General features: G+C 72.4%; 48 protein-coding genes. 17 read left to right on the top strand and 31 right to left on the bottom strand.

Annotated elements, in window-relative coordinates:
• Positions 1–36 precede the first annotated feature (36 nt).
• Positions 37–753 carry an RluA family pseudouridine synthase gene (locus tag LQ222_RS20010; protein WP_230168610.1) on the bottom strand — a complete coding sequence of 239 codons (717 nt, stop codon included), beginning with the start codon at positions 751–753 and terminating at the stop codon, positions 37–39.
• Between the two features lies 1 nt (position 754).
• Here LQ222_RS20010 and LQ222_RS20005 point away from each other — a divergent pair, with 1 nt between their 5' ends.
• Positions 755–1,657: a PfkB family carbohydrate kinase gene (locus tag LQ222_RS20005; RefSeq protein ID WP_230168609.1), complete on the top strand. Its 903-nt coding sequence runs from the start codon at positions 755–757 to the stop codon at positions 1,655–1,657.
• A 115-nt stretch (positions 1,658–1,772) separates the two neighbouring features.
• Here the strand turns inward: LQ222_RS20005 and LQ222_RS20000 are convergent, their stop codons facing one another.
• Entirely contained in the window at positions 1,773–2,429 is a 657-nt protein-coding gene (locus tag LQ222_RS20000; RefSeq protein ID WP_230168614.1) for a dienelactone hydrolase family protein, read from the bottom strand.
• Positions 2,430–2,468: 39 nt separating this feature from the next.
• Here LQ222_RS20000 and LQ222_RS19995 point away from each other — a divergent pair, with 39 nt between their 5' ends.
• Together LQ222_RS19995 and LQ222_RS19990 are read left to right on the top strand one after the other, a co-directional pair.
• Entirely contained in the window at positions 2,469–2,645 is a 177-nt protein-coding gene (locus tag LQ222_RS19995; RefSeq protein WP_230168608.1) for a DUF4169 family protein, read from the top strand.
• Positions 2,642–3,028, top strand: a complete 387-nt coding sequence (locus tag LQ222_RS19990) for a RidA family protein (RefSeq protein ID WP_230168607.1) — start codon at positions 2,642–2,644, stop codon at positions 3,026–3,028. The genes LQ222_RS19995 and LQ222_RS19990 overlap by 4 nt, the downstream gene beginning before the upstream one ends.
• A 42-nt stretch (positions 3,029–3,070) precedes the next feature.
• Here LQ222_RS19990 and LQ222_RS19985 read toward each other — a convergent pair whose 3' ends face one another.
• Positions 3,071–4,405, bottom strand: coding sequence for an acetyl-CoA hydrolase/transferase family protein (locus tag LQ222_RS19985; protein WP_230168606.1), 1,335 nt, complete (start codon positions 4,403–4,405; stop codon positions 3,071–3,073).
• Between the two features lie 208 nt (positions 4,406–4,613).
• Here LQ222_RS19985 and rfaE1 point away from each other — a divergent pair, with 208 nt between their 5' ends.
• The gene (gene rfaE1, locus LQ222_RS19980; RefSeq protein WP_230168605.1) at positions 4,614–6,107 is read left to right on the top strand and encodes a D-glycero-beta-D-manno-heptose-7-phosphate kinase; all 1,494 of its coding nucleotides are present in this window, start codon (positions 4,614–4,616) and stop codon (positions 6,105–6,107) included.
• Positions 6,108–6,532: 425 nt separating this feature from the next.
• On the opposite strand, the gene LQ222_RS19975 is transcribed toward rfaE1, so the two are convergent.
• Entirely contained in the window at positions 6,533–7,576 is a 1,044-nt protein-coding gene (locus LQ222_RS19975) for a helix-turn-helix domain-containing protein (protein WP_230168604.1), read from the bottom strand.
• 257 nt (positions 7,577–7,833) lie between these two features.
• Here LQ222_RS19975 and glsA point away from each other — a divergent pair, with 257 nt between their 5' ends.
• From glsA to LQ222_RS19955, 4 genes are read left to right on the top strand one after another with little or no spacing between them, the layout of a single operon-like run.
• Positions 7,834–8,838 carry a glutaminase A gene (gene glsA / locus LQ222_RS19970; protein ID WP_230168603.1) on the top strand — a complete coding sequence of 335 codons (1,005 nt, stop codon included), beginning with the start codon at positions 7,834–7,836 and terminating at the stop codon, positions 8,836–8,838.
• A gap of 13 nt (positions 8,839–8,851) precedes the next feature.
• Complete coding sequence (locus tag LQ222_RS19965; protein ID WP_230168602.1) at positions 8,852–10,501, top strand: MFS transporter; 1,650 nt, start codon at positions 8,852–8,854, stop codon at positions 10,499–10,501.
• On the top strand, positions 10,498–11,475 hold the full coding sequence (locus LQ222_RS19960; protein WP_230168601.1) for an asparaginase: 978 nt from the start codon (positions 10,498–10,500) through the stop codon (positions 11,473–11,475). The genes LQ222_RS19965 and LQ222_RS19960 overlap by 4 nt, the downstream gene beginning before the upstream one ends.
• The gene (locus tag LQ222_RS19955; RefSeq protein ID WP_230168600.1) at positions 11,472–12,467 is read left to right on the top strand and encodes a lipid A deacylase LpxR family protein; all 996 of its coding nucleotides are present in this window, start codon (positions 11,472–11,474) and stop codon (positions 12,465–12,467) included. The genes LQ222_RS19960 and LQ222_RS19955 overlap by 4 nt, the downstream gene beginning before the upstream one ends.
• A 103-nt stretch (positions 12,468–12,570) precedes the next feature.
• Here the strand turns inward: LQ222_RS19955 and LQ222_RS19950 are convergent, their stop codons facing one another.
• The 10 genes from LQ222_RS19950 to LQ222_RS19905 form a co-directional block, all read right to left on the bottom strand.
• Positions 12,571–14,166 carry a complex I subunit 5 family protein gene (locus tag LQ222_RS19950; protein ID WP_230168599.1) on the bottom strand — a complete coding sequence of 532 codons (1,596 nt, stop codon included), beginning with the start codon at positions 14,164–14,166 and terminating at the stop codon, positions 12,571–12,573.
• The gene (locus LQ222_RS19945; protein ID WP_230168598.1) at positions 14,163–15,647 is read right to left on the bottom strand and encodes a complex I subunit 5 family protein; all 1,485 of its coding nucleotides are present in this window, start codon (positions 15,645–15,647) and stop codon (positions 14,163–14,165) included. The genes LQ222_RS19950 and LQ222_RS19945 overlap by 4 nt, the downstream gene beginning before the upstream one ends.
• Positions 15,644–15,973 (bottom strand): NADH-quinone oxidoreductase subunit K, encoded by a 330-nt coding sequence (locus LQ222_RS19940; RefSeq protein WP_230168597.1) that lies wholly within the window; start codon positions 15,971–15,973, stop codon positions 15,644–15,646. The genes LQ222_RS19945 and LQ222_RS19940 overlap by 4 nt, the downstream gene beginning before the upstream one ends.
• Positions 15,970–16,896, bottom strand: coding sequence for a hydrogenase subunit MbhD domain-containing protein (locus LQ222_RS19935; protein ID WP_230168596.1), 927 nt, complete (start codon positions 16,894–16,896; stop codon positions 15,970–15,972). Before LQ222_RS19935 ends, LQ222_RS19940 begins: the two co-directional genes overlap by 4 nt.
• Positions 16,893–17,174: a monovalent cation/H(+) antiporter subunit G gene (locus tag LQ222_RS19930; protein WP_230168595.1), complete on the bottom strand. Its 282-nt coding sequence runs from the start codon at positions 17,172–17,174 to the stop codon at positions 16,893–16,895. The genes LQ222_RS19935 and LQ222_RS19930 overlap by 4 nt, the downstream gene beginning before the upstream one ends.
• Positions 17,171–17,437 carry a monovalent cation/H+ antiporter complex subunit F gene (locus LQ222_RS19925; protein ID WP_230168594.1) on the bottom strand — a complete coding sequence of 89 codons (267 nt, stop codon included), beginning with the start codon at positions 17,435–17,437 and terminating at the stop codon, positions 17,171–17,173. The genes LQ222_RS19930 and LQ222_RS19925 overlap by 4 nt, the downstream gene beginning before the upstream one ends.
• Positions 17,430–17,894: a Na+/H+ antiporter subunit E gene (locus LQ222_RS19920; RefSeq protein WP_230168593.1), complete on the bottom strand. Its 465-nt coding sequence runs from the start codon at positions 17,892–17,894 to the stop codon at positions 17,430–17,432. Before LQ222_RS19920 ends, LQ222_RS19925 begins: the two co-directional genes overlap by 8 nt.
• Before the next feature lies 1 nt (position 17,895).
• Positions 17,896–20,952, bottom strand: a complete 3,057-nt coding sequence (locus tag LQ222_RS19915; RefSeq protein ID WP_230168592.1) for an efflux RND transporter permease subunit — start codon at positions 20,950–20,952, stop codon at positions 17,896–17,898.
• Positions 20,949–22,040, bottom strand: a complete 1,092-nt coding sequence (locus LQ222_RS19910) for an efflux RND transporter periplasmic adaptor subunit (protein WP_230168591.1) — start codon at positions 22,038–22,040, stop codon at positions 20,949–20,951. Before LQ222_RS19910 ends, LQ222_RS19915 begins: the two co-directional genes overlap by 4 nt.
• Positions 22,041–22,178: 138 nt before the next feature.
• Positions 22,179–23,630: a carboxylesterase gene (locus tag LQ222_RS19905; RefSeq protein ID WP_230168590.1), complete on the bottom strand. Its 1,452-nt coding sequence runs from the start codon at positions 23,628–23,630 to the stop codon at positions 22,179–22,181.
• Between the two features lie 137 nt (positions 23,631–23,767).
• On the opposite strand from LQ222_RS19905, the gene LQ222_RS19900 reads away from it, so the two are divergent.
• Positions 23,768–24,799, top strand: a complete 1,032-nt coding sequence (locus LQ222_RS19900) for an AI-2E family transporter (protein ID WP_230168589.1) — start codon at positions 23,768–23,770, stop codon at positions 24,797–24,799.
• A 36-nt stretch (positions 24,800–24,835) separates the two neighbouring features.
• On the opposite strand, the gene hemF is transcribed toward LQ222_RS19900, so the two are convergent.
• The gene (gene hemF, locus LQ222_RS19895) at positions 24,836–25,693 is read right to left on the bottom strand and encodes an oxygen-dependent coproporphyrinogen oxidase (RefSeq protein WP_230168613.1); all 858 of its coding nucleotides are present in this window, start codon (positions 25,691–25,693) and stop codon (positions 24,836–24,838) included.
• Between the two features lie 258 nt (positions 25,694–25,951).
• Between hemF and petA the strand changes: the two genes are divergently transcribed.
• Genes petA through LQ222_RS19880 form a run of 3 tightly spaced genes read left to right on the top strand, consistent with a single transcriptional unit; the run spans position 25,952 to position 28,562 of the window.
• Entirely contained in the window at positions 25,952–26,497 is a 546-nt protein-coding gene (gene petA / locus LQ222_RS19890) for a ubiquinol-cytochrome c reductase iron-sulfur subunit (RefSeq protein WP_230168588.1), read from the top strand.
• An 11-nt stretch (positions 26,498–26,508) separates the two neighbouring features.
• Positions 26,509–27,780, top strand: coding sequence for a cytochrome b/b6 (locus tag LQ222_RS19885; RefSeq protein WP_305800026.1), 1,272 nt, complete (start codon positions 26,509–26,511; stop codon positions 27,778–27,780).
• Positions 27,781–27,797: 17 nt separating this feature from the next.
• Positions 27,798–28,562, top strand: a complete 765-nt coding sequence (locus LQ222_RS19880; RefSeq protein ID WP_230168587.1) for a cytochrome c1 — start codon at positions 27,798–27,800, stop codon at positions 28,560–28,562.
• A 311-nt stretch (positions 28,563–28,873) separates the two neighbouring features.
• On the opposite strand, the gene LQ222_RS19875 is transcribed toward LQ222_RS19880, so the two are convergent.
• From LQ222_RS19875 to thrC, 4 genes are all read right to left on the bottom strand, one after another.
• Complete coding sequence (locus LQ222_RS19875; RefSeq protein WP_230168586.1) at positions 28,874–30,199, bottom strand: TldD/PmbA family protein; 1,326 nt, start codon at positions 30,197–30,199, stop codon at positions 28,874–28,876.
• 58 nt (positions 30,200–30,257) lie between these two features.
• On the bottom strand, positions 30,258–30,995 hold the full coding sequence (locus tag LQ222_RS19870) for a class I SAM-dependent methyltransferase (protein WP_230168585.1): 738 nt from the start codon (positions 30,993–30,995) through the stop codon (positions 30,258–30,260).
• The gene (locus LQ222_RS19865; RefSeq protein ID WP_256444051.1) at positions 30,992–32,263 is read right to left on the bottom strand and encodes a pitrilysin family protein; all 1,272 of its coding nucleotides are present in this window, start codon (positions 32,261–32,263) and stop codon (positions 30,992–30,994) included. Before LQ222_RS19865 ends, LQ222_RS19870 begins: the two co-directional genes overlap by 4 nt.
• Before the next feature lie 93 nt (positions 32,264–32,356).
• Positions 32,357–33,754 (bottom strand): threonine synthase, encoded by a 1,398-nt coding sequence (thrC, locus tag LQ222_RS19860; protein ID WP_230168584.1) that lies wholly within the window; start codon positions 33,752–33,754, stop codon positions 32,357–32,359.
• Between the two features lie 76 nt (positions 33,755–33,830).
• On the opposite strand from thrC, the gene LQ222_RS19855 reads away from it, so the two are divergent.
• Positions 33,831–34,640 (top strand): alpha/beta fold hydrolase, encoded by an 810-nt coding sequence (locus LQ222_RS19855; RefSeq protein WP_230168583.1) that lies wholly within the window; start codon positions 33,831–33,833, stop codon positions 34,638–34,640.
• On the opposite strand, the gene LQ222_RS19850 is transcribed toward LQ222_RS19855, so the two are convergent.
• Genes LQ222_RS19850 through LQ222_RS19820 form a run of 7 tightly spaced genes read right to left on the bottom strand, consistent with a single transcriptional unit; the run spans position 34,627 to position 40,398 of the window.
• The gene (locus LQ222_RS19850; protein ID WP_230168582.1) at positions 34,627–35,373 is read right to left on the bottom strand and encodes a GntR family transcriptional regulator; all 747 of its coding nucleotides are present in this window, start codon (positions 35,371–35,373) and stop codon (positions 34,627–34,629) included. The genes LQ222_RS19855 and LQ222_RS19850 overlap by 14 nt on opposite strands.
• On the bottom strand, positions 35,360–36,274 hold the full coding sequence (locus LQ222_RS19845) for a 2-hydroxyacid dehydrogenase (protein WP_230168581.1): 915 nt from the start codon (positions 36,272–36,274) through the stop codon (positions 35,360–35,362). Before LQ222_RS19845 ends, LQ222_RS19850 begins: the two co-directional genes overlap by 14 nt.
• Entirely contained in the window at positions 36,271–37,233 is a 963-nt protein-coding gene (locus LQ222_RS19840) for a tripartite tricarboxylate transporter substrate binding protein (RefSeq protein WP_230168580.1), read from the bottom strand. The genes LQ222_RS19845 and LQ222_RS19840 overlap by 4 nt, the downstream gene beginning before the upstream one ends.
• Positions 37,230–38,186, bottom strand: a complete 957-nt coding sequence (locus LQ222_RS19835; RefSeq protein ID WP_230168579.1) for a tripartite tricarboxylate transporter substrate binding protein — start codon at positions 38,184–38,186, stop codon at positions 37,230–37,232. The genes LQ222_RS19840 and LQ222_RS19835 overlap by 4 nt, the downstream gene beginning before the upstream one ends.
• A gap of 6 nt (positions 38,187–38,192) precedes the next feature.
• A complete protein-coding gene (locus LQ222_RS19830; RefSeq protein ID WP_230168578.1) occupies positions 38,193–39,161 on the bottom strand; it encodes a tripartite tricarboxylate transporter substrate binding protein in 969 nt (322 codons plus the stop codon).
• Between the two features lie 30 nt (positions 39,162–39,191).
• Positions 39,192–39,785 carry a carboxymuconolactone decarboxylase family protein gene (locus LQ222_RS19825; RefSeq protein ID WP_230168577.1) on the bottom strand — a complete coding sequence of 198 codons (594 nt, stop codon included), beginning with the start codon at positions 39,783–39,785 and terminating at the stop codon, positions 39,192–39,194.
• A 1-nt stretch (position 39,786) separates the two neighbouring features.
• Positions 39,787–40,398, bottom strand: a complete 612-nt coding sequence (locus LQ222_RS19820) for a glutathione S-transferase family protein (RefSeq protein ID WP_230168576.1) — start codon at positions 40,396–40,398, stop codon at positions 39,787–39,789.
• A 90-nt stretch (positions 40,399–40,488) separates the two neighbouring features.
• On the opposite strand from LQ222_RS19820, the gene LQ222_RS19815 reads away from it, so the two are divergent.
• Genes LQ222_RS19815 through pcaG form a run of 4 tightly spaced genes read left to right on the top strand, consistent with a single transcriptional unit; the run spans position 40,489 to position 43,232 of the window.
• Positions 40,489–41,358: a fumarate hydratase gene (locus LQ222_RS19815; protein ID WP_230168575.1), complete on the top strand. Its 870-nt coding sequence runs from the start codon at positions 40,489–40,491 to the stop codon at positions 41,356–41,358.
• On the top strand, positions 41,355–41,969 hold the full coding sequence (locus LQ222_RS19810; RefSeq protein WP_230168574.1) for a fumarate hydratase C-terminal domain-containing protein: 615 nt from the start codon (positions 41,355–41,357) through the stop codon (positions 41,967–41,969). Before LQ222_RS19815 ends, LQ222_RS19810 begins: the two co-directional genes overlap by 4 nt.
• An 11-nt stretch (positions 41,970–41,980) precedes the next feature.
• The gene (locus LQ222_RS19805; protein ID WP_230168573.1) at positions 41,981–42,673 is read left to right on the top strand and encodes a protocatechuate 3,4-dioxygenase subunit beta; all 693 of its coding nucleotides are present in this window, start codon (positions 41,981–41,983) and stop codon (positions 42,671–42,673) included.
• A gap of 4 nt (positions 42,674–42,677) precedes the next feature.
• Positions 42,678–43,232, top strand: a complete 555-nt coding sequence (pcaG, locus tag LQ222_RS19800) for a protocatechuate 3,4-dioxygenase subunit alpha (protein WP_230168572.1) — start codon at positions 42,678–42,680, stop codon at positions 43,230–43,232.
• Positions 43,233–43,322: 90 nt separating this feature from the next.
• Here pcaG and LQ222_RS19795 read toward each other — a convergent pair whose 3' ends face one another.
• From LQ222_RS19795 to LQ222_RS19775, 5 genes are all read right to left on the bottom strand, one after another.
• Positions 43,323–44,087 carry an SDR family NAD(P)-dependent oxidoreductase gene (locus LQ222_RS19795; RefSeq protein WP_230168571.1) on the bottom strand — a complete coding sequence of 255 codons (765 nt, stop codon included), beginning with the start codon at positions 44,085–44,087 and terminating at the stop codon, positions 43,323–43,325.
• On the bottom strand, positions 44,087–45,394 hold the full coding sequence (hisD, locus tag LQ222_RS19790; protein ID WP_230168570.1) for a histidinol dehydrogenase: 1,308 nt from the start codon (positions 45,392–45,394) through the stop codon (positions 44,087–44,089). The genes LQ222_RS19795 and hisD overlap by 1 nt, the downstream gene beginning before the upstream one ends.
• Positions 45,395–45,455: 61 nt before the next feature.
• Entirely contained in the window at positions 45,456–46,706 is a 1,251-nt protein-coding gene (locus LQ222_RS19785; RefSeq protein WP_230168569.1) for a heme biosynthesis HemY N-terminal domain-containing protein, read from the bottom strand.
• 9 nt (positions 46,707–46,715) lie between these two features.
• Positions 46,716–47,906, bottom strand: a complete 1,191-nt coding sequence (locus LQ222_RS19780) for a hypothetical protein (RefSeq protein ID WP_230168568.1) — start codon at positions 47,904–47,906, stop codon at positions 46,716–46,718.
• Between the two features lie 69 nt (positions 47,907–47,975).
• The coding region (locus LQ222_RS19775) for a uroporphyrinogen-III synthase (protein WP_230168567.1) at positions 47,976–48,492 on the bottom strand (517 nt) is incomplete at its 5' end.

Below are 48,492 nucleotides of genomic sequence, written 5' to 3'. Positions count from 1 at the left end.
CCGGCTGAAGGCGCGCCCGCCGCGCCGCCGCCGCGGTCAGTCCTGGTGCCCGCAGGCGCGCAGGGCCGCGCGCATATGCTCGGGCACCGGCGCCGTCGCGGCGACCGGCGGGTCCAGCGGCAGCGCGATGGCTTGCGCCAGCAGCTGCAGCCCGCCGGCCTCGTTGGCGCCATAGACGGGGTCGCCCAGGATCGGGAAACCCGCCGCCGCGCAATGGACGCGCAGCTGGTGGGTGCGCCCCGTGAGCGGGGTCAGTTCCAGCCAGGCGGTGCCCGCCGCGCGCCCCATCACGCGCCAGCGCGTGGTGGCCGGCTGGCCGGTGGCGTGCGCTTCCATCCGCCAGCCGCGCGCCGCGCTGCTGGTCTTGCGCAGCGGCAGGTCGATCACGCCGTCATCCTGCGCCGGACCGCCGCGCACCACCGCCCAGTAGGTCTTGCGTGCCAGGCCCTGCGCGAAGATGCGCCCGAGCGCGGCCAGCGCCGGCTTGGTGCGCCCCAGCACCAGGCAGCCCGCGGTGTCGGTGTCGAGCCGATGCGCCGGCTGCGGCACGTGCCGCCGGCCCATGCGCAGCGGTTCGAGCCAGTCCTCGAGCGAGGCGCCGCCGCGCGGGCCGCGATGCACCGGCAGGCCGGCCGGCTTGTCCAGCACCAGCACGTCGTCGCGCTGCAGGATGATGCGCGCGGCGATCGGCGCAGGGGGCGCATGCGTCGGCGCTTGGCGTGGCGCCGGTCGGCGTGGGACGCTGCGTTGCATCATGGCATCCCCTCCCCTGGTCATCTGCCTCGGCAATGTGGTGGCCGACCACACCTTCCGTGTCGAGGATGTTCCCGCCCCGCCGGCGAAGATCGCGGCGCGCGGCTACAGCATCGGGCCCGGCGGCATGGCCGCCAATGCCGCGATCGCCGCCGTGCGCCTGGGCGGGCGCGCCGCCTTCTGGGGCCGTGTGGGCGAGGACATGAACGGCGAACCGCTGGCCGAGGCGCTGGCGGCCGAGGGCGTCGACGTGACCGGCCTGCGCCGCGTGCCAGGCGGGCGCACGCCGGTCGGCGCCGTGCTGGTGGACCCGCGGGGCGAGCGCACCATCATCTCCTTCCGCGGATCGGGGCTTGGCACCGATCCCGGCTGGCTGCCGCTGGACCGGCTGAAGGGCGCCGGCGCGCTGTGCTGCGACCCGCGCTGGCCGGAAGGCGTGGCCGCCGCCGCCGCCGCCGCGCGTGCCGCGGGGGTGCCCGTCGTGCTGGATGGCGAACGCAGCGAGACGCGCATCCTGGTGGACCTGGTGCCGCGGGTGGACCACGCGATCTTCTCGGTGCCGGGCATCGCCAACTACGCCCCGGGCCGCGGTCCGGAGGAAGGGCTGCGCCAGGCGCTGGCCTCGGGCCCGGTGAAGGTCGCTGCCGTCACGCAGGGCGAGAAGGGCGTGCTGTGGATGGCCGCGGGCGACGACAAGCCGACCCGCACGCCCGCCTTCGCGGTGGAGGCCACCAACACCACCGGTGCGGGGGACGTGTTCCACGGCGCCTATGCGCTGGCGGTCGCCGAGGGGATGGACACGCCGCGCGCGATGCGATTCGCGGCGGCGGCGGGGGCGCTGCGCGCGCGCGACGCGGCGACGCCAACGCGCGCGATGCTGGACGGGATGCTGGCCGGGGCGTGACCCGCGCGTGCGGCCGCCGGCCTGCACGAAGGGCGGCGCCGATGCGCGGGCCCGCCGCCGGATCGCCCGGGCGGCATGCCGCGCCGCGTGGCGATGCGGCGGCCCGCGCGGAGGCTCAGAGATGCTTCGCGAAGAAGTCCAGCGTGCGGGCCTGCGCCAGCGCCGCGTCCTTCGCGGAATAGGACCCGCGCTCGTCGCAGGCGAAGCCGTGGCCCGCACCCGGATAGACATGGATCTCGACGCCCGGCTGGGCGGCGCGCACGGCCTGCACGTCGGTCATCGGGATCGACGCATCGGTCTCGCCGAAATGGAGCTGCACGGGGCAGCGCGCGACCTCGTCCTTCGCCGCGGCCACGCCGCCGCCGTACCAGCCGGAGGCGGCGCTGAAGGCGGAGGTGCGCGTGGCACCATGCCAGGCGACGGTGCCGCCCCAGCAATAGCCGACGATGCCGCGCTTCACCCCGCGCGGCAGGGCGGCGGCGGCGGCCAGGATGTCGAGCACGGTGTGGCCGGCGTCGATCCTGCCGCGCAGCTCACGCCCCTGCGCCACGTCGGCAGGATCGTAGCCGAGCTCGATCCCCGGGCCGACGCGGTCGAACAGCGCCGGCGCGATGACGGCGTAGCCCTGGTCCGCGAAGGCATCGGCGATGTGGCGCATGTGGCGGTTCACGCCGAAGATCTCCTGCACCACGACCAGGGCGCGGTCGGCCTTCTGCGGGCCGGTGCGATAGGCCGCCAGGCGGTGGCCGTCGGCGGCGGTCAGCGAGATCATGGGCATGGCGTTTCTCCTCGGGGGGCGTATCGTCGCTGGATGGCCGAGATCGTCAACCTGAACAAGGCCCGCAAGGCGCGCGCGCAGGCTCAGAAGGCCGAACAGGCCACCGCCAACCGCGCCAAGCACGGGCGGACCAAGGCGGAAAAGCAGAACGACGCGCGCGCGCAGGACCGCCGGCGCGCGTTGCTGGACGGGGCGAAGCGCGAGGAATGATCCATCACATCCTGCCTGGCTTCCCGCCCTCGGTCTCGCCCTCCTCCCACGCGGTCGAGGCCGATGGCTTCGTCTTCCTGACCGGACAGTTCCCGCGCGACATCGATGCGCCCGACGCGCCGCTGCCCGAGGGGATCGCGCCGCAGACCACGCGGACCATGGGCAACCTGGCGCGCGCGCTGGGCGCGCTGGGGCTGGGGTTGCAGCACCTGGTCTCGGTGCGGGTGTACCTGGCGCAGTTCGAGCGCGACTACGCGGCGATGAACGACGCCTATGCCGCGGCGCTGCCGGAGGGCGGGCGGCCGGTGCGCACCTGCCTGGGCGTGACCGCGCTGGTGCGCGGCGCGCTGATCGAGATCGAGGCGGTGGCGAAGCGGCCGTAGGGCGGACCCCGGTCGGATGGGATCATCTGATCGGGATCTGCTCTAGAAAAGACTGCGCGGGATGATGCCGCGATCGCGCGCCTCGCGCGACAGCTCCTCGCGGAAATCCGGATGCGCCAGGCCGATCAGCGCCTTCGCGCGTTCGGGCACCGACAGGCCCTTGAGGTTCGCGATGCCGTATTCGGTGACCACGTACATCATGTCCGACCGCGGCGTGGTGACGATGTTCCCCGGCGTCAGCGCCGGCACGATGCGGGATTTCCGCACACCCTTGCGTTCATAGGTCGAGGCCAGGCAGATGAACGACTTGCCACCCTTCGACGCATAGGCACCGCGGACGAACTGCAGCTGCCCGCCGGTGCCCGAGATGTGGCGATGGCCGTCGCTCTCGCTCGCCGCCTGGCCCTGCAGGTCCACCTGCGTCGTGTTGTTGATCGCGACCACGCGGTCGTTGCGCGCGATGATGTCGGGCAGGTTGGTGGCATCGACCACGCGGCACATGAAGTCAGCGTTGTTGTGCAGCGTCTCGTAGGTCGCCTGGCTGCCGAGCGCGAAGCTGTAGGTCACCAGCCCGCGGTCGGACGCCTTGCGCGCGCCGCTGACCCGCCCGGCGCGGTACAGCTCCACCAGCCCGTCGTTCAGCATCTCGGTATGGATGCCCAGGTCCTTCACGCCGCTGTGCAGCAGCAGCGTGGTCACCGCATTGGGCATGCCGCCGATGCCGACCTGCAGGCAGGCGCCGTCCTCGACCTCCTGGGCGATCAGCCGCGCCACCGCGCGATCCACATCGGAGGCCTGGGCATTGGGCAGTTCGGGCATCGGCCCGTCCGCGCCGTCGATCACGAAATCCACATGGCTGCGATGCACGCGCACCTCGGGGCCGACCACGCAGGGCATCTGCGGCGCGGTCTCGATCACCAGGGTCCTGGCGCGCTCGATCACCGCGGGGTGCCACAGGCACAGCGGGCCGATGTTGAAGAAGCCGTCGGCATCCATGGGCGCCGCCTTCATCACCGCGATGTCCACGCGGTCGACGAAGCGGCGGTAGTAGTCCGGGATCTCGCCGAGGTTGCACGGGATGTAGCTGACCCGCCCGGCATCGTGCTGCCTGCGGTCATAGCCGGAGAAATGCCAGTTGAAGACATGGAAGGCGCGCCCGTCGGGGTCGGATTCGAGGACCGCGCGCGGGCGCATCGACAGGCAGTTGCGGATGTTCACGTCGTGCAGCCCGGCCGCGCGCGCGGCCAGGGCATGGTCGAAGGCGTCAGGCTGGTTGAAGCCGGTGGTGTAGTCCAGCCAATCGCCCGGGCGGACCAGCGCAGCGGCCTGGTCCGGCGTGACGTGGCGCGGCGATTTTCCGCCCGTGGTGGTCTGCATGCGGCGCTCCCTGCCCCCCGCGCCGGCCCATGGCGGAGGTGGCGCAGCCCTGTGTCCCAGAATTCGCGCGGCCGGGCCAGCGGGGGCGCGCGCCGGCGGGGCAGCGGGGCCTCCACTGCCGCCCGGGAGTGAAACGATCCGCCCTCCCGCCCCCGGCGCGGGCGCCGTTACCTTGCGCTGCAATACTCCGCCGGGGTAGGGCTTGCGGATGGAAGTCCCCGCCTCCGAGGACGACCGGCCCCTGCCGGACATTCCCCTGGCCGATCTCGTCGCCGCGGTGCGCGCCTTGCGGCGTGCCTCCGTGCTGGTGGTCGGCGACGCCATGCTCGACCGCTACGTCTATGGCGTGGTGCGGCGCATCAGCCCGGAAGCGCCGGTGCCCGTGCTGGCGGTGGAGCGCGAGGTCGCGATGCCCGGCGGCGCTGGCAACGTGGTGCGCAACCTGACCGCGGTGGGCGCGGCGGTGGCCTTCGTCTCGGTGGTCGGCGACGACCAGGCGGGCAGCGACCTGACCGGGCTGATCGGCGGCCAGCCGGGCGTCGAGCCCTGGCTGCTGGTGCAGGGCGGCCGCCACACCACCACGAAGACGCGCTTCATCGCGAACGGCCAGCACATGCTGCGCGCCGACCAGGAGGTGGTGCAGGGCATCCACCCGCGCCTGGCCGACCGCATGGTCAAGATCGCCGGCGATGCAGTGGCGGCCACCGCCATCCTGGTGCTGTCGGACTACGGCAAGGGCGTGCTGGACGGGGCCACCGCGCAGCGCCTGATCGATGCAGCGCAGGCCGCCGGCCGCCGCGTGGTGGTGGACCCCAAGGGGCGCGACTACGCGCGCTATGCGGGGGCCGACATCGTCACGCCGAATCGCGCCGAGCTGGCGGAAGCGACCGGCATGCCGGTCGACAGCGAGGAAGCGATCCTGGCCGCGATGCGCGCGCTGCAATCCGCCCACCGCTTCGGCGCCGTGCTGGTGACCCGCAGCGAGGACGGCATGACGCTGCTGGACGGCGAGCGAGTCCATCATTTCCCCGCCGAGGCCGAGGAGGTGCACGACGTCTCCGGCGCCGGCGACACCGTGGTGGCGACGCTGGCGGCGGGGCTCGCCGGCGGGCTCGCTTTGCCGGTCGCCGCGCGGCTGGCGAACATCGCCGCCGGCATCGTGGTCGGCAAGGTCGGCACCGCGGTGGCGCGCGAGGAGGACCTGCTCGAGGCCCTGACGCCCGAGCGTGGCGCGCTGCGCAAGGTGATGTCGCGCACCGCCGCGCTGGAGCAGGTGGAACGCTGGCGCCGCCGCGGCTGGCGCGTGGGCTTCACCAATGGCTGCTTCGACCTGCTGCATCCGGGCCATGTCCATCTGCTGGAGCAGGCGCGGTCATGGTGCGACCGGCTGGTGGTGGGGCTCAACACCGATGCCTCGGTGAAGCGCCTGAAGGGCGCCGCGCGGCCGATCCAGCACGAGGCCGCGCGCGCCGCGGTGCTGGCATCGCTGGCGACGGTCGATTGCGTGACGCTGTTCGACGAGGACACGCCGGTCGAGCTGATCCGCGCGCTGCGGCCGGAGGTGCTGGTGAAGGGCGCCGACTATACGGTCGAGCAAGTGGTGGGCGGCGACCTGGTGCTCGACTACGGCGGGCAGGTGCGGCTCGCGCAATTGCTGCCGGGCAATTCGACGACCGCGACGGTGGCGCGAATCCGCGGGTAGAAGGTTTTTGCCCTCAGGCGGCGGGCGCCGGGGACTGGTGCGCCCGGCGCGGCTGATGGGCTGGGCGCGGTCGCGCTGTGCGCTCGCGGATCGTGCATCCGCACGATCCGAGTCTTTGCTTGACCCTCAAACGGCGGGCGCCGGCCATCCGGCCGGCTTGCCTGCGCGCCGGGGGCTGGTGCGCCCGGCGCGGCTAATGGGCTGGGCGCGGTCGCGCTGTGCGCTCCCGGATCGTGCATCCGCACGATCCGAGTCTTTGCTTGACCCTCAAACGGCGGGCGCCGGCCATCCGGCCGGCTTGCCTGCGCGCCGGGGCGCTCGTGCGCCCGGCGCGGCTGATGGGCTGGGCGCGGTCGCGCTGTGCGCTCGCGGATCGTGCATCCGCACGATCCGAATCGAGGGGGGGGTGGAGGTGCGATCGCACCTCACATCCGGCGCAGGATCTCGGTGAAGGCGGGCGGGGCGCCGGGCATCGCGGCGGGCGGCCTTGCCGTGCCGCCCAGCCCCGCCTGCGCGGCCGCCCGCAGGTCGCGCGGCGTGATGCCGAATTCGCGGCGGAAGGCGCGGCTGAAGGATGACGCGTCGTAGAAGCCCAGCCCCTCGGCGATGCGGGCGATGTCGCGGCGGTCGGCGGGGTCGGCGATGGCGCGCTCGGCCTGGCGCAGCCGTTCGGCCTGGATGTAGCGCGCCACCCCGCCCAGCGGCGTGAACAGCCGATACAACTGCGATCGCGACACCTCGCCCAGTTGGCACAGCCGCCGCGGCCCCAGCGACGGCGAGGCGATGTTGCGCCGGATGATCGCCTTGATGCGCGCCAGGCGCGTGCCTTCGACCTGCTGCGCGGCATCGTGCAGCGGCGCCGTCGGGCCGGACATGCAGGCGCCGATCAGGGCGCGCGTGGCGGCCGCCGCGTGGGGCAGGTCGGCTTCGGTCATGCGCGGCAATTGCATCGCCAGCTGTTCGATATGCGTGCCGAGCAACCGCCCGAGCGGACCATCGAGCGGCGCATGGAGCGCGGCGTCGATGGCGTGCGCGCGTTCGGGAAACAGGTCGCGCGACACGAACAGCGCGATCCAGTCCATGTCCTCGCGCCGGCCCTCGATGGGTTCGTTCAGCGAAAAGCCATAGGGGATGCCGGCCGGGACGGTGCCGCAGCCGTTGGCGCTGCGCAGCACCTGCTCGCCGCCGCGCGAGATTCCGATCACCCAGTGGTCGATCGAATCGCGGCGGATCTGCGCCGCGGTGCGCCGCCAGGTGGCGGCCGGCGCGCGCACGCGGCTCAACGCCATGCCGCCCAGGTCCCAGACCTGGTGCGCGGCGGCGAAGCCGGGCCCCGACGAGAGCGGGGCGATCATCTCGACCAGCGCGGCGCATTGGTCGCGCCAGGCGGCGAACTGGCGCTCCGGCGGCAGGCCCTCGGTGGAGAAGGCGGCGGCGCGCAGCAGGCGTGGTTCGCCCGCCGTGGCCATCTGGCCACGCAATGATCCTGCGCCCCGGCTTTCGGCGTCCATCCCATGCATCCTTGTTCAACGTCCGGTTACCATGGCGCGCGCGCCGGGTGGAACCTTTGCATGCCAGCGCGGCCTGGCCTGGCTGGAACGTTCCGTCCAAGGGCGGGACGCTGGGCCGATCTTTCCTCGCGACGGTGCGGGTAACGTGCGCAGATGGGCGCGCCGCCGCCGCGGTGCCCGGGGGAGAAGATCACGCGTGACGCAGGACAGCCGCGATGCATGAACGCCTGCACGAGGACGAGGCCTTCGGCCCCCCCGCCGTGTCGACCGGCCGGCTGCCGGCGCCCGAGACCGTGACCGCGCTGGTCGCCGAGGCGCAGCGACGCTTCGCGCCGGTGGCCGAGGGCACGGTGGCGGACTACATCCCGGCGCTCGCCAAGGCCTCGGCCGACTGGTTCGGCATCAGCCTGTGCGGCGTGGGCGGGCAGGTCTTCTCGGTCGGCGATGCGGAGCGGCCTTTCTCGATCCAGTCGATCTCGAAGCCCTTCGTCTTCGCGCTGGTCTGCCAGGCGCTGGGCGGCGGGCGGGCGCGCGCGGCGATCGGCGTCAATGCGACCGGGCTGCCGTTCAACTCGGTCATGGCGATCGAGCTCAATGCCGGCCACACCATGAACCCGATGGTGAATGCCGGCGCCATCGCGACCACCAGCCTGGCGCCGGGCGCCACCGCCAAGGAACGCTGGCGCTTCATCCGCGACGGGCTGTCGCGCTTCGCCGGGCGGGAGCTGGAACTGGACAACGAGGTCTATGCATCCGAAGCCGCCACCAACCAGCGCAACCAGGGCATCGCCCGGCTGCTGCAGGGCTATGGCCGGATGTATTGCGACCCGGACGAGGCGACCGACATCTACACCCGCCAATGCGCGCTGAACGTGACCGCGCGCGACCTGGCCGTGATGGGCGCGACGCTGGCCGATGGCGGCGTGAACCCGGTCACCAAGGAACGCGTGGTGGATGCCGACCGCTGCAAGCGCGCGCTCGCGGCGATGGCGACGGCCGGGCTGTACGAGGAATCGGGCGACTGGCTCTACGAGGTCGGGCTGCCGGGCAAAAGCGGCGTGGCCGGCGGGCTGGTGACGATCGCGCCGGGCAAGGGCGGGCTCGGCACCTTCTCCCCGCCGCTCGATGCGGCCGGCAATTCGGTGCGCGGGCAATTGGTGACGCAGTTCCTGTCGGAACGGCTTGGCCTCAACCTTTTCGCCTCGGCCCCCGAGGCGTGACGCGGAGCGCAGCATGAGCACCACCACCGCGGATGCCCCGCGCGAATCCTGGGTGCCGATGATCGCCATCGCGCTCGGCCAGATGCTGATGTCGTTCAATGTGGCCGCATTGCCGGTCTCGCTGGCCGGCATGGTGTCGTCCTTCGGCGTGCCGCCGACCACCATCGCCACCGGCATCGTGATGTATTCGCTCTCGGTCGCCGGCTTCGTGATGCTGGGGGCGAAGCTGGTGCAGCGCTTCGGATCGACGCAGGTGTTCCGCGTGGTGGTCGGGCTGTTCGCCATCGCGCAGGTGCTGATGGTGATCGCGCCGGCGGCGACCTTCATGCTGGCCGCGCAGTTGCTGGCCGGGCTGGCGGCGGCGGTGATCGTGCCGGCGCTGGTGGCGCTGATCGCGCATCACTACCGCGGGCAGCAGCAGGCGACAGCGGTGGGCGCGCTGGGCTCCGCGCGCGCGGCGGCGGGGGTGGCGGCCTTCATGATCGGCGGCATGCTCGGCACCTTCATCGGCTGGCGGCCGGTCTTCGGCATCCTGGTGGTGGCCGCGGCCGTCGTGTTCTGGCTGTCCTTCAAGCTGAAGCCGGAAGCCTCGCGGCCCGAGGTCAAGATCGACATCATCGGCGTCGCGCTGGCGGCCTGCGCCATCATCATGGTGGTGTTCGGCTTCAACAACCTGAACCGCTGGGGCCTGGGCGTGGCGCGGCCGGGCGCGCCCTTCGACGTGATGGGCATGTCGCCCGCGCCCATCATGATCGTCACCGGCATCATCCTGCTGCAGGTCTTCATCGCCTGGTGCAAGCGCGTGGCGGCGAAGGGTGGCACGCCGCTGCTCGATCTGCGCGTGATCACCTCGGGCGAGGAACGCGCGGCGGTCTATGCCATGTTCACCGTGGTCGGGCTCGAGGCCATGCTGAACTTCACCGTGCCGCTGTACATCCAGATCGTGCAGGGGCGCACGCCGATCGAGACCGCGATCGCGATGATGCCCTTCAACCTGACGGTGTTCTTCACCGCCATGCTGGTGGTGCGGCTGTATCCGAAGGTGGCGCCGCGGCGCATCGCGCAGGGCGGCTTCGCGCTGTGCGTGGTGGGGCTGCTGTGGCTGGCGTATGTGGTGCGCAACGACTGGTCGGCCTTCCCGGTCATGCTGGGGCTGATCACCTTCGGCATCGGCCAGGGCGCGCTGGTGACGCTGGTGTTCAACGTGCTGGTGACCGCCGCGCCGAAGGAGCTGGCGGGCGATGTGGGGTCGCTGCGCGGCACCACGCAGAACCTCGCGGCCGGCGTGGGCACGGCGGTGGCGGGCGCGCTGCTGGTCGGGCTGCTGTCCGCCGGCATCATGGTCCGCATCGCCGAGAACCCGGCGCTGCCGCCGGCGGTGGTGACGCAGATCGACCTCGAGAGCATCAACTTCGTCTCCAACGACCGGCTGCTGGCGATCATGGAGCGCACCGGGGCCGCGCCTGAGCAGGTGGCCGAGGCGGTGCGCGTGAACACCGAATCGCGGTTGCAGGCGCTCAAGATCGGGCTGCTGATCATGGCCTTCGTGGCGGCGCTGGCCATCTTCCCGGCCTCGCGCCTGCCGGCCTATCGCCCCGGCGAGATCCCGGACGGGCTGCGCGCCCCGCCGCCCAGCAAGCGCGAGGAGGAGGCGGCGGCATGAAGCGGCTGCTGATGCTCTCGCTGGGCGGCACCATCACCATGGTGCCCTCCGCCGGCGGGGGCATCGCGCCGAAGCTGGGCGCGGCGGAGCTGGTCGCGTCCGTGCCGGAATTGGCGGATGTCGCGCAGATCGAGGCCGAGAGCGCGGCACGGCTGCCAAGCCCGTCATTGACGCCGGGCATCCTGGTGGATGTGGCGCAGCGCATCGAGGCCGCCTTCGCGGCTGGCATCGACGGCGCCGTGGTCATCCAGGGCACCGACACGATCGAGGAAAGCGCCTTCATCCTCGATGCGCTGGTGGGCGGCGACAGGCCGGTGGTGATCACCGGCGCGATGCGCGGCGCCGATGCGCCGGGCGCGGATGGGCCGGCCAACCTGCTGGCGGCCGCGCGCGTGGCGGTATGCGACGCGGCGCGCGGCCTGGGCGCGCTGGCGGTGCTGAACTACGATATCCACGCCGCGCGCTTCGTGCAGAAGACGCATACGACATTGCCCTCGGCCTTCGCATCGCCGCTGGTCGGGCCGATCGGCGCGGTGGCGGAAGGCCGCCCGCGCATCCATGCCCGCGTGGGCCGCCTGCCGGTGCTGCGTGCGCAGGACGGCGCGCCGGCGCCGATCGCGCTGGTCACCTGGGCGATGGGCGATGACGGGCGTGTGCTGGCCGCGCTGCCTGGCCTCGGCTATGCGGGCGCCGTGATCGCCGGCATGGGCGCGGGCCATGTGCCGTCGGATGCGGCGGACGCCGTCGGCGCGCTGGCGGCGCGCATGCCGGTGGTGCTGGCCTCGCGCTCCGCGGCGGGGCCGGTCTTCACCAGCACCTACGGCTATGCGGGTGGAGAGATCGACCTGATGGGACGCGGCCTGGTTTCTGCGGGGATGCTCACGGCGCTGAAGGCGCGGCTGCTGCTGGGCCTGGCGCTGCGCGGCGGCGGCGGGCGCGATGCGGCGGTGCGCGCCTTCGCGCCTTACGCATGAGGGCGCTGCGCGTCGCCGCGGCGGTGGCGCTCGTCGCCGCCCTGCCCGCGCTGGCCGATGACCGTGTCGAAGGCGAGCATTACGGCACCTGGACCTTCACCTACGAGAACGACCTGCTGGCCGGCACCGACCGCTACTACACCAGCGGCGTGCAGGCGGCCTGGCGGTCGCCGGTGTTTGTTCCGCCATCCTGGCTGGGCTTCCTGACCGACGGGCCGGGAATCATCTTCCCCAGCGGCGGCACGCCGCGCTGGGGGCTGTCCTTCGGGCAGAACATCTTCACCCCGGCAGATACGCAGGCGCGCAATCCCGACCCGCTCGACCGGCCCTATGCCGGCTGGCTGTACGGGTCGATCGGGCTGGTCTCCTACACGCCGCGCGAATACGGCAGCATCGAATTGCAGCTGGGCATCGTCGGGCCGGGCGCGCTGGGCGAGCAGACTCAGAACGGCGTGCATGATGCGATGAACATCGACCGCGCGCTGGGCTGGGCCTACCAGATCAAGGACGAACCCGGCGTCAACCTGATCGTCACGCGGCAATGGCGCTGGAACACCGATCCGTTCCTGGGTGATGTCGGCGCCGGCATCGTCCCCAGCGTGACCGCCAGCCTGGGCAATGTGCAGACCTATGCATCCGCCGGGCTGATGCTGCGCGTGGGCAACGAGCTGGAGGCGGATTTCGGCCCGCCGCGCATGCGCCCGTCGATCTCCGGGTCGAATTTCTACCAGCCGGACGGGCGCTGGGGCTGGTATGCCTTCGTCGGCGTGGATGGCCGCGCGGTGGCGCGTGACATCTTCCTGGACGGCAATACCTGGCGCGAAAGCCGCAGCGTGGACCGCGAGGTCTTCGTGGGCGATGCCAATGCGGGGGTGGCGGTGGTGATGCCCTTCGCGCGCCTGACCGTGAGCTACACGGCGCGGTCGCGGGAGTTCACCACGCAGCGCAACACCGCGCAGTTCGGGTCGGTCAGCCTGTCGTTCAGGTTCTGACCGCGGCGGGCGCGCGGCGGTTTTCCCGGCGCGCCATCAGCGCGCGCTTGCTCAGCGCGCCATCAGCGCGCGCTTCCTCAGCGCGCCATCAGCGCGCGCTTCCTCAGCGCGCCATCAGCGCGACACCCAACGCCAGCACCAGCACCAGCAGCGCAAGCCCCGCCGCCGACCAGCCGCGCAGCACGGCCTCGGCCCGCGCCAGCGCATCGCCCGCGCGCACGGCCACCGCGCGCAGCGGCGCGACGACCACCATGATATCCCCCTCCGGCGGCACCGGCAGGCGCGCGCCCCAGCGCGCCAGCGGCAACACCAGCGCCGCGCCGGCCAGCACCGGCACCAGCGCCTTCAGCAGCGCATCCGGGGCCAGCACCTCGGCCAGCGAGCCGGGGAACAGCGCCCAGGGCAGCAGCACGCAGGCCGCCGCCAGCGCCAGCCAGGGCAGCAGCAGCGCCGGCGCCGGCCGCGCCGCGGTCTCCTGCGCGAAAGACAGCCGCCGCACGAAATGCAGCATCAGCACCGTCGATCCTGCCGCCGAGACCGCCGCCAGAAGCCCGACCACGCCATGGCCCAGTTCGCCCTTCACCGCTTCCTTGGCCAGCCAGCCGCCGGTCAGCGGCAGGCCGCCGAAGCCCAGCGCCAGCACCACCGCCGGCACCAGCACCAGCGCGCGCGCGCCGCTCGCCGCCGCCACGCCCACCGCGAGGAACAGCGCGCCCTTCGCCAGCACATGATGCAGCGCGTAGAACGCCACCGCGCCCGGCGTCGCTGCCATGCCGCCCGCGATGCCCATGCCGAAGGCCGCCACCACCACGCCCATCTGCGACACCGACGAATACGCCAGCACCGCTTTCGGATTGCGCTGCACCACGCCGCAGGCCACGCCCCAGAACGCCGTCACGAAGCCGATCACGACCAGCGCCTCGCCCCACCCCGCCGGCGTCGTGCCGATCGGCAGGAAGCGCAGCAGGCCGATCACGCCGGCCTTGATGATGGCGCCGCTCAGCACCGCCGAGGCCGGCATGGGCGCGGCCGGATGCGCGATGGGCAGCCAGACATGCAGCGGCACCAGCCCCGCCTTCAGGCCGAAGCCGGTCACCAGCAGCGCGATGGTCACGTCGCGCAGCGGCGCGGCATCCAGCGCGCGCAGCACATCCGCGATGGCCAGGCTCTCGCCGGGCGACGACGCCGCCAGCAGGGCGAAGGCGGCCAGCAGCGCCGCCTCCCCCAGCACCGCCAGCAGAACGTACAGCGCGCCCGCGCGCACCGCCTGCGCCGTGCGGTCATGGATCACCAGCCCCCAGGCCGGCAGGCTGGCCAGCGTGAAGGCCAGGTAGAAGCCCACCAGGTCTGCCGCCACGAACACGCCCATGCTGCCCGACAGCGTCGCCAGCCACCACGCCGCGAACCGCGCGAAGCCCGGCCCCGCCAGGTAGGCGCGGGCATAGACCCCCGCCGCGCACCACAGCAGCGATGCCGCGCCGAGCAGCAGCGCCCCCGGCGCATCGATCGCCAGGCCAAGCCGCAACCGCGCATCCACCACCAGCGCGGCATCGGGGGCGGCGAACACCGCGCAGGCCAGGCCCGGCAGCGGTGCCGCCCAGATCAGCGCTGCCGCGCGGGCACGCCACGCCGGCACCGCCATCGCCCCCAGCAGCAGCAGCGGCACCAGCGGCGCGGCGAGCAGCAGCAGCGCGGTCATGGCGCGAGGTCCAATCGCCCGACCTGCACCAGCCCGAAGGCCGCCAGCGGCAGCAGCCCCAACACGACCGAGACCACGGCCAGCGCGAGCACGATGGTCTCCCGCTTGTCCGGCCGGCGCAGCGCGGGCTGCGTGCCATCGCCCGTCAGCGCGGCCGCCATGACGCGATACACATAGCCGCCGGTCAGCAGCCCACCGGCCAGGATGACCAGCGCCCACCCCCACTGCCCGGCCTCGATCGCCGAAGTCAGCAGCAGCCACTTCGCCGCGAAGCCGCCCGAGGGCGGAACGCCCATCAGCGACAGCCCCGCCAGGCCGAAGGCCAGCACCGGCACCGGCAGCAGCCGCGCCGCGCCCGCCAGCCCGGCGATGCGGTCCTGCCCGATGCGCGCCGCGATCAACCCGGCCGCGAGGAACATCGCCGCCTTGGCGAAGGCGTGGCTGACCGCCTGCAGCACGCCGCCGGTCCAGGCGCGGGCGGCATAGGCTTCATCGCCCGGTGCCGCGACCAGCAGCGGGACCATCAGGAACAGGTAGCCGATCTGCGCGACGGTGGAATACGCCACCAGCAGTTTCAGGCGTTCCTGTCGCAGCGCCGCGACGGAGCCGAGCAGGATGGCCGCCGCGCCCAGCCCGCCCAGCACCTGCGCCGCCATCGGCGCGGCGAGGCCCGGCATGACGCCGAACCACAGCCGCACCAGGATCACGAAGGACCCCTTCACCACCAGCGCCGACAGGATCGCGCTGGCCGCCGGCGGCGCGCCCGCATGGGCGGGCGGCAGCCACAGATGCAGCGGCAGCAGCGCGGTCTTGGCGAGCAGCCCCGCGGTCATCAGCGCGACGGCGACATGGGTGGGCAGATCCGCCCGCGCCCGGCCCGCCAGCAGCACGACGTCGAGCGTGCCGTAGCCGGCATAGATGAAGGCGATGCCGAGCAGATACAGCACCGATCCCAGCAGCGCGAACATCAGGTAGCGCAGCGCCGCCTCCAGCGTCGCGCGCGTGCCGGACAGGCACACCATCGGCATCGCCGCGAAGGTCAGCAATTCGAGCGCGACATAGAGCGTGAACAGGTCGGTCGCGACCACCGCCAGGTTGATCGCCCCCCACAGCGCCAGCAGCAGCGGCCAGAAGGCGAAGGCGGCGCGGGTCTCGGTGGCGCCGGCGGCGGTGCCGAAATCGGCGCGCGCGAACAGCGCCACGGCGGCGACGACCAGCGCCGCCGTCACCAGCATCGCCGCCGCCAGCCCATCGGCGCGCAACGCCAGGCCGAGCGGCGGCGCCCAATGCCCCAGCAGGTGCACCACCGGCGCACCCGCGGCCTGCACCGCCGCCGCCGTGCCGATGGCGAGCACGATGCCCACCGGCAACAACGCCAGCGTCAGGCGCTCGGCGCCGCGCGCGCCGAGCGGCAGCGCCAGCACCATGCCGACCACCGGCAGCATCACCGCCAGCATGGGCAGCGCGCCCCAGGCGGTCACGGTGCGTCCGGCGGCTGGTCGGCGCCGGGCGCCGCACCCGGTGCGTCGCCCGGTTCCTCGGCGATGCGCACCGCGAGCGCCACCGCCAGCGTGGTCGCGGCGAAGGCGACGACGATGCCGGTCAGGATGATCGCCTGCGGCACCGGGTCGGCCGCGAAACCGGCGGCCGCGCCGCGCCGCGCCACCGCGCCGAACACCAGGAAGACGCCGCCGCCCAGCAGGTTGAAGGCCAGGATCCGCAGCAGCGGTTCGGTCCGCACCAGCAGGCCGAACAGCCCGATGCCGGTCAGCGCGGCCCCCAGCAGGCCGTACAGGATCGCGCTCATGCGCGCCGTCCCGGCGGGCCGATCACCAGCAGCGCCAGCGCCACCGCGATCGACGCCGTCAGCACGATCTCGACCACCATGATGATCGGCAACGCCAGGCCGGGCGGATAGGCCAGGAAGGCGCCCTCGGCCAGCCAGCCCAGCAGGCCGATGGCGATGAACAGCGCCGGGCCCGCGGCCACCACCAGGCGCAGCCAGCGCGCCGAGACCGGCGGCGCTGCGGTGCGCCCGGCCATCCAGGCCAGCATCCACATCGCCGCCAGGATGGCCGCCGCCTGGAATTTCCCGCCCGGCGCGTCCTTGCCGATCCACAGGATGTGAACGGCCACCAGGATGCCGACCGGCGGCAGCAGCCGCGCCAGCAGCGCGAGCGGCCCGCCCTGGGCCTGCGGCTGCACCAGGCCGGGCGGGCCGCCCCAGCCGCCCTTCGGCGCCAGCGACCAGGCGGCGATCACCGCCAGCACCAGCACCGCCGATTCCAGCAGCGTGTCCACCGCGCGGAAGGACATCAGCACCGCCGCCACCGGATTGCCGAGGCCGGTCGTCCCGATCTGCGCGGCGACCTGCGGCGCGAGGCTCAGCGCCGGGTCGGGCAGCAGCAGGATGGCGGCGGCGAGCGCGGCGGTGACACCGGCGCAGCCGAGGCCGATCGCCGCGGTCATGGCGCGACCCGGCGCGCGGTCCAGCGCGACGCGATGCGGCCGCATGCGCGCCGCGGCACCCAACAGCAGCGCGCCCGACAGGCCGGCGCCGATCGCTGCCTCGGTCAAGGCGACATCCATCGCCCCCAGCCGCACCCAGGCGAAGGCGAGCAGCAGCCCGTATCCGATGAACAGCGCCGTCGCCGTGAAGGTGCCGCGCGCCGCGACGGTGGCCAGCGCCACCGCCAGGATCGCCGCGGCCAGCAGCGCATCGACCATCATCGCCGCCGCGCCAGCCGCGCCAGCAGCGGGCCGGCCGCCGCGCTGGACACCAGCACCAGCAGCCACACCGCGACCAGCCGCGCCGGCCCGCCCACCGCATCGGCGCGCGGCAGCAGGCCGAGCACGATCAGCCCCAGGCCCAGGTGATCGGCCTTGGTCAGCGCATGCAGGCGGGACGCGGCATCGGGGAAGCGCAGCAGCCCGGCGGTGCCGGCAACGAAGAACACCAGCCCGAGCAGGATCGCGACCAGCGAGAAAGCATCCAGCAGCAGGCTCATGGCGCGTCGTCCCGGCCCGGCGCGGCACGTGCCATCGCCACGGTCGCGAAGGCCGCGAGCAGCCCCAGCACCAGCGCCGCATCGACGAAGGCCGGCATGGCGGTCGCGACCCCGGCCAGCAGCAGCGCCGCGATGCCACCGGTGCCCAGCAGCTGCGCCGCCATGATGCGGTCCACCACCGCGGGGCCGCGCAGCACGCGCGCCAGGCCGGCGATCACCGTCACCAGCACGACCAGCGCGGCGCCCAGCAGCAGGTCAGCCATCGGCGCCGATGGCGCGGGCGAAGCGCGCCTCCTCCGCCGTCATCGCGGCGGCGATGTCCGGACCGGCGACCAGCGCATGGATGACCACGCTGCCGTCCCTGCCCGCGCCGGCCGGCAGCGTGCCGGGCAGCAGGCTGGCATAGGCCAGGAAGGCATCGCGCGCCGGGCCGGGCGGCAGGCGTGGCGCCCAGGTGACCTCGCCGGGGGTCGGCGTCCGGCGCGGGTCGAGTGCGAGGCGCGCGACCTCCGTGCCCGCGCGCAGCGCCTGCCAGGGAAAGCGCAGCACCAGCAGCGCCAGCGCGCCGGGCCGCACGCGATGCGGCCCGGGCGGCGCCAGCAGCAGCGAACACCACGTTGCGGCGGCCGCGGCCAGCGCGCCCAGCACGAGGTCGGCGCCGCCCGTCATCGCCGCCCAGCCCAGCAGCAGCAGCGCGAAGCGGATCGCGCCCGCTGCCATGTCAGGCCGCCGGCTGCGGCTTCGGCGGACGCCCGCCGAACACCGTGACATACAGCGTGGGCAGGAAGACCAGCGTCAGCAGCGTGGCCACCATCAGACCGCCCATGATGGCGAAGGCCATCGGCCCCCAGAACACCGTGGGCGCGATCGGGATCAGCCCGAGCACGGTCGAGACCGCCGTCAGCAGCATCGGGCGCAGGCGCGACGACGCGGCAGCGATCACCGCGTTCCAGACATCCTTGCCGTCCCCGCGGTCGGCTTCGATCTGCATGATCAGGATGATGGCGTTCTTCGCGATCATGCCGAGCAGCGACAGGATGCCCAGGATCGCCACGAAGCCGAGCGGCCGGTTGAACGCCAGCAGCGCGACCACCACGCCGATGATGCCGAGCGGCAGCAGCGCCAGCACCAGCCCGAGCCGCCGGAACGACCCCAGCTGGAACATCAGCAGCGTGAGCATCAGCAGCAGCATCAGCGGCACCACGGCGATCACGCTGGCCTGGCTGTAGGCGCTCTCCTCCGCGATGCCGCCGAGGTCGACGCGATAGGGCGCCTCCAGCCGCGCGTTCAGTTCCGCGATGCGCGGCGCGAGCTGCGCGGTGACGCTGTCGGGCAGCACGCCCGGGTTCACGTCGGCACGCACGGTCAGGGTGGGCACGCGGTCCCGCCGCCAGATCAGCGGGAATTCCTGCGCGTAGTCGAACCGCGCGAGCTGCGTCAGCGGCACCGTCCGCCCGCCGGGCAGCGGCACCTGGATGGCGCGCAGCGTATCGAGCGACAGGCGCTGTTCGGCGGTGGCGCGCGCGATCACCGGGATCAGGTAGATGTCGTCGCGCACCTGCGTGACGGTGGTGCCGGTGATGGCGGCGTTCAGCGCCGTGGCCACCTGCGCCGAGGACAGGCCCAGCAGCCGCGCCTGGTCCTGGTCCACCCGCACGCGCATCTGGCGCGCCGGTTCCATCCAGTCGAAGTGCACGTGCCGGGCGCCGCGGGCCTCGGCCATGATCTTCGCGACATCCTGCGCGATCTCGCGCACGCGTTCGATGTCCGGGCCGTTGACGCGGTATTGCAGCGGCCAGCCGACCGGCGGGCCCAGTTCCAGCGGATAGACGCGTGCGACGGCGGCGGGGAAGTCCTCCGCCAGCAGCGCCTCCAGCCGCCGGTGCAGGCGTTCGCGCCCGGGCAGGTCCTTCGCCACCACCACCGCCTGGGAAAAGAAGGGCAGTGCCAGCTGCACGTTCAGCGGCAAATAGAAGCGGATCGCGCCGCGCCCGACATAGGTGGACCAGCGCTCCACATCCGGATCGGCGGCGAGCGCGGCGTCGAGCCGGCGGGCCACCTCCTCGCTGCCGAAGATCGACGCATTCTGCGGCAGCGTCACCTCGACCAGCAATTCGGTACGATCCGAGGACGGGAAGAACTGCCGCGGCACCAGCGGCATCAGCAGGATGGCGCCCACGAACATGGCGGCGGTGATGCCGATGGTCACCCACTTCGCGCGCATCGCCAGCGACAGGAAGGCGGCGTAGCCGCGCAGGATGGCCCCGGGCTTCGGTGGTTCCAGGCCGGGTTTTGGCATCTTCAGGATCGCCATGCCCAGCAGCGGCGCGAACAGCACCGCGACGAACCACGACACGATCAGCGCGATGCCCACCACCGCGAAGATCGAGAAGGTGTATTCGCCCGCCGAGGACTGCGCGAAGCCGATCGGCACGAACCCCGCGATGGTCACCAGCGTACCGATCAGCATCGACGACGCCAGCGTGGAATAGGCGAAGGTCGCCGCCTTCGGCTTGCTGTCGCCGGCCGCCAGGCGCCGGATCATGGCATCGATGGTGGTCATGGCGTCGTCGACCAGCAGCGTCAGCGCGATGATCAGCGCCCCCAGCGAGATGCGTTGCAGGTCGATGCCCGCCAGCGACATCAGCGGGAAGACGATGGCGAGCGTGAGCGGGATGGACAGCGCCACGACCGAGCCCGCGCGCAACCCGAGTGCGACGATCGACACCACCATGATGATGAGGATCGCCTGCCAGAGGCTCTCCATGAAGTCGCCGATCGCCTCGTCCACCGTCACCGCCTGGTCGGCCACCAGGATGGGTTCGATGCCGATCGGCAGGGCGGCGCGGATGCGGTTCATCTCGGCCTGGATGTTCCGCCCGAGTGCCAGGATATCGCCCGATTCACGCATCGCCACCGCGAGGCCGATGGCCGGCTGGCCGTTCACGCGGAACATCGGCTGCGGCGGATCGGCGGTGCCGCGGCGGACCTCGGCCAAATCCCCCAGGCGGAAGATGCGGTCGCCGATCACGAAGTTGACCGCGAGGATGTCGGCCTCGTTCTCGAAGGCGCCGGAGACGCGCACCACCAGGCGTTCCTGCCCGGTCTCGATGACGCCGGCCGGGCGCACCAGGTTCTGCGCCTGCAACGCGCCGACCAGCGCGCCGTAGTTCAGCCCGAGCCCGGCCAGGCGTTCGGTCGAGAATTCGATGAAGATGCGTTCGTCCTGCGCGCCCAGGATCTCGACCTTCGAGACATCGGGCACCAGCAGCAGGCGCGAGCGCGCCGCTTCCACGTGGTCGCGCAATTCGCGCTGCGTGAAGCCATCGGCGGTGAAGCCATAGATGATGCCGAAGGTGTCGCCGAAATCATCGTTGAAGAAGGGGCCGACCACGCCCTGGGGCAGGGTGTGGCGCATGTCGGCGACGCGGCGGCGCACCTGGTACCACATGTCCGTCACCACGGCGGGTGCGGTCGACCCCTTCAGGTCCACGAAGATCGTGGTCTGCCCCGCCACGGTATAGGAGCGGATCTTGTCGAGGTTCGGCGTTTCCTGGAGCGTGCGCTCCAGGCGCTCGGTCACCTGCAGGATGGTCTCCTCGACCGTCGCCCCCGGCCATACCGCGGAGACGATCATGGTGCGGAAGGTGAAGGCCGGGTCCTCGTTGCGGCCGAGCTTCACGAAGGCGAAGGTGCCGGCGACCAGCGCGACGATCATGAAGTAGATGACGAGCGATCGGCGGTTGATCGCCCATTCCGACAGGTTCGGCCCGATCATCGGGCGCCGCCCAGCAGCCGCACCTTCTGACCGGGGCGCAAGGCCTGCACGCCCGCGGTCACGATGATCTCGCCGGGTTCCAGCCCCTGCCCCACCACAACATGGCCGGCGTCATGGCGCACCAGCTCGACCGTGCGCAGCGCCACCGTCTGCGTGTTCGGGTCGACCACCCAGACGGCCGGCTGGCGATCGGCGCGCGCCAGCGCCGAGGCCGGGATCGACAGGCCTGCGCTGGCCCCCAGCGTCATCCGCCCGGTCACGGTGGACCCCAGCCGCATCGCCGCCGGCGGGTTCGCCAGGCCGACGCGCACCTGGAAGGTGCCGGTCACCGCATCGGCGCGCGGCGCGACCTCGCGAACGCGGCCGGTGGCGCGAATCGCCGGGTCGGTGGTCAGCACCACCTCGATCACCGGGTTCGCCGGTGCCTGGTCCTTCACCGTGGGTGGCACGTCGAACACCGCGTCGCGGCCTTCGTCGCGCGCCACCTGCACGATCATGCGGCCGGGCTGCACGACTTCCCCGGGCTCGGCGCCGCGCTGCGTCACGCGGCCATCCACGTCGCTGACCAGTTCGGTATAGGACAGCCGGGTCTCGGCGATGCCGACCTGCGCCTGCGCCGCATCCACCGCGGCCTGGGCGGTCTGGCGCGCCTGCGCGGCCTGGTCGTAGCGCACGCGGGTGGTCCAGCCGTCGCGCAGCAATTCGGATTGCCGCCAGTAGTTGTTGGCGGCCTCGGTCAGCTGGCCGCGCGCGGCGGTCAGGGACGCGCGGGCGGCGCGCAGGCTGTTTTCCTCGTTGTCGCGGTTGAGCCGCGCGATCACCTGCCCGGCACGCACCGCATCGCCGACATTGACCAGCCGTTCGATCATGCGGCCATCGATGCGGAAGGCCAGGTTCACCTCGGTCTCGGCCTGCACGGTGCCGGTCAGCGAGACCACATCGCCGCCGCTGCTGCGTTCGACCGTCGCGACGCGGACCGGGCGGATCTCGGGCGGCGCGGGGGGTGGGCCGCTGTCGCAGGCGGCCAGCAGCCCGAAGGCGGCGGCAAGGGCCAGCGTGGCGCGGGGCAGGTGCCGTGGCTGCTTCATCGGGTCCGGGCTCGCTCGGTCAGGCGTGATCGCAGGATGATGCCACATGCCGCGCGGCACGGGGCGCGGCAAGTGCGAAGGCGTGACACCGCCCGCCGCTGGGCCGCGCATCCCGGCGCTGCCCACCACGTCCCAGGATCAGCGCGGCTGCGGCAGCGCCTCCGACAGCCGGTCGATGATGTAGGGGAAAAACGGATTCGACGTGACCCGCGCGAAGCTGTCGAGCCCGATCACCAGCGCACCGCGTTCGCCGCGCAGCGCGAGCGCCCCCAGCCGCACGCCGAAATCGTCGCCCGGCGCGGGCTGCGCGCCATAGAGCCCATCCTCCGGCGGGAAGGGCAGTGCGACATGCGACAGCGAGAAGACATCGCGCGGCCAGGACAGGCCGAGCGGCTGCACCTGCGCCTGCGTCGCCCCGGCCGGCATGACCCGCGCCGCCACGGTGCCGGCGCCGTCGGTGCCGATCACGGTCAGCGCATAATGCCGCGGCGCCGGCGCCACGATGCGCTCGAGCGCCGCATCCGCACCCGGCGCGAACAGCGGCCCGAAGCGGATGTCGCGATTGAGGTCGAACAGCACCACCTCGTGCTCGCCCCCCGCCGGCAGGCGCGCGTACAGCGCCGTCAGCACCGCCGGCGTCGAGACGGTGGCATCCACCACCGACTGGAAGGTCAGCACCTGCGGCAACCCCGCGAGCCGCCCGGCCACCGCCAGCCGATCCAGTTGCGCCTGCAAGGCCGCGGTCAGCCGATGCGTCTGGCGCGCCGCATTGACCGGGAAGGAATTGTACTTGAACGGGTTGAATTCCGGCTGGATGTCGAGCCACGCGGTCTTGGCGAAGCGTGGCAGCAGCGCCGGCAGCCCCGCGATGCCGGCGAAGCGCGCGAAGGCCGTGACCCCCACCATGGGCGAGAGCAGCACGATGCGGTCGGCCTGCGGCAGGCGGGGGTCCTCGACGGCGTCCAGCGCGTGCTTGAGCGCCAGCGCACCGCCATTGGAATAGCCCACCAGGTGCAGCGGGCCTTCGGGCAGGCGGGCGCGCGCGGTACGCACCGCGAGGCGCGTCGCCGCCATCCAGTCCTCCCACACCGCATCCGTCAGGCCGGCCGGCACGCTGCCATGGCCGGGCATGCGGATGCCGATCGCGAGGAAGCCGCGCGCACGATAGGCCTCGGCCAGGTGGCGCATGCTGAAGGGCGCGTCGGTCAGGCCATGCAGGAACACCGCGACGCCGTTCGGCGGGCCGTCCGGTTCCAGGATGAAGGAGCGGTTCCAGTCCTGCGCGAAGCCCGGCGCATGCATGGGGCTGCCGGCGAAGTAGCGGTTGACCGGCACGCGTTCGGGCGTGTCCAGCGCCTCGGTCACCTCGCGCCGGACCGTTTCCATCACCGCCTGCTCGGCCGCCAGCCAGGCGCGCCAATCGGCGGTTTCCATGGCGGCGCGGGTCATTTCCGCGGGCACCACGGTGTGCCAGGGGCCGAGCGGCGGGCCGCGCTGCACGTCGTAGATCCGCAGCACCAGCACCAGCGCGATCACGCCCAGCAAAAGGCCGGCGCCGCGCACCAGCCAACGTCGAGTGAAGGCGACCATCAACCCCGCGCCGCATGACGCGGCGTCCCCGTTCCTGGCGCCTTGTGTCGCACGGAAGCGGCGGCGCACCGAAGCCCTTGCGCGCGGCCGCGCCGCAAACCAGGGTGCGGGCTGATCCCGGACTGGCGTGGAGCCCGATGACCGTCGACAGCGGAACACGCATCCTGGTCGGCCTGTGCGCCGCCGTGCTGGCGGCGGCGGCGCTGCAGGCCGGGCAATCCATCTTCGCGCCGATCGCCTTCGCGCTGTTCGTCATCGGGCTGGCCTGGCCGTTCCAGCGCGCGGTGCAGGCGCGCATCCCGGAGGGTCTCGCGCTGATCGGCACCATCCTGGTGGCCTGCGCGGTGGTGGCGGTGATGGTGCTGGCGATCGCCTGGGCCTTCGGGCGCGTGGCGCAGTGGGTGATCGCCAATGCGGGGCAGTTCCAGGCGCTCTATGCCGCCAAGGTCGCCTGGCTGGAGGCGCGCGGCGTGGAAGGCGCGGGGCTGCTGGCCGCGCAATTCGACACGCGCTGGATGGTGGGCGTGGCGCAGGGCGTGCTGGGGCAGTTGCGGGGGGTCATCAGCTTCCTGGTGGTGACCGCGGTCTTCGTCATCCTGGGGCTGCTGGAGGTGCGCCAGGTGGCCTCGCAGCTCGAGCGCATGGAGGGCAAGCCGGCGGCGCGGCGGGTGCTGGCGGGGCTGGCGGCCAGCGCATCGAAGCTGCGCGTCTACATGATGGTCCGCACCATCGCGAGCGTGCTGACCGGCGTGCTGGTCTGGGCCTTCGCGCGCGCCATGGGGCTCGACCTCGCGGCCGAATGGGGCGTGATCGCCTTCGTGCTGAACTACATCCCCTTCATCGGGCCGCTGGTGGCGACCGTGTTCCCGACCGCGGTGGCATTGCTGCAGTTCGGCTCGTGGGAAACCGTGGTGACCATCTTCGCGGTGCTGCAGGTCATCCAGTTCCTGATCGGGTCCTACCTGGAGCCGCGGCTGACCGGGAACTACCTGGCGGTCTCCCCGTTCATGGTGCTGGTGGCGGTGTTCCTGGGCGCCTTCCTGTGGGGCATCCCGGGTGCCTTCATCGGCGTGCCGGTGCTGATCGCGGTGCTGACCCTGTGCGAGCAGTTCGACGGCAGCCGCTGGGTGGCGGACCTGCTGTCGGGCCGCCACGCACCGCGGGACTGACCCGCGACGGCACGGCCCGGCACGGGCAGTGCTGCCCTACGGCCAGGCGACCTCGGGCGGCAGGGACATCAGGATCGCCTCGACATTGCCGCCGGTGCGCAGGCCGAACAGCGTGCCGCGGTCGTGGATCAGGTTGAATTCGACGTAGCGGCCGCGGCGGACCAGCTGGGCCTGGCGTTGGTCGGCGGTCCAGGGTTCACGCATGCGCCGGCGCACGATGGGCGGATAGGCTTCCAGGAAGGCCATCCCGACATCCCGCGTGAAGGCGAAGTCGGCCTCGATGCCATGGCCCGGCGTGCGGTCGCCCAGCCAGTCGTAGAAGATGCCGCCCAGGCCGCGCGGTTCGTTGCGGTGCGGCAGGAAGAAGTACTCGTCGCACCACTGCTTGAAGCGCGGGTAGTAGGTCGGGTCGGCCTTGTCGCAGGCGGCCTTGTAGGCGGCGTGGAAGCCGGCCGCGTCCTCGGCCGCCTCGGCGCTGTCGGGGAACATGGGCGTGAGGTCCCCGCCGCCGCCGAACCAGGCATTGGTGGTGACGATGAAGCGGGTGTTCATGTGGACGGCCGGCACCAGCGGGTTGCGCAGGTGCGCCACCAGGGAGATGCCGGTCGCGAGGAACCGCGGGTCGCCCTCGGCGCCGGGGATCTGCTTGCGGAATTCCGGGCTGAATTCCCCGAACACGGTCGAGACATTGACGCCGACCTTCTCGAAGACCCGCCCGCGCATCACCGACATCACGCCGCCGCCGCCCTCGGGCCGGTCCCAGGCGGTGCGCTGGAAGCGGCCGGCCGGCAGGTCGCGGTGCGGGCCGCCGGCCAGCTCGTCCTCGATCATCTCGAAGCTGGCGCAGATCCGGTCGCGCAGCGTTTCGAACCAGGCGCGCGCGGGCGCCGTCATGGGGTGGTCCGCCGGTGCGGCACCCCGCGGGGCGTCGATTGTCTCGTTCTTCATGCACCACTCCCGAAAATGGCGGCACGGTGCCATGGACACCCCGCGCGACGCCCCCTTATAACCACGGCCGCGCAGGACGGGCAGCGGGCGGATCGGCACGCGCCCGGTCCGCCTCGTGGGTGCCTCGGGCGGCACCGGTTTGTGTTCGATACGGTCGGTGGCGTTCCCGCAGGGCGGGGGTCCCGGCGAAAAGGATGGTGTGGAATGGCGGAAGGGTCAGGTGTGGCCGCGTCCGACGGGACGCCGCGGCGGGACTTTCTCACCCTGGTGACGACGGCCTTCGTGGGCGTGGGCGTGGGCGCCATCGCCTGGCCGTTCATCGCCTCGATGCAGCCGGCGCGCGACGTGCTCGCGCTGTCGAGCACGGATGTCGAGATCGCGCCGATCGCCGAGGGCATGGCCGTCACGGTGATGTGGCGCGGCAAGCCGGTCTTCGTGCGCAACCGCACCCCGGCCGAGGTCCAGGAAGCGCGCGCCGTGCCGCTGTCGCAGCTGCCCGACCCGGCGACCGACCAGTCGCGCGTGCAGAAGGACCAGTGGCTGGTCGTGATCGGCATCTGCACGCATCTGGGCTGCGTGCCGCTCGGCCAGAAGCCGACGGACCCGCGCGGCGACTACGGCGGCTGGTTCTGCCCCTGCCACGGCAGCCACTACGACACATCGGGACGCATCCGTAAGGGGCCGGCGCCGCGGAACCTTGAAGTTCCACAATACGCCTTCACGTCCGACACGAAGATCAAGATCGGCTGAGGAGCGCGACCATGGCCATCGGCCTGCACAACAGCGACATCAAGAACCCCGTGATCCGCTGGATCGACCAGCGGATGCCCGTCTTCACAATGATGCAGAAGGAGTACGGGACCTTCCCGACTCCCCGGAATTTCAACTATTTCTGGAATTTCGGCGCGCTCGCCATGGTCAACCTGATGATCATGATCGCGACCGGCATCTTCCTCGCGATGCACTACACGCCGCATACCGCGATGGCCTTCGATTCCGTCGAGCGCATCATGCGCGACGTGAATTTCGGCTGGCTGATCCGCTATGTGCACATGAACGGTGCCTCGATGTTCTTCATCGTGGTGTTCGTGCACATCTGGCGCGGCATGTACTACGGCTCCTACAAGGCGCCGCGCGAATTGCTGTGGATGCTGGGCGTGGTCATCTTCCTGCTGATGATGGCGACCGCCTTCATGGGCTACGTGCTGCCCTGGGGCCAGATGTCCTTCTGGGGCGCGACGGTCATCACCAACCTGTTCAGCGCCTTCCCCTTCGTGGGCGACTGGATCGTGACGCTGCTGTGGGGCGGCTTCAGCGTGGACAACCCCACGCTCAACCGCTTCTTCTCGCTGCACTACCTGCTGCCCTTCGTGATCGTGGGCGTGGTCTTCCTGCACGTGGTGGCGCTGCACATCACGGGGTCGAACAACCCGCTCGGCGTCGAACCGAAGGGCCCGCAGGACACCCTGCCCTTCCACCCGTACTACACGGCGAAGGACAGCTTCGGCCTAGTGATCTACTTCATCGTCTTCGCCTCGCTGGTGTTCTTCGCGCCGAACTTCCTCGGCCACCCGGACAACTACATCCCGGCGGACCCGCTGGTGACGCCCGCGCATATCGTGCCGGAATGGTACTTCCTGCCCTTCTACGCCATCCTGCGCGCGGTGCCCGACAAGCTGGGCGGCGTGCTGCTGATGTTCGGCTCCATCCTGGTGCTGTTCGTGCTGCCCTGGCTCGATGGGTCGCCGGTGCGCTCCATGCGCTTCCGCCCGGTGGCGCGCATCGCCTTCCTGCTCTGGACGGTGTGCTTCTTCGTGCTGATGTATTGCGGCGGCATGCCGGCCGAGGAGCCGTATGTGACCGTCAGCCGGATCGCCACCGCCTATTACTTCGGCTACTTCCTGGTGATCCTGCCGCTGCTGGCACGGCTCGAGAAGCCGCTGCCGCTGCCCGAGAGCATCGCCCGCGCCGTGCTCGGCGGCGGCGGGCCGATGCCCGCGGGCGCCGCCGCGAAGCCGATGGACAAGGCGTGACCGTGATGAGGACGACCATGCTTCGCACTGCCCTGGGCGCCTTCGCCCTGATCGGCGCCCTGGCCACCGCAACCCCGGCCCGCGCGGCCGGGGAAGCGATCGCCATCCCGAACCATCCCTTCTCCTTCGACGGGATCTTCGGCACCTACGACCGCGCCAGCGCGCAGCGCGGCTTCCAGGTCTACAAGGAAGTCTGCGCCAACTGCCATGCGATGCGCCTGCTGTCGTACCGCAACCTGCGCGAGCTCGGCCTGTCCGAGCAGCAGGTCGCGGCCATCGCCGCGCAGTACCAGATCCAGGACGGCCCGAACGACGAAGGCGCGATGTTCGAGCGCGCCGGCCGCCCCTCCGACCGCTTCCGCAGCCCCTTCCCCAACCCGCAGGCGGCACGTGCCGCGAACAACGGCGCCTATCCGCCCGACCTGTCGGTGATCGCCAAGGCGCGCAACGGCGGGGCGGACTACCTCTATGCGCTGCTGACCGGCTATGCCGACCCGCCGCCCGGCGTCACGATGGGCGAGGGCATGAACTATAACCGCTACTTCCCGGGCCACCAGATCGCGATGGGCGCGCCGCTCAATCCGGACCAGGTGGAATTCGCCGACGGCACGCCCGGCACGGTCGAGAACATGGCCCGCGACGTCGCCACCTTCCTGCAATGGGCCGCCGAGCCCGAGCTGGAACAGCGCCGCGCCATGGGCGTGAAGATCATCCTGTTCCTGACCATCCTCGGCGGCCTGGCCTATGCCGTGAAGCGGAAGATCTGGGCCGACGTGCACTGACCGCGGCGCGATCGCGCAGTGCGAACGGCCCGGGGCATCGCCTCGGGCCGTTTTTCGTTGGGAACCAGGTCGGCGCGCGCTTGGCCGGGTGGTGACCCGCGCTTCGCTTCCCGATCAGATGAGTCCGTCCGATCGGGATCCGCGGTAGAGCCGCCTCCGTTCGCTTCGGCTCACGACGACGGCTCTCGACCATTGTTCTTGCGAGCATCCTTGCCCGTCCAAACGACTCCGTTTGAACGGATGATGCCCGGGACCATTCTTCTTGCGAGCCTCTTGACCCGTCCAAACGACCCGTTTGAACGGATGATGCTCTACGCGCCGGCCAGCGTCAGACCCTCGATCCGCACGGTCGGGCTGTCGGTGCCGCGGCGGAAGGCCAGGTCATTCGCCGGCGTCATGTTGAGGAAGATGTCGCGGAGATTGCCCGCGATGGTCACCTCGCTGACGGCCTCGGCCAGGGCGCCGTTGCGGATCATGAAGCCGGCGGCGCCGCGGCTGTAGTCGCCGGTCACGCCGTTCACGCCCATGCCGATCAGGTCGGTCACGAACAGGCCCTCGGTGATGTCGGCCATCATCGCGGCCGGCGTCAGGCTGCCGGGTTCCAGCCACAGGTTGGTCGCCGCCGGCCCCGGCGGCCCGCCGGTGCCGCGGCTGGCATGGCCGGTCGAGGCCAGGCCCAGCTGCCGCGCGCTGCGCCAATCCAGCAGCCAGGTGGTCAGCACGCCGTCGTCGATGATGGCGCGCGCCGCGCCCGGCATCCCCTCCCCGTCGAAGGGGCGCGACCGCAGGCCGCGCGGGCGCAGCGGATCGTCGCGCACCACCAGCCCCGCGGCCAGCACGCGGTCGCCCATGCGGTCCTTCAGGAAGGATGTGCCGCGCGCCACCGCCGCGCCGTTGATCGCGCCGGACAGGTGGCCGAGCAGGCTGCCCGCCACCCGCGCATCGAACACCACCGGCAGGCGCGCGGTGCGCGGCCGCGTCGGGTTGAGCCGGCGCACCGCCTGCTCCGCCGCGCGCCGCCCGATCGCCACCGGGTCATCGAGATCCACGAGGTGCACGGTGGAGGACCAGTCGTAGTCGCGCTCCATCCCCGTGCCGCTGCCCGCGAGCGCGGTGGCGGAGATGGAATGCGAGGTCCGCACATAGCCCCCGGCGAAGCCGTTGGAGGCCGCGAGCGCGATCTCGCTGCGGCTCCAGCCGGCATCCGCGCCTTCGCTGTTGGTCACGCCGGCCACCGCGAGCGCGGCTTCCTCCGCCAGCGCGGCACGTTCGAGCAGCGCCTCCGCCGAGGGCTCGGCCGTGTCATGCAGGTCGAGCGCGCGCGGCGGGATCGCGACCTGCGCCGGCAGCCCGGCATACGGATCCTCCGGCACCACCCGCGCCATGGCGACGGCACGTTCGGCCAGGGCGGCGAAGCCCTTCGGGTCGGGGTCGGTCGAGGCGACGATGGCCTGGCGCTGGCCGATGAAGACCCGCAGCCCGATGTCGAAGCCCTCGGAGCGTTCGAGCTGTTCGATCTGCCGCATGCGCCGCTTCACCGACAGCGCGGCGGAGGACACCAGCAGCGCATCGGCGGCATCCGCCCCGGCCCGGCGGGCCGCGGCGATCAGGTCGGACAGGGTATCGAGGCGGTCCATGTCATGCCTTCGCAAAAGTGTTCCGCAGCCACGGGATGGGCCGCCGGTGCAGGGCGCTTCAGCGGCGCGCGCCGATCGCCGCGGCACACAGGTCGATCGCGTCCTGCTCGCTGGCCTTGCGCATGATCTCGCCATGCGCCTGCAGGTCGAACCAGGTCAGGCGGGATATCCGTTCCAGGCTGTTGAACACCGGCGTGCGCGCCGGCCCCTGGGCGCGCCAGCACAGGGTCTGCGGATTGTCCGTGCCGTCGATGGTCCGGTAGTCGAGGAAGGGGAAGAAATCGTGGATCAGGAAGGCGATCTTGAAGACATCGCCGTGCCACTGCCCGCCGCGCCCGCCGGCCTGCTGGCGCATGCGGATCGCGTCGCGCTGCACCGGCAGCGCCGAATAGACGTCGATCGGGATGGTGTCGTCGATCAGGATCGCCGAGTCCCAGCCGGTCCAGGCCACGGCGTTGGTCAGGTCGCGCACCACCTGTTCGAACACGTGCAGCCCGTCGATGAAGACGATGTCGAAGGGCCTGGTGCCGGCCGCCTCGGCGAAGAAGCGGTCGCTCGTCATGGCGTGCAGCGTGGTGGTCTCGTTCGCGACCGCCGCCGTGTCGAACTGGAAGCGCGGATCGACGCCGACGCGCTGCTCGATCGTCACCGTGCGGAAGGTATGGCCCTTCTGCACGCCGATCTCGAGGTAGCGGCGGGCACCCAGGCGCGCGGCGAGCGCATTGACGCGCCGGGTGGTGTGGGTCGGGCGCGGCGGCGGCAGCTCGGTCGCGACGGCGGGCGCGGCGTCGGTCACGAGGCCAGCTGCTCCATGATCGCATCCACGCCGGGCACGTGCTCGGCCGGGCCCATCGCCGCGAGGGTGGGGCGCGCGCGGAACATCTGCGCGGCCGCCTGCTGCACCTGGTCCACCGTCACGGCGGCGATCTTCGCCTTGGTCTCCTCGACCGGGATGACGCGGCCGAAGACCTGGAGCTGGCGGGCCAACTGCTCGCAGCGGCTGCCGGTCGATTCCAGCGACATCAACAGGGAGGCGCGCAGCTGCGCCTTGGCGCGGTTGAGCTCATCCTCGGTCACGTCGTGCTGCACGGCGCGCAGGGCCTCGATGGTCACCGGCATCAGCTCGCCGGCTTCCTTCTCCCCGGTGCCGGCGTAGATCTGGAACAGCCCGCCGTCGCGGAACGGCGAGGCGAAGGAATAGATCGAATAGACCAGGCCGCGCTTTTCGCGAATTTCCTGGAACAGCCGCGACGACATGCCGCCGCCGAGCAGCGTGGAGAGCAGCTGCGTCGGATAGTGCATCGGATCGCCATGCTGCACCGACGGAAAGCCCAGCACGATGTGCACCTGATCCAGCTCGCGGGTTTCGCGGAATTCGCCGCCGCCGTAGCGCGCGGGCTCGGGCGTGGTGGCGCTGGTCGCCGGCAGGTCCGCGAAATGCGTTCGCACCAGGTCGAGCAGCGTGTCGTGCTCCAGCGCGCCAGCGGCGGCGACCACCGTGGCGCCCGGCCCGTAATGGCCGCGCATGTAGCCCATCAGCGCGTCGCGGCTCATGGCCTTGATGCTGGCCTCGGTGCCGAGCACGGGGCGGCCCATGGCCTGGGACGGAAACGCGGTTTCCTGGAAATGGTCGAAGACGATGTCATCGGGCGTGTCGTTGGCCTGGCCGATCTCCTGCAGGATCACGCCGCGCTCGCGCTCCAGTTCCTCCGGGATGAAGGTGGAATGCGTGAGGATGTCGCCGATCACGTCCACCGCCAGCGCGGTGTCCTCCTTGAGGACCTTGGCGTAGAAGGCGGTCTGCTCGCGCGCGGTATAGGCGTTGAGGTGGCCGCCGACGTTCTCGACCTCGCGCGCGATGGCGGCGGCGTCGCGGCGCGCGGTGCCCTTGAACGCCATGTGTTCCAGGAAGTGGGAGACGCCGTTCACCTCCGGCGCCTCGTGCCGCGTGCCGACGCCGATATACGCGCCGACCGACACGGTCTCGACGCGCGGCATGGTCTCGGACACCACGGTCAGGCCGTTGGGCAGGCGGGTCAGGCGGACGGCATCGGTCTGGGACAAGGGCGGGGTCCTGGGCTGGGAAGTGTCAGCTCTATGTAGCGTCTCGCCCGCGGTTCCGCATCGGGCCAGGTGCAGCGCCCTTGGGCGCGGGGGTCACGCGGCGTTGCGCCGGGCATGGGCGCGCACCGCGGCCTCGATGCCGGTGAGGTCGCCGGGCAGCGTCTCGAAGCGTTCCTCGCGCTGGTACAGGTCGGCCAGGCGCGCGGGCAATGGCGGGCGGATGCCGGTGGCGCGTTCCACGGCGTCGGGGAACTTCGCCGGGTGGGCCGTGGCGGCGACGATCACCGGGATGGCGGCGTCCTCCGGCGCCAGGGCGCGGGCGGCGGCGGTGCCGACCGCGGTATGCGGGTCGGCCAGATATTGCCCGGTGGTCCACAGGTGCCGGATTTCCGCCAGCGTCCCGGCATCGTCCAGGGTGAAGCCGCGGAACAGGGCCGTGGCCTCGCGCCAGGCGGCGTCGGGCACCGGCATGCGGCCCTCGGCGCGGAAGCGGGTCATGGAGTCCGCGGTGGCGGCGCCGTCGCGGCCGAGCAGTTCGAACAGCAGGCGCTCGAAGTTCGACGACACCTGGATGTCCATGGACGGCGACAGCGAGGGTTCGACCGGCTGCGCCGACATGTCGTTGGACGCGAGGAAGCGCGCCAGGATGTCGTTGCGGTTGGACCCGATGATGAAGTGGCTGATCGGCAGCCCCATCCGCCGCGCCACCCAGGCTGCCAGCACATTGCCGAAATTGCCGGTGGGCACGCTGACCGCGACCTCGCGGTCCGGCGCGCCGAGCGCCAGCGCGGCGGCGGCGTAGTAGGGCACCTGGGCGGCGATGCGCGCCCAGTTGATGGAATTCACCGCCGACAAGCGCATCTCGGTGCGGAAGGGCGCGTCGTTGAACATCGCCTTCACCAGGTCCTGGCAGGCGTCGAAATCGCCCTTCACCGCGATGTTCTTCACGTTGGGCGCCAGCACGGAGGTCATCTGCCGGCGCTGAACCTCGCTGGTGCGGCCCTCGGGATGCAGGATGACGATGTCGATGGCGGCGCGGTCGCGACAGGCCTCGATGGCGGCGGAACCGGTATCGCCGCTGGTCGCGCCGACGATCGTCACGCGTTCCCCGCGCTTGTCCAGCACGTGGTCGAACATGCGGCCGAGCAGTTGCAGCGCCATGTCCTTGAAGGCGAGCGTGGGCCCGTGGAACAGCTCCAGCGCGAAGCAGCGGTGATCCAATTGCACCAGCGGCACCACCGCCGGGTGGCCGAAGCCGGCATAGGCCTCGTCGCACATCGCCTGCAGCGGCATGGCGCCGGCACCGAACAGCGCCAGGATGCGCGCCGCCAGCGCCGGATAGGGCAGGCCGCGCATCGCACGCCATTCGGCGGGGCTGAGCACCGGCCACGCCTCCGGCACGAACAGCCCGCCATCCTCGGCGAGGCCCGCCAGCAGGACCGCTTCGAAATCGCGCGGGGCGGCCTGCCCGCGGGTGGAGATGTAGCGCATGGCGCGTCTTTACCGGCTGCGGGCCGGGACGGCGAGGGGGCGCCGCGCTATCCTTCCGCGACACGGAGGACCCGCCATGACCGCTGCCCCATCCCCGGCCTGGGAAATGCACCTGCACGAGCTGCCCTCCGGCACGCTGGAGGTCTTCACGATGGGCGCCGGGCATCCGCTGGTGCTGCTGCCCTCGCTGGGCCGCGGGCAGGAGGATTTCGACGGCATCGCGCCGCTGCTGGTGGCCGGCGGGCTGCGGCTGATCCGCCCGGAGCCGCGCGGTATCGGCCGGTCCGACCCGCTGCGCGCGGGCGCCACCCTGCACGACATGGCGGCCGACGTGATCGCCGCCATGCAGGCCGAGCGCATCGGCCCGGCGCTGGTCGCCGGCCACGCGGCGGGCAATTGGGTCGCGCGCATCATCACCCATGCGCGCCCGGACCTGGTGGCCGGCTGCGCCATGCTGGCCGCCGTCACCGGCACCACGGTGCGGCCCGAGATCAGCGCCGCCATCGCCGGCAGCTTCGACACCGACCTGCCCGCGGCCGAGCGGCTGGAGCACCTGCGCCGCGGCTATTTCGCGCCAGGGAATGATGCGTCGGTCTGGCTGGAGGGCTGGCACAAGGATGTCGCGCTGGCGCAGCGCGCGGCGCGCGAGGCGACCACCGACCGCGCCTGGCTGCGCGCGGCGGAGAACCGCCCGCTGCTGTATGTCGCGGCGGCCGAGGACGCGATCGCAGCGCCGCCTTCCGAGGACGAATTGCGCGACGCCCTCGGCCCGCAGGTGACGCGCGTGGTGATCGACCGCGCCGGCCACGCGCTGCTGCCCGAGCAGCCGGAAGCGACGGCCGCCGCGCTGGTCGCCTTCGCGCGGCGGATCTTCAGCGCAGCTTGATGTCGATGCGCACCAGGTCGCCGCGGTAGATCCCGTCGGCGACCAGCAGCAGCACGCCGCGCGCATCCACCGCCGCGCGGCGCACATGCGCGATCGGCGCGTTCAATGGGATGCGCAGGGCGGCGGCGGTCTCGACATCGGCGCTGCCGATGGTCAGCACCTGGCGCGCATCGGCCACGCGCACGCCGGGAATGGCGGCGACCAGCTTCAGCGCGGTGCGGCTGCGCAGCTCGTCGTCGGAGACCTTCGGGCGCAGGCGTTCATCCAGGTACACATCGGCCAGCAGGAAGGGCGCGCCGTCGCGCCAGTGGCGGCGGCGGATATGGCTGTAGCGCGCGGCAGGGCGGCCGAGATCGACGAGCGGCAGGTCGGCCGCGTCGATTCCGGGTGTCTCGGACAGGATTTCGATGCGCGCACCCTCGCGAGAGCGCAGCAGGCCGGACCAGTCGGTCTCGACCTCGCACCACAGGCGGTTCGCCGCCGGCGTCGCGCGCACGAAGGTGCCGCGCGCGCGAAAGCGTTCGATCAGCCCGTCCGCTTCCAACTGATCCAGCGCCTGGCGGATGGTGGCGCGCGCCACGCCGCATTCCGCCGCCAGCTCATCCACGGTCGGAATCCGCGCGCCCGGCCGCCAGGCGCCCTGGTCGATGCGGCGCCTGAACAGCGTGGCGAGCTGGATGTAGCGCGCCACCGCGCTGCGGCTGAAGTCGACGGCGGCGCTAGGCGGCGGCATTGACGAAGGGGCGCCCGGCGCGGAAGGCCTCGATGTCGTCGATGATGCGCGCCACCAGCGCGGCCCGCGTCTCGATGGTGAGCGAGGCGGAATGCGGCGCCAGCACCACGTTGTCGAGCGCGAGGAAGCGCGGGTCGAGGCCCGGTTCGCGCGCGAAGACATCGAGCCCCGCGCCAGCGATGCCGCGCGATTCCAGCGCATCGAGCAACGCCGCTTCATCCACCACCGACCCGCGCGCGATGTTCACCAGCACGCCGCGCGCACCCAGCGCCGCCAACACGCTGGCATCCACCATCCGGTCGGTGCCGGCACCGCCGGGCGTGGCCAGGATCAGCACGTCGGAGCGTTCCGCCAGCGCGCGGATATCGGCGACGTAGGGCCAGGGCTGGTCGGGCTTCGCCCGGGGCCCGGTCCACGCCACATCCATGCCGAGGCCCGCGCAGCGCCGCGCAATGGCCTGCCCGATCCGCCCGAGCCCGACCACCCCCGCCGCCTTGCGGTGCAGGCTGATGCCCAGGCCCATGCGCTCGCTGTTCCAGCGCCCGGCGCGCACGAAGCGGTCGGCTTCCGCGACACGGCGCGCGGCGGCGTACATCAGGCCGATCGCGGCATCGGCCACGTCCTCGGTCATCACGTCGGGCGTATAGGCCACGGCGATGCCGCGGCGCGCGGCGGCGGGCAGGTCGATGCGTTCCAGCCCCGCACCCTGCGAGGACAGCAGGCCGAGGTCCGGCAGCCGCGCGAAATGCGCTTCGCCCGCGCCGGCCAGGGCCATCGTGACGGCGATACGCACACCGGGATGCGTGGCACCCGGCGCGTCCTCGGCCAACGTGTAGCGGGACGCGAGCGCCGCGCGCAGGTCGGCGGGAATCGCGGAGAGCAGCAGGATGGTCTCGGTCATTCGGCGCGGATCCCGGCGGCTTCGATCACCTGTTTCCAGCGCGCGCTCTCGGCGGCGATGGTGGCGGCGAGTTCCTCGGGCGTCGAGGGTGTCGCTTCCTCGCCCAGCGCCTCCATGCGCGCGCGATAGGCGGGGTCGTTCAGGATGCCGACGATCGCCGCGTTCAGCCGCGCGATGGCGGGTGCCGGCGTGCCCGCGGTGGTCGCGATGTAGTTGAACGGCGCGGCATCGAAGCCCGGCAACGTCTCGGCCAGCGCCGGCAGGTCGGGGGCGAGCGCGGACCGCTGCGGCGTGGTGACGCCGAGCGCGCGGAGGTTCCCCGCGCGCGACGGCGGCAACAGGATGGACAGCGTATCCAGCGCCATGCTGACCGTGCCGCCCAGCAGGTCGGTCAGCGCCGGCCCGGTGCCGCGATAGGGCACATGCGTGATGTCCACCTGCGCCATGAACTTCAGCAATTCACCCGCGAGATGCGAGGACGACCCGATGCCCGAGGACGCGAAGGACAACCGCCCCGGCTGCGCGCGCGCCAGTGCGATGAGCTCCGCGACATCGCGCGCCGGGATCGACGGATGCACCGCGAACAGGTTCGGCGCGCGCTTGTAGCCCGACACCGGCGCGAAATCCCGCACCGGGTCGTAGGGCACGGAGCGCATCAGCCAGGGGTTGATGATCTGCGGCCCGGGCGTGCCGTACAGCAGCGTCAGCCCATCGGGCGCGGCGCGCGCCACCGCCTGCGCGCCGATGGTGGCGCCACCGCCTGGCCGGTTGTCCACCACCACCGGCTGGCCGAGCGCGGCACCGAGCGGTTCGGCCAGCATGCGCGCGGAGGCATCGGCCGACCCACCGGCGGCGAAGGGCACGACCAGGCGCAGCGGGCGGGCGGGAAAGGCCGGCTGCGCCAGCGCGGGCAGCGGCAGCGCGACAGCGGCAAGCAGCGTGCGGCGATGCAGTCTCATTCGATGGTGATCCTCTGTGCTTCGATCACGCCGCGCCAGCGGGCGATCTCATCCTGGACCATGGTTGCCAGCGCGGCTGGCGTGCCGCCGAGCGGCTCGGCGCCAAGGGCTTCGAAGCGCGCACGGATGGCAGGGTCCGCCAGCACGCGGTTCACCGCGGCGTTGAGCGCGGCGATCGCCTCCGGCGGCGTGCGGGACGCCACGACCAGGTAGTTGAACGATGCGTCGTGGAAGCCCGGCACCGTGGCGGCGATGGTCGGCAACTCGGGTGCGGCCGCCGCGGGGTCGCGCGTGCTGACGGCGAGTGCGCGCAGCCGGCCCTCGCGCACCAGGGGCAGCAGTGCGGCCGCGGTGTCCATCACCATGTCGACGCGCCCGGCCATGAGGTCCTGCACGCCCGGCGCCGTGCCGCGATAGGGCACGTGCAGCAATTCGATGCCCGCCAGCTGCGCGAACAACGCACCGGCCAGATGCGCCGAGGACCCGATGCCCGAACTCGCATAGGTGATGCCGCCGGGCCGCGCCTTCGCCAGCGCGATCAGCCCCGCCACGTCGCGCGCCGGGAAATCCGGGCGCACCACGAGCAGCTTCGGCGCGCGCATCAGCGCGACAACGAGGGAAAAATCCGCCATCGCGTCATAGGGGATGTTGCGCATCATCAGCGGGTTCAGGATCTGGATCGGCGGCGGGCAATAGAGCAGCGTCAGCCCATCCGCCGGCCCACGCGCCACCATGATGGCGGCGACGGTGCCGGTGCCGCCGGGGCGGTTCTCCACGATCACGGGCTGGCCGAGGATCGCGCCCATCGGATCGGCGATGATGCGCGCCAGCGTATCCGCGGTGCCGCCCGGCGCGAGCGGGACGATGATGCGCAGCGGCCGCGCCGGCTGCCAGGCCTGCGCATGGGCGGGGCCGGCGGCGAGCGCGGCGGCCAGGAATGTCCTGCGATGCATGGCGCGCTACTCCAGCCGCATCCCGGTGGCGCGCACGACATCGCCCCAGGAATCGTAGGCGCCGCGGATGAAGGCGGCGAATTCCTCCGGCGTGCTGCCGACGATGCGCCCGCCCTGGCCGAGCAGCACGCGCCGCGTCTCGGCATCCTCCAGCGCGGCCTTGGTCGCGGCGTGCAGGATCGCAACGCGATCGGCCGGGATGCCGGCGGGGCCGAGCACGCCGTACCAGGTCTCGCTGACGAAGCCCGGCACGCCGGCTTCCACTGCCGTCGGCACGTCCGGCAAGAGCTCCAGCCGCTGCGGCGCGGTGATGGCCAGCGCCGGCACGCTGCCCGCGCGCACATGCGTCAGCAACGCCGGCACGTCGGCCGCCAGGATGTTGATGCGCCCGGCCAGCAGTTCCGTCACCGCTGGCGCGGCGCCGCGGAAGGGCACATGCGTGAGGTCGATGCCCGCGCGCAGCTTGAACAGCTCGCCCGCCAGATGCAGCGAGGAGCCGATGCCCGCCGAGCCGTAGGTCAGCTGCCCCGGCCGCGCCTTCGCCATGGCGACCAGCTCCGCCAGGGTGCGCGGCCCGAGGCCCGGTGCGGTGGCGACGATCTGCGGCACGCCCAGCACCTGCGTGATCGGCGAGAGATCGCGCCGCGGGTCATAGGGCATGTTCGGCTGCAGATGCGGCAGGATGACCATGGCGCCACTGCTGGCGAGCACCAGCGTCTGCCCGTCCGGGCGCGACTTCGCGACATGCTCCACGCCGATCAGCCCGGCCGCGCCGGCGCGCGCCTCGACGATCACGGGCTTGCCGAGGCGTTCGCCCATCACGCGCCCGATGGTGCGCGCGATCAGGTCGGCGGGCCCGCCGGCGGCGAAGGGCACGACAAGGCGTACCGGCTGGTCGGGAAAGGCCTGCGCCTGCGCGCGGCCGACCAGCGCCGGCAGCACGATGGCGGTGAGAGCGGTCCGTCTGCGGATCATGATGTTGTTTCCTCCCGGGTGTCGTCAGTGTCAGCCTGGCGGTGGCTGGTCGAACAATCCTTCGGCCGGCGCGGCCAGTTGCGGCGCGGCGTTGTCGGGCAGCGGGATCTCGTGCGCGTTCAGCGTCATCGCGACCATGGAGTAGTAGCCGACCAGCGCGGTCAGCTCGACCACGCCCTTGACGCCGAAGCGCTGCGTGACCTGGGCGTGCAGCGCCGCGGGCACGGTGCCGTCGCGCAGCAGCAGGCGGGTGTAGTCATAGACCAGCGCGTCGTCAGGCTGCGCGAAGCGCGGCGGCGCGCCATCGCGGATGGCGGCGATGATGTCGGCTTCGACGCCGGCATCGGCGGCGGCCTGCGCGTGGACGGTCCATTCCACCTGCGCCGACCAGCGACGTCCCGTGACGATGATGGCGAGTTCCGACAGCCGCTTGCCGAGCGACGTGCCGAAGCGCAGCGATTCCCCCAGCGACGACCAGGCGCGCGCGAGGTCGGGCGCATGGATCGCCGCGCGCAGCGGCCCCACCACGCGCCCGCGCGGGCCGGAGACGACGCGGTCCCAGACCTCGCGCTGCGCGTCATCGACCAGGTCGTCGCGCGTGGAGGGCAGCGGGATGCGCGGCATGTCAGCCATCCACCACGGGCGTGGCGAGCATCGACGGGCGTTCGCGGAAGCGCGCCTGCCAGGCGGCGTAGCGCGGCGCGCGGTCGCGCCAGCCCAGGTCGGCGAAACGGAAATCCATGTAGTCGCCGGCAATGGCGAAGGTGATCTGCGCGATGCCGGCGGGTGTGGCGGCGATCGCGTCGATCTCGGCATCGATGGCGCGCAGCGCGGAGTCGGCCTTCACCGCGAAGGCGTCCAGCAGGGCGGCGGGCGGTGCGGCCTTGGCGCGTTCACCGCGCCACAGGATCAGCAGGTCGAGGAAGCCGGTCGCCAACGCATGGCGGCGCAGTTCGGTGAAGCGCGCCGGCCCCGCCGCCGGGACCATCCGCCCACCACCGCCCAGGCTGTCGAGATATTCGATGATGACGGCGCTGTCGTACAGCACGGTGCCGTCCTCGAGCACCAGCGTCGGGATCTTGCCGAGCGGATTGTCAGGCAGCAGTTCCGGCGCGACCTTGTCCATCGCGACCACGGTGCGCACGGTCGTGATGCGATCCACCACGCCCAGTTCATGCGCCGCCACCATCACCTTCCGCACGAAGGGCGATCGCGGCGACCAGTGCAGCTTCATCATCCTTGGCGATCCCCCTTGCCTCGTTAGGTCATATGTATGACTTTAGCGCGGGCGTCACGCACGTCCAGGGAGGAAGGAACGGCCGCACGGATGCCGATCACCTATGACGCCGTGAAGGCGCTCTCGGCGCAGCTCTACGACTGGTCGCTGCGGCGCGTGCCGCCGGATACGCTGGCCGGGCTGGAGACCGCGCTCGCCAGCGAGACGCAGGATGGTGCGCGCCAGGTGCTGCGCATGATGCTCGGTTCCGCCCGCAAGGCCGAGGCGGAGGACCGCTTCGTCTGCTCCGACGCCGGCGTGCCCGTGTTCCATGTCACGATCGGCACCGCGGCGCGGCTCGATGGCGACATCAAGGCCGCGATCAGCGACGGCTTCGACGAACTGGTCGAACGCATCAGCCCGCCCTTGCTCAAGCACGTGACCAATCCGCTGACCAACGAACGCGGCTACAAGGGCCGCGACATGCCCCTCGTCACCTGGGATGTCGCCGGCGGCGCCGACTGGGTCGAGATCCTGTGCCAGCCCAAGGCGCTCGGTTCGGGCCGCTGGGCGGCGCTGGAGACCTTCTCCTTCCCCAGCCTCGCGCAGATCGAGGCGTACGTGATGAAGGTGGTGATGCAGGCGGGGTCGCAGCATTGCCCGCCGGTGATCATCGGCGTGGGCATCGGTGGCAGTTTCGATGTCGCCGCGCGCATCGCCTCGAAGGCGACGATGCGCGCCATCGGCACCACCAACCCCGAACCCGTGCTGGCGGCGATGGAACAGCGCCTGCTGCGCGCGGTGAACGCCACCGGCTTCGGGCCGATGGGCACGGGCGGCGACACCACCGCGCTGGCGGTGCATGTCGATTACGCCTCGGGCCACGGCTACACGCCGGTCGCGGTCTGCTTCAACTGCTGGATCAACCGGCGCACGCGCGCGCGCATCCACAACGACGGCCGCGTGGAGCGCATGGAATGAGAACCATCCGCTTCCCCATGTCGCGCGAGGACGCCCGCAGCCTCAGCGCCGGCGACATGATCCTGGCGGATGGCGAGATCGTCATCACCGCCGGCCTGCCCACCATCCAGCGCCTGGTCGCCTGCGCCGACGAAGCGCGCGACCCGCCCATCGCGCTGGACGGCGGGTCGCTGTTCCACCTTGGCTCCTACAGCCAGGACACCGCGGATGGCGGGCTGGAAATCCTTTATATGAACCCGACCACCAGCACGCGCTTCAACCCGCTGATGCCGCGGCTGATCCGCCACTTCGGCCTGACCGCGGTGGGCGGCAAGGGCGGCCTCGATGCCGGCTGCGTGGACGCGATGGCCGAGGTCGGCTGCGTCTACCTGTCGTTCCTCGGCGGCGGCGCGCCGCTGCATTCCGCCGCGATCAAGGCGGTGCGCGCGGTCGCCTATCCCGACCTGGTGGCGCATTACCGCCTGGTTCGCCTCGCCGTCGAAGGGCTCGGGCCGCTGACCGTCGGCATCGACACGCATGGCAACAGCCTGTTCGACACGCTCCAGCAGCAGGCCGCTGACCGCATGCCCGACATCCTCGCGCGCCTCGCTGCCGAGCGCGCCGCATCGTGACGGAGACCGCCATGCCCGACACCCCCTGGCCGCCCGGCATCGAACCCGTGGTGCCCGTGCCCGGCTACCCGAATACCTGGACGCATACGCCCGCGCGCGCGCCGTTCCCGCGCGCGCCGGGTGCGACGGAACACAGCGCGCCCGCGGCGCTGCACCGCAAGCTCGCGACCGGCGAGGCGAACCTCGCGGAACGCAGCAAGGGCAGACCCGCCATCGGCCAGTTGATGGAGATTTCCGGCCGCATCCTCGATGAAGCTGGCCGCCCCGTGGTGGGTGCCATCGTCGAGCTGTGGCAGGCCAATGCCGCCGGCCGCTACGCGCATGCCATCGACACCTCCGCCGCGCCGCTCGACCCCAACTTCGAAGGCCATGGCCGCATCCGCAGCGATGCCGATGGCCGCTACGCCTTCACCACCATCAAGCCCGGCGCCTATGCCGTGCCGGTGCAGGAGACCTGGTGGCGCCCGCCGCACCTGCATTTCTCGGTCTTCGGCCCGTCCTGCCTGTCGCGCCTGGTGACGCAGATGTACTTCCCCGGCGACCCGCTGAACGACATCGACCGCATCCTGCAATCCATCCCGGATGCAGCGGCGCGGTCGCGCATGGTGGCGCGGATGCTGCCGCCGGCCTCGGTCGGGTCCGTCCACCTCGGCTTCACGCACGACATCGTGCTGCGCGGCCGCTTCGCGACGCCGGAGGGCTGAGACGATGCATCCCACCTCCCAGCAGACCATCGGCCCGTTCTTCCCGCGCGGATTCATCGGCCCGGCCGAGCACGACCTGACGCGCGTGACAGCCGATGCCGAACCCACCACGCAGGGCGAGGCGGTGATGCTGCGCGGCAGCGTCACGCGCGCCGGCGGCGTGCCCTGCGTCAACGCCATCCTGGAGATGTGGCAGGCCGATGCGGCGGGCCGCTTCGGTGCCGACCCGGCCTTCCTCGGCTGGGGCCGCGCCTTCACCGATGCCGAGGGACGCTACGCCTTCCGCACGGTGATCCCGGGCGGCTTCACCGACGCCACCGGCACGCGCGCGCCGCACGCCAACATCACGGTGATGGGTGCCGGGCTGATGCGCCGCGTGCTGACCACGGTGTTCTTCCCCGGCTTCGAGACCGAAGCCGATCCGGTCATGGCCGCGGTGCCGACCGTGCTGCGCCCGCTGCTGCTGGCCGAGCCCGCGCGGCGCGAGAAGGGCCTGCGCTGCTTCCGCTTCGACATCCGCCTGCGCGGCGAGAACGAGACGCCCTTCTTCGACCTGTAGGGCGTCGCGGTGCTGCCGATGGTCCTGTCATCGGCGCGCCTATCGGCATGGCGCGCGAGGTCCGTCGGTCGCGCGCGACACCGGGCGCGCTCAGGCCGCCGTCCACCCGCCATCGACCACCACCGACGACCCGGTCATCAGCGCCGCGGCGTCGGAGCACAGGAACACGATCGCCCCCATCAGGTCCTCGACCTGGCCGAGCCGACCCAGCCGGATCATCGACAGCACCTGCGCCTTGAACGCCGCATCCTCGAAGAAGGGCTTCGTCAGTGGCGTCTCTATGAAGGTCGGGCAGAGCGTGTTCACGCGGATGCCGTGCGGTGCCAGGTCCACCGCCATCGCGCGCGCCAGGCCTTCGATCGCCCATTTCGACGCGCAGTACACGCTGCGCCGCGCACCGCCGACATGCCCCATCTGCGACGAGACATGCACGATGGCCCCGCCGATGCCCGCGGCGATCATCCCGCGCGCGACAGCCTGCGCCGCGAAGAAGGCCGCGCGCACGTTCAGTTCCATGATGGCGTCGAAATCAGCGACGGTCACATCCTGGAACGGCGCCGGGCGATTGGTGCCGGCATTGTTGACCAGCGCGTGGAACGGCCCGGCGGCTTCGATCGCGCGCGCCGCGGCATCAAGGTCCGTCACATCCAGCACCAGCCCGCGCGCCTGCCCGCCCTCGGCGCGGATGGCGGCGGCGGCCTCCTCCACCTCGGTCGCGCTGCGCGCCGCGAGCACCACCTCGGCCCCCGCCTGCGCCAGCGCCGCCGCGGCGGCCAGCCCGATGCCGCGCCCCGCGCCGGTCACCAGCGCGCGGCGACCATCCAGCCGAAACGACGGCGTCTTCGGCAGCGCCATCATTCGGCAGCCTGCCCATAGGGCACGTTGCGCCCGCCATAGCGCCGCAGGCGGATATTCGCCTGCTCCGCATGTCCGGCGAAACCCTCCAGCATGCACAGCCGCGAGCAATAGGCGCCGATCATGGCACTCGCCTCATCGGTCAGCACGCGCTGGTAGGTCACGGTCTTGAGGAACTTGCCCACCCACAGCCCGCCCGTGTAGCGCGCGGCCCCCATGGTCGGCAGCGTGTGGTTGGTGCCGATCACCTTGTCGCCATAGCTGACATTGGTGCGCGGCCCGAGGAACAGCGCGCCGTAGTTGGTCATGTGCTTCAGGAAGAAATCGTCGTCGCGCGTCATCACCTGCACATGCTCGCTGGCGATGCGGTCTGCCTCGCGCAGCATGTCGGCGCGGTCCTCGCAGACGATCACCTCGCCGTAGTCCTGCCACGCCTTGCGCGCCACCTCGGCGGTCGGCAGCACCGCGAGCAGGCGCTCGACCTCGGCCATCGTGTCGCGCGCGAGCTTCTCGGAATCGGTCAGCAGGATGGCGGGGCTGGTCGGGCCATGCTCCGCCTGGCCCAGCAGGTCGGTCGCACACAATTCGCCATCCACGCTGTCATCGGCGATCACCAGCGTCTCGGTCGGCCCGGCGAACAGGTCGATGCCGACGCGGCCGTATAATTGCCGCTTGGCCTCCGCCACATAGGCATTGCCGGGGCCGACCAGCATGTCGACGGGTTTGATGCTCTCGGTCCCCAGCGCCATCGCGCCGACGGCCTGCACGCCGCCCAGGCAATGGATCTCGTCCGCGCCCGCCAGGTGCTGCGCCGCCACGATCGCTGCCGCCGGCCGGCCATTGAAGGGCGGCGCGCAGGTGACGATGCGCGGCACCCCCGCCACCTTCGCCGTCACCACGGACATATGGGCGGAGGCCAACAGCGGATACTTGCCGCCCGGCACGTAGCAGCCCACCGAGTTCACCGGGATGTTGCGGTGCCCCAGCACCACGCCGGGCAGCGTCTCCACCTCGATGTCACGCAGCGATTCGCGCTGGTGCTGCGCGAAGTTGCGGACCTGCTCCTGCGCGAAGCGGATGTCGTCCAGCGCACGCGCCGGCAGCTCGGCCAGGCAGTCGCGGATCTCGGCATCGGTCAGGCGGAAATCGGCGCGGTCCCAGCGGTCGAACTTCACCGACATCTCGCGCACCGCGGCGTCGCCGCGCGCGGCGATGTCGGCCAGCAGCGCCTCGACCGTCGCGCGCACGGCGCCTTGCGCCGCGTCCTTCTCCGCCGCCGCAATCGATCGTTTCAGCCAGCGTGCCATGGCGGTGTCCCCTGCTTGTCAGGGGCGGACCTTGCCCCCGCATGCCGCGCGGGACAACCGTTCAGCCAGGTGCCGCCCAGCCGATTCGCCCGACCGCGCCGCAGGCCCCGCATTCCGCCTTCCAGGTGGTGTGATCGACGCCGCACGCCGCGCAGCGCCAGCGCGGCGCGCCCTGCGCATTGGCCGCCGCGCGCAGCCACTTGGCCTGGGCGGCGCGGGCATCGGCGGTGTCGCCGTGCTCGACCTCCTCAAGCTCGGCCAGCATCAGGAAGGCGCGGCGGTCGGCCGTGCGGGTCGCCACCAGCGCATCCAGCTCGCTGCGCGCCCGCCCGGTCAGCCCGGCATCGATCGCGGCGCGCGCCATCAACAGGCGGCTCTCGGGGTGTTCGCGATTGCGATGGACCAGGTCCTCCACCGCCTTCACCCGCGCCAGGCGGTCCTTCTCGCCGGCCAGCCAGGCGGCGCCGATATCGGGATGCGGCGCGGCCAGCCAGGATTGCTCCAGCACCGCCCGCGCACGCCGCCCGCCGCCGGCATCGCCCAGCCGCTTCGCATAGGCCAGCGCGCCGGGCGCGAAGCCGGCATCGGCGGCGACGGCCTGCTTCTCGAACTCGCCGGCGCGCGACGCGTCTTCCTCCTGCAGGGAGGCCGCCAGCGCCAGGGCCGCGCGCGGCGCATCCGGCGCGGCCAGCGCCAGCGCCTCGCGCCAGTCGCGCATGCGCAGGGCCAGCACCTGGCGTTCCTCGCGCAGCCAGGCGGCACCGGGCTGCGCGGCCTCGGCCTCCTTCGCCAGGCGCTGGGCGGCGGGCCAGTCCTCGCGCTGCATCGCCTGGCGCAGCAGGCCGCGCAGGCCGAGGAAGCGCGCATCGGGGCGCTCGGCCAGCGCCTTGAAGTCGATGGCGGCGGCCTCCTCGCGCCCGGCCAGGCGCTCGGCCTCGGCGGTCAGCAACAGGGTCTGCGGCGTATCGCCCAGCAGCACGCGGGCGCGCCGCACCTCGACCCGCGCGGCCTCCGCCGTGCCGGCCGCCAGCGCCACCAGGGCGCGCGTCACCGCCGCATCGCCATCGGCGCGGCGCTGCGCGCGGCGGGCGGCGCGCTGGCGGGCCGGCACCGCCGCCATCCAGCGCAACCCCGACAGCACCGCCTGCACCAGCACGAAGGCCAGTGCCAGGCCCATCACCGCGATCGGGACGGTGATGCCGATCCAGACCTCGCCGACCTCGATCTCGACCGTGCCGCCGACCTGCGCGAGCCACAGCGCAAGCCCGGTGACCGCGGCCAATCCCGTCAGCAACAGCAGGGCACGACGCATCCGCGCGCCTCAGCCGTTCGCCAGGGCCGCGTGCGCGGCACGCGCCGCCGACAGCGCGCGCGCCTGCTCGGCCCAGGGGCGCATCGCCTCCTGCGCGGCGGCGGGCAGGCGGGACAGCCGCGCCAGCGCGCCCTCCAGGTCGCCGGCATCGAGCGCGCGGCGCGCGCGTTCGATCTCGGCGGCGGCGGCATCGCCCCAGACCACCTCCTGCCCGCGGCGCACCGTGACCAGGCCGGACAGCCGCGTCACCGCGGAATCGAGCACGCCCTGGCCATCGCGCGAGGCCTCGCTGGCCGCCCGCGCGGCGCGCGCCGCATCCTCGAAGGACAGGCGCAGCGCGGGTTCGGTGGGCGGCGCGGCCTCGGCGAAGCGTACCAGCGCCGGCGGCGCGTTGGGGAAGGCGACCAGCGCCGGCCCCAGCGCCTGCCCGGCATCGAGCTTCTGGCGCAGCGCATCGAGCGCGGCGATACGCGCCGCGCGCGCCTCCAGCGCCGCGATGCGCGCCTGCGCGGCTTCAAGCGCGGCGATGCGCGCGACCAGCGCCGATTCCGCGCCACTCACGCGCTGTTGCAGCGTGCCGGCCGCGGCGGCCAGGCGCTCGCCCTCGGCCCGTTCGGCGGCAGCGAGGCGTTCGGCCAGGCTGCGCGCCAGGTCCTCGACACGGCGGATGCCCTCGGCATCGGCGGCCTGCTGCCGCGCGGCGATGGCATCCAGCCGTTCCGACAGGCGTTCGGCGCGGGTGGACAGGCCCTCGGCGGCGGCGCGCGGCGCGAAGGCCTGCGGGTCCAGCACCGGGCGCGCCTCGACCGCGGTGATCTGCGCGGCGAGCGCTTCCAGGCGTTCGGCCAGCGGGCGCAGGTCGGATGGCGGCGGCAGGGCGGCGATGCGCGCCTCGACCGGCGCGAGGTCGATGGGCGGGCGCGCCTCGATGGCGGCGATGCGCTGTTCGACCGGCGCGAGGTCCGGGATGCGGCGCTGCTCGGCGGCGGCCAGCCGGGCGGGGATCGATTCCAGCGCGGCGATGCGGGCTTCCAGCGCGGCCACCGCCGCCGCCGTCGGGTTCGGCGGCGGCGCCGGGCGCGGCGTGAGCCACAGCCAGGCCGCCGCCACCACCAGCACCGCCCCGCCCGCGACCAGCGGAATCGCGGCGGGATCGAGCAGGCGGCGGGGCGGCGGCGGCGGCGTGGGTGCGTCGGTCATGCCCGTCCTCGTGGATCAGCGGCGGGAGGTATAGCAACCGGCGCGCCCTCTGGCGCCAGCCGGTGCGGTTCAAGCCGGCGGCGCACCGAGCAGCGCAGGCAGCAGGCCGGGGTCGGGCCGCGCGGGCATCGCGACGGCGGCGAAGCGCAAGGGCGCCAGGGCCTCGGCGATGCGGGGGCTGAGCACCAGTGCGCGCATGGCCCGCGTGGCATCGGCCAGCCCGGCGCGCCGCAGCAGGGTGGCCATGATGCGCGCACCACGCGGCGAGGTGACGAGCATGGCCGCCACGCGCCCCTGCGCGATCGCCGCGCGGGCGGGTTCGGGCAGCGCGGTGGCGGGTGCGGCGGCATAGACGACGCGGCGGATCACGCGAAAGCCCCGCGCCCGCAGCGCGGCGGCCAGATCGGCGCCATAGCCGCGCCCGACCGCGAGCAGCAGCGGCCCCCCGGCGGGATCGAGCCGCGCCGCGGCCAGCGTGGCGAGCGCGGCGGCATCGCCCTGCGCGGCGGTGACATCGGCGAAGCCGCGGGCGCGCGCTTCGGCCGCGGTGCCCGCGCCGACCGCCAGCACGGGCATCGGCGTGGGC

It is taken from the genome of Roseomonas sp. CECT 9278, assembly GCF_918698155.1.
In the GTDB taxonomy this organism is placed as follows: Bacteria; Pseudomonadota; Alphaproteobacteria; order Acetobacterales; family Acetobacteraceae; genus Neoroseomonas.
Note: the sequence above shows the minus strand (reverse complement) of the source record. Positions and strands in the feature narration are given on the sequence as shown.

What these genes read in the sequence shown, in the direction of transcription:
- LQ222_RS20010 (WP_230168610.1), bottom strand. Translation starts at nt 753, where the DNA reads ATGCAACGCAGCGTCCCACGCCGACCGGCGCCACGCCAAGCGCCGACG.
- LQ222_RS19915 (WP_230168592.1), bottom strand. Translation starts at nt 20,952, where the DNA reads ATGATCGGGCCGAACCTGTCGGAATGGGCGATCAACCGCCGATCGCTC.
- LQ222_RS19820 (WP_230168576.1), bottom strand. Translation starts at nt 40,398, where the DNA reads ATGATGAAGCTGCACTGGTCGCCGCGATCGCCCTTCGTGCGGAAGGTG.
- LQ222_RS19815 (WP_230168575.1), top strand. Translation starts at nt 40,489, where the DNA reads ATGCCGATCACCTATGACGCCGTGAAGGCGCTCTCGGCGCAGCTCTAC.
- LQ222_RS19785 (WP_230168569.1), bottom strand. Translation starts at nt 46,706, where the DNA reads ATGCGTCGTGCCCTGCTGTTGCTGACGGGATTGGCCGCGGTCACCGGG.
- hemF (WP_230168613.1), bottom strand. Translation starts at nt 25,693, where the DNA reads ATGACGGCGCCCGCGCGCGCCTGGTTCGAAACGCTGCGCGACCGGATC.
- LQ222_RS19985 (WP_230168606.1), bottom strand. Translation starts at nt 4,405, where the DNA reads ATGCAGACCACCACGGGCGGAAAATCGCCGCGCCACGTCACGCCGGAC.
- LQ222_RS20000 (WP_230168614.1), bottom strand. Translation starts at nt 2,429, where the DNA reads ATGATCTCGCTGACCGCCGCCGACGGCCACCGCCTGGCGGCCTATCGC.
- LQ222_RS19855 (WP_230168583.1), top strand. Translation starts at nt 33,831, where the DNA reads ATGACCGCTGCCCCATCCCCGGCCTGGGAAATGCACCTGCACGAGCTG.
- LQ222_RS19780 (WP_230168568.1), bottom strand. Translation starts at nt 47,906, where the DNA reads ATGACCGACGCACCCACGCCGCCGCCGCCGCCCCGCCGCCTGCTCGAT.
- glsA (WP_230168603.1), top strand. Translation starts at nt 7,834, where the DNA reads ATGCATGAACGCCTGCACGAGGACGAGGCCTTCGGCCCCCCCGCCGTG.
- LQ222_RS19960 (WP_230168601.1), top strand. Translation starts at nt 10,498, where the DNA reads ATGAAGCGGCTGCTGATGCTCTCGCTGGGCGGCACCATCACCATGGTG.
- LQ222_RS19900 (WP_230168589.1), top strand. Translation starts at nt 23,768, where the DNA reads ATGACCGTCGACAGCGGAACACGCATCCTGGTCGGCCTGTGCGCCGCC.
- LQ222_RS19940 (WP_230168597.1), bottom strand. Translation starts at nt 15,973, where the DNA reads ATGAGCGCGATCCTGTACGGCCTGCTGGGGGCCGCGCTGACCGGCATC.
- LQ222_RS19990 (WP_230168607.1), top strand. Translation starts at nt 2,642, where the DNA reads ATGATCCATCACATCCTGCCTGGCTTCCCGCCCTCGGTCTCGCCCTCC.
- LQ222_RS19835 (WP_230168579.1), bottom strand. Translation starts at nt 38,186, where the DNA reads ATGCATCGCAGGACATTCCTGGCCGCCGCGCTCGCCGCCGGCCCCGCC.
- thrC (WP_230168584.1), bottom strand. Translation starts at nt 33,754, where the DNA reads ATGCGCTACATCTCCACCCGCGGGCAGGCCGCCCCGCGCGATTTCGAA.
- LQ222_RS19805 (WP_230168573.1), top strand. Translation starts at nt 41,981, where the DNA reads ATGCCCGACACCCCCTGGCCGCCCGGCATCGAACCCGTGGTGCCCGTG.
- LQ222_RS19955 (WP_230168600.1), top strand. Translation starts at nt 11,472, where the DNA reads ATGAGGGCGCTGCGCGTCGCCGCGGCGGTGGCGCTCGTCGCCGCCCTG.
- LQ222_RS19910 (WP_230168591.1), bottom strand. Translation starts at nt 22,040, where the DNA reads ATGAAGCAGCCACGGCACCTGCCCCGCGCCACGCTGGCCCTTGCCGCC.
- hisD (WP_230168570.1), bottom strand. Translation starts at nt 45,394, where the DNA reads ATGGCACGCTGGCTGAAACGATCGATTGCGGCGGCGGAGAAGGACGCG.
- LQ222_RS19795 (WP_230168571.1), bottom strand. Translation starts at nt 44,087, where the DNA reads ATGGCGCTGCCGAAGACGCCGTCGTTTCGGCTGGATGGTCGCCGCGCG.
- LQ222_RS19965 (WP_230168602.1), top strand. Translation starts at nt 8,852, where the DNA reads ATGAGCACCACCACCGCGGATGCCCCGCGCGAATCCTGGGTGCCGATG.
- LQ222_RS19930 (WP_230168595.1), bottom strand. Translation starts at nt 17,174, where the DNA reads ATGAGCCTGCTGCTGGATGCTTTCTCGCTGGTCGCGATCCTGCTCGGG.
- LQ222_RS19920 (WP_230168593.1), bottom strand. Translation starts at nt 17,894, where the DNA reads ATGGCAGCGGGCGCGATCCGCTTCGCGCTGCTGCTGCTGGGCTGGGCG.
- petA (WP_230168588.1), top strand. Translation starts at nt 25,952, where the DNA reads ATGGCGGAAGGGTCAGGTGTGGCCGCGTCCGACGGGACGCCGCGGCGG.
- LQ222_RS19825 (WP_230168577.1), bottom strand. Translation starts at nt 39,785, where the DNA reads ATGCCGCGCATCCCGCTGCCCTCCACGCGCGACGACCTGGTCGATGAC.
- LQ222_RS19935 (WP_230168596.1), bottom strand. Translation starts at nt 16,896, where the DNA reads ATGATGGTCGATGCGCTGCTGGCCGCGGCGATCCTGGCGGTGGCGCTG.
- LQ222_RS19995 (WP_230168608.1), top strand. Translation starts at nt 2,469, where the DNA reads ATGGCCGAGATCGTCAACCTGAACAAGGCCCGCAAGGCGCGCGCGCAG.
- LQ222_RS19875 (WP_230168586.1), bottom strand. Translation starts at nt 30,199, where the DNA reads ATGGACCGCCTCGATACCCTGTCCGACCTGATCGCCGCGGCCCGCCGG.
- LQ222_RS19975 (WP_230168604.1), bottom strand. Translation starts at nt 7,576, where the DNA reads ATGGCCACGGCGGGCGAACCACGCCTGCTGCGCGCCGCCGCCTTCTCC.
- LQ222_RS19885 (WP_305800026.1), top strand. Translation starts at nt 26,509, where the DNA reads ATGGCCATCGGCCTGCACAACAGCGACATCAAGAACCCCGTGATCCGC.
- LQ222_RS19905 (WP_230168590.1), bottom strand. Translation starts at nt 23,630, where the DNA reads ATGGTCGCCTTCACTCGACGTTGGCTGGTGCGCGGCGCCGGCCTTTTG.
- LQ222_RS19810 (WP_230168574.1), top strand. Translation starts at nt 41,355, where the DNA reads ATGAGAACCATCCGCTTCCCCATGTCGCGCGAGGACGCCCGCAGCCTC.
- LQ222_RS19925 (WP_230168594.1), bottom strand. Translation starts at nt 17,437, where the DNA reads ATGGCTGACCTGCTGCTGGGCGCCGCGCTGGTCGTGCTGGTGACGGTG.
- LQ222_RS19850 (WP_230168582.1), bottom strand. Translation starts at nt 35,373, where the DNA reads ATGCCGCCGCCTAGCGCCGCCGTCGACTTCAGCCGCAGCGCGGTGGCG.
- rfaE1 (WP_230168605.1), top strand. Translation starts at nt 4,614, where the DNA reads ATGGAAGTCCCCGCCTCCGAGGACGACCGGCCCCTGCCGGACATTCCC.
- LQ222_RS19880 (WP_230168587.1), top strand. Translation starts at nt 27,798, where the DNA reads ATGCTTCGCACTGCCCTGGGCGCCTTCGCCCTGATCGGCGCCCTGGCC.
- LQ222_RS19830 (WP_230168578.1), bottom strand. Translation starts at nt 39,161, where the DNA reads ATGATCCGCAGACGGACCGCTCTCACCGCCATCGTGCTGCCGGCGCTG.
- LQ222_RS20005 (WP_230168609.1), top strand. Translation starts at nt 755, where the DNA reads ATGGCATCCCCTCCCCTGGTCATCTGCCTCGGCAATGTGGTGGCCGAC.
- LQ222_RS19840 (WP_230168580.1), bottom strand. Translation starts at nt 37,233, where the DNA reads ATGAGACTGCATCGCCGCACGCTGCTTGCCGCTGTCGCGCTGCCGCTG.
- LQ222_RS19950 (WP_230168599.1), bottom strand. Translation starts at nt 14,166, where the DNA reads ATGACCGCGCTGCTGCTGCTCGCCGCGCCGCTGGTGCCGCTGCTGCTG.
- LQ222_RS19845 (WP_230168581.1), bottom strand. Translation starts at nt 36,274, where the DNA reads ATGACCGAGACCATCCTGCTGCTCTCCGCGATTCCCGCCGACCTGCGC.
- pcaG (WP_230168572.1), top strand. Translation starts at nt 42,678, where the DNA reads ATGCATCCCACCTCCCAGCAGACCATCGGCCCGTTCTTCCCGCGCGGA.